This window comes from Type-D symbiont of Plautia stali, assembly GCF_001485335.1.
GTDB classification, from domain to species: domain Bacteria; phylum Pseudomonadota; class Gammaproteobacteria; order Enterobacterales; family Enterobacteriaceae; genus Pantoea; species Pantoea vagans_C.
In genome coordinates this window covers 1-57,671 of record NZ_BBOC01000012.1, presented here as the reverse complement: position 1 = coordinate 57,671, position 57,671 = coordinate 1, and the positions used below count along the sequence as shown (strand labels likewise).

Annotated in this window: 52 protein-coding genes and 1 pseudogene (1 of these 53 running past the window's edge); 29 read left to right on the top strand and 24 right to left on the bottom strand. The window is 53.6% G+C overall.

Annotation, left to right across the window (positions count from 1 at the left end; translation table 11 throughout):
- Positions 1-298, top strand: partial view of a 23S rRNA pseudouridine(2605) synthase RluB gene (gene rluB, locus PSSD_RS05960; RefSeq protein ID WP_039334668.1) — the end only. It extends 605 nt beyond the left edge of the window; 298 of the gene's 903 nt are visible here — the last part of the coding sequence; its start codon lies beyond the left edge, outside the window; its stop codon occupies positions 296-298.
- 36 nt (positions 299-334) lie between these two features.
- On the opposite strand, the gene cobO is transcribed toward rluB, so the two are convergent.
- Together cobO and PSSD_RS05950 are read right to left on the bottom strand one after the other, a co-directional pair.
- Positions 335-922 carry a cob(I)yrinic acid a,c-diamide adenosyltransferase gene (gene cobO / locus PSSD_RS05955; protein WP_058969938.1) on the bottom strand — a complete coding sequence of 196 codons (588 nt, stop codon included), beginning with the start codon at positions 920-922 and terminating at the stop codon, positions 335-337.
- Complete coding sequence (locus PSSD_RS05950) at positions 919-1,683, bottom strand: YciK family oxidoreductase (protein WP_058969937.1); 765 nt, start codon at positions 1,681-1,683, stop codon at positions 919-921. The genes cobO and PSSD_RS05950 overlap by 4 nt, the downstream gene beginning before the upstream one ends.
- A gap of 172 nt (positions 1,684-1,855) precedes the next feature.
- On the opposite strand from PSSD_RS05950, the gene sohB reads away from it, so the two are divergent.
- Positions 1,856-2,902, top strand: coding sequence for a protease SohB (gene sohB, locus PSSD_RS05945; RefSeq protein ID WP_058969936.1), 1,047 nt, complete (start codon positions 1,856-1,858; stop codon positions 2,900-2,902).
- A 26-nt stretch (positions 2,903-2,928) separates the two neighbouring features.
- Here sohB and PSSD_RS05940 read toward each other — a convergent pair whose 3' ends face one another.
- Positions 2,929-3,177, bottom strand: a complete 249-nt coding sequence (locus PSSD_RS05940) for a YciN family protein (RefSeq protein ID WP_058969935.1) — start codon at positions 3,175-3,177, stop codon at positions 2,929-2,931.
- Between the two features lie 370 nt (positions 3,178-3,547).
- Between PSSD_RS05940 and topA the strand changes: the two genes are divergently transcribed.
- From topA to acnA, 5 genes are all read left to right on the top strand, one after another.
- Complete coding sequence (gene topA / locus PSSD_RS05935) at positions 3,548-6,145, top strand: type I DNA topoisomerase (protein WP_058969934.1); 2,598 nt, start codon at positions 3,548-3,550, stop codon at positions 6,143-6,145.
- Positions 6,146-6,337: 192 nt separating this feature from the next.
- Positions 6,338-7,312, top strand: coding sequence for an HTH-type transcriptional regulator CysB (gene cysB / locus PSSD_RS05930; RefSeq protein WP_034821485.1), 975 nt, complete (start codon positions 6,338-6,340; stop codon positions 7,310-7,312).
- 493 nt (positions 7,313-7,805) lie between these two features.
- On the top strand, positions 7,806-7,964 hold the full coding sequence (locus PSSD_RS26455; protein WP_071885738.1) for a YmiA family putative membrane protein: 159 nt from the start codon (positions 7,806-7,808) through the stop codon (positions 7,962-7,964).
- A 3-nt stretch (positions 7,965-7,967) separates the two neighbouring features.
- Complete coding sequence (locus tag PSSD_RS26450; protein WP_072214951.1) at positions 7,968-8,147, top strand: YciX family protein; 180 nt, start codon at positions 7,968-7,970, stop codon at positions 8,145-8,147.
- Between the two features lie 439 nt (positions 8,148-8,586).
- Positions 8,587-11,268: an aconitate hydratase AcnA gene (gene acnA, locus PSSD_RS05925; RefSeq protein WP_058969933.1), complete on the top strand. Its 2,682-nt coding sequence runs from the start codon at positions 8,587-8,589 to the stop codon at positions 11,266-11,268.
- 38 nt (positions 11,269-11,306) lie between these two features.
- On the opposite strand, the gene ribA is transcribed toward acnA, so the two are convergent.
- The gene (ribA, locus tag PSSD_RS05920; RefSeq protein ID WP_039334688.1) at positions 11,307-11,900 is read right to left on the bottom strand and encodes a GTP cyclohydrolase II; all 594 of its coding nucleotides are present in this window, start codon (positions 11,898-11,900) and stop codon (positions 11,307-11,309) included.
- Positions 11,901-12,128: 228 nt separating this feature from the next.
- On the opposite strand from ribA, the gene pgpB reads away from it, so the two are divergent.
- The 5 genes from pgpB to yciH all read left to right on the top strand — a co-directional run bounded on the left by pgpB (position 12,129) and on the right by yciH (position 15,739).
- Positions 12,129-12,893 carry a phosphatidylglycerophosphatase B gene (pgpB, locus tag PSSD_RS05915; protein ID WP_058969932.1) on the top strand — a complete coding sequence of 255 codons (765 nt, stop codon included), beginning with the start codon at positions 12,129-12,131 and terminating at the stop codon, positions 12,891-12,893.
- A 127-nt stretch (positions 12,894-13,020) separates the two neighbouring features.
- Complete coding sequence (locus tag PSSD_RS05910; protein WP_058969931.1) at positions 13,021-13,326, top strand: LapA family protein; 306 nt, start codon at positions 13,021-13,023, stop codon at positions 13,324-13,326.
- Positions 13,327-13,332: 6 nt separating this feature from the next.
- Positions 13,333-14,502, top strand: coding sequence for a lipopolysaccharide assembly protein LapB (gene lapB, locus PSSD_RS05905; RefSeq protein WP_058969930.1), 1,170 nt, complete (start codon positions 13,333-13,335; stop codon positions 14,500-14,502).
- A gap of 206 nt (positions 14,503-14,708) precedes the next feature.
- Positions 14,709-15,416 carry an orotidine-5'-phosphate decarboxylase gene (gene pyrF / locus PSSD_RS05900; protein WP_039334704.1) on the top strand — a complete coding sequence of 236 codons (708 nt, stop codon included), beginning with the start codon at positions 14,709-14,711 and terminating at the stop codon, positions 15,414-15,416.
- The gene (gene yciH, locus PSSD_RS05895) at positions 15,416-15,739 is read left to right on the top strand and encodes a stress response translation initiation inhibitor YciH (protein WP_058969929.1); all 324 of its coding nucleotides are present in this window, start codon (positions 15,416-15,418) and stop codon (positions 15,737-15,739) included. The genes pyrF and yciH overlap by 1 nt, the downstream gene beginning before the upstream one ends.
- Positions 15,740-15,809: 70 nt before the next feature.
- Here the strand turns inward: yciH and osmB are convergent, their stop codons facing one another.
- Positions 15,810-16,028: an osmotically-inducible lipoprotein OsmB gene (osmB, locus tag PSSD_RS05890; protein WP_058969928.1), complete on the bottom strand. Its 219-nt coding sequence runs from the start codon at positions 16,026-16,028 to the stop codon at positions 15,810-15,812.
- Positions 16,029-16,249: 221 nt separating this feature from the next.
- Between osmB and araD the strand changes: the two genes are divergently transcribed.
- From araD to PSSD_RS05875, 3 genes are all read left to right on the top strand, one after another.
- Positions 16,250-16,948, top strand: coding sequence for an L-ribulose-5-phosphate 4-epimerase (gene araD / locus PSSD_RS05885; RefSeq protein ID WP_039334718.1), 699 nt, complete (start codon positions 16,250-16,252; stop codon positions 16,946-16,948).
- Between the two features lie 228 nt (positions 16,949-17,176).
- On the top strand, positions 17,177-18,160 hold the full coding sequence (gene kdgT / locus PSSD_RS05880; protein ID WP_039334721.1) for a 2-keto-3-deoxygluconate transporter: 984 nt from the start codon (positions 17,177-17,179) through the stop codon (positions 18,158-18,160).
- Positions 18,161-18,300: 140 nt separating this feature from the next.
- Positions 18,301-19,167 (top strand): crotonase/enoyl-CoA hydratase family protein, encoded by an 867-nt coding sequence (locus PSSD_RS05875; protein WP_034821448.1) that lies wholly within the window; start codon positions 18,301-18,303, stop codon positions 19,165-19,167.
- Between the two features lie 12 nt (positions 19,168-19,179).
- Here the strand turns inward: PSSD_RS05875 and pdeR are convergent, their stop codons facing one another.
- The 5 genes from pdeR to PSSD_RS05850 all read right to left on the bottom strand — a co-directional run bounded on the left by pdeR (position 19,180) and on the right by PSSD_RS05850 (position 28,251).
- On the bottom strand, positions 19,180-21,165 hold the full coding sequence (pdeR, locus tag PSSD_RS05870; RefSeq protein ID WP_058969927.1) for a cyclic di-GMP phosphodiesterase: 1,986 nt from the start codon (positions 21,163-21,165) through the stop codon (positions 19,180-19,182).
- 156 nt (positions 21,166-21,321) lie between these two features.
- Complete coding sequence (locus tag PSSD_RS26445; RefSeq protein WP_071885739.1) at positions 21,322-21,618, bottom strand: YbdD/YjiX family protein; 297 nt, start codon at positions 21,616-21,618, stop codon at positions 21,322-21,324.
- Positions 21,611-23,677: a carbon starvation CstA family protein gene (locus PSSD_RS05860; RefSeq protein ID WP_039334732.1), complete on the bottom strand. Its 2,067-nt coding sequence runs from the start codon at positions 23,675-23,677 to the stop codon at positions 21,611-21,613. The genes PSSD_RS26445 and PSSD_RS05860 overlap by 8 nt, the downstream gene beginning before the upstream one ends.
- A 203-nt stretch (positions 23,678-23,880) precedes the next feature.
- The gene (locus tag PSSD_RS05855; protein ID WP_058969926.1) at positions 23,881-25,815 is read right to left on the bottom strand and encodes an exoribonuclease II; all 1,935 of its coding nucleotides are present in this window, start codon (positions 25,813-25,815) and stop codon (positions 23,881-23,883) included.
- A gap of 126 nt (positions 25,816-25,941) precedes the next feature.
- Positions 25,942-28,251, bottom strand: a complete 2,310-nt coding sequence (locus PSSD_RS05850; protein ID WP_039336694.1) for an FdhF/YdeP family oxidoreductase — start codon at positions 28,249-28,251, stop codon at positions 25,942-25,944.
- Positions 28,252-28,499: 248 nt separating this feature from the next.
- On the opposite strand from PSSD_RS05850, the gene PSSD_RS05845 reads away from it, so the two are divergent.
- Both PSSD_RS05845 and PSSD_RS05840 read left to right on the top strand, forming a co-directional pair.
- Positions 28,500-30,089 (top strand): PTS transporter subunit EIIC, encoded by a 1,590-nt coding sequence (locus tag PSSD_RS05845; protein WP_058969925.1) that lies wholly within the window; start codon positions 28,500-28,502, stop codon positions 30,087-30,089.
- A gap of 230 nt (positions 30,090-30,319) precedes the next feature.
- Positions 30,320-31,217, top strand: a pseudogene (locus PSSD_RS05840) (LysR family transcriptional regulator).
- On the opposite strand, the gene PSSD_RS05835 reads toward PSSD_RS05840, so the two are convergent.
- The 7 genes from PSSD_RS05835 to sapA form a co-directional block, all read right to left on the bottom strand.
- On the bottom strand, positions 31,214-32,335 hold the full coding sequence (locus PSSD_RS05835; RefSeq protein WP_058969924.1) for a CMD domain-containing protein: 1,122 nt from the start codon (positions 32,333-32,335) through the stop codon (positions 31,214-31,216). The pseudogene PSSD_RS05840 and the gene PSSD_RS05835 overlap by 4 nt on opposite strands.
- A 206-nt stretch (positions 32,336-32,541) precedes the next feature.
- Positions 32,542-33,330 carry an enoyl-ACP reductase FabI gene (gene fabI / locus PSSD_RS05830; RefSeq protein ID WP_007892455.1) on the bottom strand — a complete coding sequence of 263 codons (789 nt, stop codon included), beginning with the start codon at positions 33,328-33,330 and terminating at the stop codon, positions 32,542-32,544.
- A 141-nt stretch (positions 33,331-33,471) separates the two neighbouring features.
- Entirely contained in the window at positions 33,472-34,275 is an 804-nt protein-coding gene (sapF, locus tag PSSD_RS05825) for a putrescine export ABC transporter ATP-binding protein SapF (RefSeq protein ID WP_039336688.1), read from the bottom strand.
- A gap of 2 nt (positions 34,276-34,277) precedes the next feature.
- Positions 34,278-35,273, bottom strand: coding sequence for a putrescine export ABC transporter ATP-binding protein SapD (sapD, locus tag PSSD_RS05820; protein WP_058969923.1), 996 nt, complete (start codon positions 35,271-35,273; stop codon positions 34,278-34,280).
- A complete protein-coding gene (gene sapC / locus PSSD_RS05815) occupies positions 35,273-36,163 on the bottom strand; it encodes a putrescine export ABC transporter permease SapC (RefSeq protein WP_058969922.1) in 891 nt (296 codons plus the stop codon). Before sapC ends, sapD begins: the two co-directional genes overlap by 1 nt.
- The gene (sapB, locus tag PSSD_RS05810; RefSeq protein WP_058969921.1) at positions 36,150-37,115 is read right to left on the bottom strand and encodes a putrescine export ABC transporter permease SapB; all 966 of its coding nucleotides are present in this window, start codon (positions 37,113-37,115) and stop codon (positions 36,150-36,152) included. The genes sapC and sapB overlap by 14 nt, the downstream gene beginning before the upstream one ends.
- Positions 37,116-37,117: 2 nt before the next feature.
- Positions 37,118-38,740, bottom strand: a complete 1,623-nt coding sequence (gene sapA / locus PSSD_RS05805) for an ABC transporter substrate-binding protein SapA (RefSeq protein WP_058969920.1) — start codon at positions 38,738-38,740, stop codon at positions 37,118-37,120.
- 170 nt (positions 38,741-38,910) lie between these two features.
- Here sapA and PSSD_RS05800 point away from each other — a divergent pair, with 170 nt between their 5' ends.
- Positions 38,911-39,144: a hypothetical protein gene (locus PSSD_RS05800; protein ID WP_167347658.1), complete on the top strand. Its 234-nt coding sequence runs from the start codon at positions 38,911-38,913 to the stop codon at positions 39,142-39,144.
- Positions 39,145-39,284: 140 nt separating this feature from the next.
- Here PSSD_RS05800 and pspF read toward each other — a convergent pair whose 3' ends face one another.
- Positions 39,285-40,283, bottom strand: coding sequence for a phage shock protein operon transcriptional activator (pspF, locus tag PSSD_RS05795; RefSeq protein WP_058969948.1), 999 nt, complete (start codon positions 40,281-40,283; stop codon positions 39,285-39,287).
- A gap of 147 nt (positions 40,284-40,430) precedes the next feature.
- Here pspF and pspA point away from each other — a divergent pair, with 147 nt between their 5' ends.
- The 7 genes from pspA to tyrR all read left to right on the top strand — a co-directional run bounded on the left by pspA (position 40,431) and on the right by tyrR (position 46,275).
- Positions 40,431-41,111 carry a phage shock protein PspA gene (gene pspA, locus PSSD_RS05790; RefSeq protein WP_058969919.1) on the top strand — a complete coding sequence of 227 codons (681 nt, stop codon included), beginning with the start codon at positions 40,431-40,433 and terminating at the stop codon, positions 41,109-41,111.
- A gap of 58 nt (positions 41,112-41,169) precedes the next feature.
- A complete protein-coding gene (pspB, locus tag PSSD_RS05785) occupies positions 41,170-41,397 on the top strand; it encodes an envelope stress response membrane protein PspB (protein WP_034821383.1) in 228 nt (75 codons plus the stop codon).
- Positions 41,394-41,741, top strand: coding sequence for an envelope stress response membrane protein PspC (gene pspC, locus PSSD_RS05780; protein ID WP_039333497.1), 348 nt, complete (start codon positions 41,394-41,396; stop codon positions 41,739-41,741). The genes pspB and pspC overlap by 4 nt, the downstream gene beginning before the upstream one ends.
- Before the next feature lie 58 nt (positions 41,742-41,799).
- Positions 41,800-42,048, top strand: coding sequence for a phage shock protein PspD (gene pspD / locus PSSD_RS05775; RefSeq protein WP_039333495.1), 249 nt, complete (start codon positions 41,800-41,802; stop codon positions 42,046-42,048).
- The gene (locus PSSD_RS05770) at positions 42,029-43,426 is read left to right on the top strand and encodes a YcjX family GTP-binding protein (protein WP_039333493.1); all 1,398 of its coding nucleotides are present in this window, start codon (positions 42,029-42,031) and stop codon (positions 43,424-43,426) included. Before pspD ends, PSSD_RS05770 begins: the two co-directional genes overlap by 20 nt.
- Entirely contained in the window at positions 43,423-44,496 is a 1,074-nt protein-coding gene (locus PSSD_RS05765) for a YcjF family protein (protein WP_058969918.1), read from the top strand. The genes PSSD_RS05770 and PSSD_RS05765 overlap by 4 nt, the downstream gene beginning before the upstream one ends.
- Before the next feature lie 213 nt (positions 44,497-44,709).
- Complete coding sequence (gene tyrR / locus PSSD_RS05760; RefSeq protein WP_058969917.1) at positions 44,710-46,275, top strand: transcriptional regulator TyrR; 1,566 nt, start codon at positions 44,710-44,712, stop codon at positions 46,273-46,275.
- Positions 46,276-46,339: 64 nt separating this feature from the next.
- Here the strand turns inward: tyrR and PSSD_RS05755 are convergent, their stop codons facing one another.
- From PSSD_RS05755 to tpx, 3 genes are all read right to left on the bottom strand, one after another.
- A complete protein-coding gene (locus tag PSSD_RS05755; protein WP_058969916.1) occupies positions 46,340-48,376 on the bottom strand; it encodes a glycoside hydrolase family 31 protein in 2,037 nt (678 codons plus the stop codon).
- Entirely contained in the window at positions 48,373-49,752 is a 1,380-nt protein-coding gene (locus tag PSSD_RS05750; protein ID WP_058969915.1) for a glycoside-pentoside-hexuronide (GPH):cation symporter, read from the bottom strand. Before PSSD_RS05750 ends, PSSD_RS05755 begins: the two co-directional genes overlap by 4 nt.
- A 296-nt stretch (positions 49,753-50,048) precedes the next feature.
- Complete coding sequence (gene tpx / locus PSSD_RS05745; RefSeq protein WP_039333485.1) at positions 50,049-50,552, bottom strand: thiol peroxidase; 504 nt, start codon at positions 50,550-50,552, stop codon at positions 50,049-50,051.
- 153 nt (positions 50,553-50,705) lie between these two features.
- Here tpx and ycjG point away from each other — a divergent pair, with 153 nt between their 5' ends.
- A complete protein-coding gene (gene ycjG, locus PSSD_RS05740) occupies positions 50,706-51,692 on the top strand; it encodes an L-Ala-D/L-Glu epimerase (RefSeq protein ID WP_058969914.1) in 987 nt (328 codons plus the stop codon).
- Here the strand turns inward: ycjG and mpaA are convergent.
- The gene (gene mpaA, locus PSSD_RS05735) at positions 51,661-52,374 is read right to left on the bottom strand and encodes a murein tripeptide amidase MpaA (protein ID WP_058969913.1); all 714 of its coding nucleotides are present in this window, start codon (positions 52,372-52,374) and stop codon (positions 51,661-51,663) included. The two genes, ycjG and mpaA, sit on opposite strands and share 32 nt — an antisense overlap.
- A gap of 208 nt (positions 52,375-52,582) precedes the next feature.
- On the opposite strand from mpaA, the gene PSSD_RS05730 reads away from it, so the two are divergent.
- From PSSD_RS05730 to PSSD_RS27715, 3 genes are all read left to right on the top strand, one after another.
- The gene (locus PSSD_RS05730) at positions 52,583-54,202 is read left to right on the top strand and encodes a peptide ABC transporter substrate-binding protein (RefSeq protein WP_058969912.1); all 1,620 of its coding nucleotides are present in this window, start codon (positions 52,583-52,585) and stop codon (positions 54,200-54,202) included.
- Positions 54,203-54,467: 265 nt separating this feature from the next.
- Positions 54,468-55,451 carry a zinc transporter ZntB gene (gene zntB / locus PSSD_RS05725; RefSeq protein ID WP_039333477.1) on the top strand — a complete coding sequence of 328 codons (984 nt, stop codon included), beginning with the start codon at positions 54,468-54,470 and terminating at the stop codon, positions 55,449-55,451.
- 305 nt (positions 55,452-55,756) lie between these two features.
- The gene (locus PSSD_RS27715) at positions 55,757-55,903 is read left to right on the top strand and encodes a hypothetical protein (protein WP_167347659.1); all 147 of its coding nucleotides are present in this window, start codon (positions 55,757-55,759) and stop codon (positions 55,901-55,903) included.
- A gap of 51 nt (positions 55,904-55,954) precedes the next feature.
- On the opposite strand, the gene ttcA is transcribed toward PSSD_RS27715, so the two are convergent.
- Positions 55,955-56,890, bottom strand: a complete 936-nt coding sequence (gene ttcA, locus PSSD_RS05720; protein ID WP_039333474.1) for a tRNA 2-thiocytidine(32) synthetase TtcA — start codon at positions 56,888-56,890, stop codon at positions 55,955-55,957.
- Positions 56,891-57,320: 430 nt separating this feature from the next.
- Positions 57,321-57,671 (bottom strand): Hcp family type VI secretion system effector (locus PSSD_RS05715; protein ID WP_058969911.1); only part of this gene is annotated, 351 nt, incomplete at its 5' end.

Below are 57,671 nucleotides of genomic sequence, written 5' to 3'. Positions count from 1 at the left end.
GGTAGGTGTCCAGGTGAGCCGTCTGATGCGTGTACGCTACGGTGACATTCAGTTGCCTAAAGGTTTACCACGTGGCGGCTGGATGGAGATGGAACTGTCGGCAGTTAACTATTTGCGCACGCTGGTGCAAATGCCGGAAGAAACTGTCACCAAAGTGGCGGTGGAAAAAGATCGCCGTCGCACCAAAGCCAACCAGATCCGTCGTGCGGTGAAACGCCACAGCAATGTGAGCGGTAACCCGCGTCGTGGTGGCAGCAGCAGCAGTCGTACCAGCGGCAACAAAAAACGCGGTGCCTGATGCAATAGTGACGCCGCGCTTTGCGGCGTCACTGCTTTACCAGTCAATTCCTTGCTGTGCCTGAATTCCCGCATCAAAAGCATGTTTCACCGGACGCATCTCCGTCACTGTATCGGCCATTTCCAGCAATGTGCGATGGCAGCCGCGACCCGTGATGATCACGCTTTGCTGCGCCGGACGCTGGCTTAATGCCACCACCAACTCCTCCAGATCCAGATAATCCATACTGACCATGTAGGTGATTTCATCGAGAATCACTAAGTCGAGTTGTGGATCCGCCAGTATGCGCCGCGCCTGCTGCCACACCTGCTGACAGGCCAGGGTGTCGGTTTCACGGTTTTGCGTATCCCAGGTAAAGCCGGTGGACATCACCTGAAACTCAACCCCATGTTGTTCCAGCAGATTACGCTCGCCGTTCGGCCACTCACCCTTGATAAACTGAACTGCAGCAACCGTCTTACCATGTCCACAGGCACGCAGGGCGGTACCAAAAGCGGCGGTGGTTTTGCCTTTCCCATTGCCGGTGAACACCATCAAAATGCCGCGTGTTTCCGTTGCGGCAGCAATACGGGCATCCACCTGCTCTTTTAAACGCTGTTGTCGTTGCTGGTGACGATCGCTCATGCGCTGGCCGGTCCCGGTTTGCGTCCTGGTTGCGCATCAAAACTGATACCGGTTTTGCGGCGACTGTCATCTCCCATCAAGTAGAGATAGAGAGGCATCAAATCGGCAGGGGTTTTCAGCAGGTTGGCGTTCTCATCCGGGAAAGCGCTGGCACGCATTTTGGTACGTGTTCCGCCTGGATTGATGCAGTTAACCCGCAGATGGCGATTTTTATACTCATCGGCCAATACTTGCATCATGCCTTCGGTGGCAAATTTTGATACGGCATAAGCGCCCCAGCCTGAACGCCCGGTACGACCGACGCTTGATGTGGTGAACACCAGCGAGCCCGCATCGGATTTCAGCAGAAGTGGCAACAACGCTTGGGTGAGATAGAAGGTGGCATCAAGATTAATTTGCATCACTTCGCGCCAGACGGCGGGATTAAGCTCAGCCAGCGGGATGATTTCGCCAAGGATGCCAGCATTGTGCAGCACACCATCCAGCCGCGGTACCAAATCAGCCACTTGTTGCGCCAGTTGGTGACAGCTTTCAGGTGTAGCCACTGACAGATCGAGCAGTAGTGAAGAGGCTTGTTGCTTGTTCAGCTGGTTAATCGCCTGTTCCGTTTGCTGCAGCGTCTCGGCATTGCGGCCCAGCAAAATAACGCGTGCGCCGTAGCGCGCATAGGTGAGGGCAGCTTCACGGCCAATGCCGTCTGAAGCGCCGGTCACCAGGATAATACGATTTTCCAGCAGATCGCTTTTCGGTTGATAATGCACAGCGATGTCCTTAGGCAGGTGAGGGTTTGGGGCTTTATGCCTCAATTTTCCGCAAGGTGCAATCGCTGAACCTCGCAATCTGTGCCGCCTGCGGGCATTTCAGGCGACGAATGCCTGCAAAGCGGGTACACTCAGCCACTGTTTGTAATTCACTGTTTAATAAGGCGGCAGAATGGATTTACTCTCCAGCTATGGATTATTTCTGGCCAAGGCCGTCACCGTGGTGGTGGCGATCGCAGCTATTGTTCTGATTGTGCTCAATGCCGCGCTGCGTAAACGTCACAGCGGCGGGCAGCTGCGTTTAACTCATCTCGATGACGAATACCGTGAGATGAAAGAAGATCTGCAGTTAGCGAAGATGAAGCCGCAGGCACAAAAAGTATGGCTCAAACAGCATAAAAAAGAAGAAAAACTCAAAGCCAAGTCTGAGAAACGTAACGCGAAAGCCGGTGTAAGTGAAACCGCGAAACCCACGCTCTACGTGCTGGAATTTAAAGGCAGTATGGATGCGGGTGAAGTCAGCTCATTACGCGAAGAGATCTCCGCTGTGTTAGCCGTTGCGCAACCCGGTGATGAAGTATTACTTCGTCTGGAAAGCCCGGGTGGTGTGGTGCACGGTTACGGCCTGGCGGCTTCTCAGTTACAGCGCCTGCGTGATGCCGGTCTGCATCTCACCGCCGTGGTGGATAAAGTGGCTGCCAGCGGCGGCTATATGATGGCCTGCGTCGCCGATCGCATTGTGGCTGCGCCTTTCTCTATTATTGGTTCCATTGGCGTGGTCGCGCAGATTCCTAACTTCAACCGTCTGCTGAAACGCAATGATATTGATGTGGAACTGCACACCGCAGGACAGTACAAACGCACGTTGACCCTGTTTGGCGAAAATACCGATGAGGGTCGTGAGAAGTTTCAGGAAGACCTCAATGAAACCCATCAGCTGTTCAAAGACTTTGTGCAGCAGATGCGTCCGTCACTGGAGCTGGAGAAAGTGGCAACGGGTGAACACTGGTACGGTCGTCAGGCGCTGGATTTAGGCTTGGTCGATGAGATCGGCACCAGCGATGCACTAATTATCAAACAGATGGATCGTTTTGCTGTGCTCGGGGTGCATTTTGCACGTAAGAAGAAAATGATGGACCGCTTCACTCATAGCGCCAGCATGGCGGCAGAGCGGTTAATTCTGAAAATTTGGCAGCGTGGCGATAAGCCGTTGTTATAAACCAGCCCGGCGGATGCCGGGCTTTTTTATGCCAGATGATATTGCGCGGAGAGCACCACCGCGAGGTGTTTAAAGACATTAAAAACTGCGGTGGTTTTGGCCGTGGGCAAGCCCTCGTCATCAAGAAAATAGGGGCCGCGAAACACTAAAACTTCACCTTGCTGAATCACGTCATTGGCTTCCATCCCCGCCAAATAATCGTCGTGCTGTTTGATCATTTGATTGGCAATTTCCAGTAACGCCTGGTGTGAAATAGATTCCGTTTCTGCTGACATTTTGCACTCCTTTTTTGACAGCGATTGTTCTCCTTCTATATTACTTGCGAGTTGGCATGTTCAGCAAATCAACAAAGGCAAGCAAAACTGGCGCAAAATTAAACAGAATGCTAATTAAGTTGCGTAACGGATTTTATCAGGTAGAGTGTGGGCGATTCAGCTTTCAGGGAGATCACACCCGGATGTGTGATACTGTCAGACGGAAAACTCGCTTCTAATCATAAAGTTGCATAAGTCGATGCAATCTGACCTGAGATTATCCCCGCTGCCTTGAAAAGTGAAAAGCTGGCAGCAATATTCAACCCGTTGGGTTTTGGGGCTTCGAATCCTCTCCCGTTATCAGGACGTTTCAATTTAGGTAAAGGTACATATGGGTAAGTCACTCGTCATCGTTGAGTCCCCGGCAAAGGCCAAAACAATCAATAAATACCTCGGCAATGACTACGTGGTGAAATCCAGCGTGGGTCATATCCGTGATTTGCCGACCAGTGGTTCAACTGCCCGTAAAAGTGCCGACGGGGAAAAAGCCAAAAGCGGTAAAAAGGTTAAGAAAGATGAGAAAGTCGCGCTGGTTAGCCGTATGGGTGTTGATCCCTGGAATGGCTGGGAAGCGGATTATCAAATCCTGCCAGGCAAAGAGAAAGTCGTTGCCGAGCTGAAAAATCTTGCTGCTGATGCCGACCACATCTATCTCGCAACGGACCTTGACCGCGAAGGGGAGGCCATTGCATGGCACCTGCGGGAAGTGATCGGTGGCGATGACACGCGTTTTAGCCGTGTGGTGTTTAACGAAATTACCAAGAATGCGATTCGTCAGGCGTTTGAGAAGCCGGGTGAACTGAATATTGAGCGCGTCAATGCGCAGCAAGCGCGCCGCTTTATGGACCGCGTCGTGGGTTATATGGTTTCTCCGCTGCTGTGGAAGAAGATCGCCCGTGGCCTCTCTGCCGGTCGTGTGCAGTCCGTTGCCGTGCGTTTGGTGGTGGAACGCGAGCATGAAATCAAAGCCTTTGTGCCGGAAGAGTACTGGGATATTGATGCTGATTTCACCACGCCGAAGGGTGATGATTTGGCCATGCAGGTCACGCATCAGGGTGACAAAGCCTTCCGTCCGGTTAACCGCGAGCAAACACAAGCCGCTGTCGCCATTTTGCAGAAAGCACGTTTTGAAGTGCTGGATCGTGAAGATAAACCGACCAGCAGTAAACCTTCTGCTCCCTTTATTACCTCAACGCTGCAACAGGCAGCGAGTACGCGCCTGGGCTTTGGCGTGAAAAAAACCATGATGATGGCACAGCGTCTCTACGAGGCCGGTCATATCACCTATATGCGTACCGACTCCACCAACCTGAGTCAGGATGCGGTGGCAATGGCCCGCGGTTACGTTGAGAAGAGCTTCGGTAAGAAATACCTGCCGGACTCACCGATTACCTACACCAATAAAGAGAACTCGCAGGAAGCGCACGAAGCGATTCGTCCTTCTGATGTCAACATCGCTGCGGAACAGTTAAAAGATATGGAAGCTGATGCGCAGAAGCTCTATCAGCTTATCTGGCGTCAGTTTGTCGCCTGCCAGATGGTGCCTGCCCAGTATGATTCCACCACGCTGACCGTAGGCGCGGCAGACTTCAAACTGAAGGCCAAAGGCCGTACGCTGCGCTTTGATGGCTGGACGAAAGTGATGCCTGCTCTGCGTAAGAACGATGACGATCTGACGCTGCCGCCAGTCAACGTCGGCGATATGCTTGATCTCAAAGAGCTGATGCCAAGCCAGCACTTCACCAAGCCGCCAGCCCGTTTCAGTGAAGCGTCCCTTGTGCGCGAGCTGGAAAAACGCGGTATCGGACGTCCGTCGACCTACGCATCAATTATCTCGACTATTCAGGACCGTGGTTACGTGCGTGTAGAGAACCGCCGCTTCTACGCTGAAAAAATGGGCGAGATTGTGACTGACCGTCTGGAAGAGAACTTCCGTGAGTTGATGAATTATGACTTCACCGCACGCATGGAAAACAGCCTTGACCAGGTCGCCAACAACGAAGCGCAGTGGAAGGCGGTGCTGGATTCGTTCTTTAGCGATTTTAGCCAGCAGTTAGGACAGGCCGAGAAAGAACCGGAAGAGGGCGGCATGCAGCCGAACCAGATGGTACTGACCTCGATTGACTGTCCGACTTGTAGCCGTCAAATGGGCATTCGCACCGCCAGCACCGGCGTATTCCTGGGCTGTTCCGGGTATGCTTTGCCGCCGAAAGAGCGCTGCAAACAAACCATCAACCTGATTCCGGAAAACGAAGTGCTTAACGTGCTGGAAGGCGATGATGCCGAAACCAATGCGTTGCGTGCGCGTCGTCGTTGCCAGAAATGTGGCACGGCGATGGACAGTTACCTGATCGATAATCAACGTAAATTGCATGTCTGTGGTAACAACCCAGAGTGTGATGGCTACGAAATCGAGCAGGGCGAATTCCGCATCAAAGGTTATGATGGCCCGATCGTTGAATGCGAAAAATGTGGTTCTGAAATGCACCTGAAAATGGGGCGTTTTGGTAAGTACATGGCGTGTACCAACGACGAATGTAAAAACACCCGTAAGATTCTGCGTAATGGCGACGTTGCGCCGCCAAAAGAAGATCCGGTTCCGTTACCAGAATTGGCATGTGAGAAATCAGATGCCTATTTCGTTCTGCGTGACGGTGCGGCAGGGGTATTCCTGGCGGCTAACACATTCCCTAAATCACGTGAGACTCGTGCGCCACTGGTGGAAGAGCTGCAGCGTTTTGCTGACCGTTTACCTGAAAAGCTGAAGTACCTTGCAGAGGCGCCGGCCGCCGACCCGGAAGGCAATAAAACCCTGGTGCGGTTCAGCCGTAAAACCAAACAGCAGTATGTCTCCTCGGAAAAAGAAGGTAAGGCAACGGGCTGGTCGATGTTCTATATCGATGGTAAGTGGCAGGAAGCGAAGAAGTAAATCCCCTCAAGGCCAGCATCTGCTGGCCTTTTCACCATCCTTATAGCTAATCGTTCTACATTCCTTCTTTAACTGATATAGTAGTTATAGCTTTTTTCGTTTCGCTGACTCGCTTTCCCTCGCCATACCTTCATTAGGGCGGAAACACGCCTGCTGGGATTGCCCCTCTGTCGCTACCGGGAAGATATAACTATGAAATTGCAGCAGTTGCGCTACATCGTCGAAGTGGTCAATCACAATCTAAATGTCTCATCGACCGCCGAAGGGCTTTACACCTCACAACCCGGCATCAGTAAGCAGGTTCGTATGCTTGAAGATGAACTCGGTGTACAGATATTTGCGCGCAGTGGCAAACACCTGACCCAAGTGACGCCAGCCGGTGAAGAGATCATCCGTATCGCGCGGGAAGTGTTGTCCAAAGTGGATGCGATTAAGTCGGTAGCGGGGGAGCATACCTGGCCTGACAAAGGTTCTCTGTATGTGGCCACCACGCATACACAAGCACGCTATGCGCTGCCTGGCGTGATTAAAGGCTTTATCGAGCGCTATCCTCGTGTTTCGCTGCATATGCATCAGGGATCGCCTACACAAATTGCAGAAGCCGTTTCGAAAGGCAATGCAGACTTTGCTATAGCCACGGAAGCACTGCATCTCTATGACGATCTCATTATGCTGCCATGCTATCACTGGAACCGGGCAATTGTGGTCACGCCGGACCATCCACTGGCGGGCAAATCTAACGTCACTATTGAAGAGTTGGCTGACTTCCCGCTCGTCACTTACACCTTTGGCTTTACCGGCCGCTCTGAGCTGGACACGGCGTTTAATCGCGCAGGATTAACACCGCGAATTGTGTTTACGGCAACCGATGCAGACGTGATTAAGACCTACGTGCGCTTAGGGCTTGGCGTGGGCGTGATTGCCAGCATGGCGGTGGACCCGGTTTCAGATCCTGATTTAGTGCGGATAGAAGCTTCAGAGATATTTACCAATAGCACAACCAAAATTGGCTTTAGACGCAGCACCTTCCTGCGTAGCTATATGTATGATTTTATTCAACGTTTTGCACCTCATCTGACACGAGATGTGGTGGATGCAGCGGTAGCATTACGCTCCAATGAGGACATCGAAGCGATGTTCCGCGATATCAAGTTACCTTTCAAATAGTTCCTTAAGTCATTATTTTGCCAAGGTGTCTTGCTGGCACCTTGCAAATCCCGCCTCCGTTAGCGCCACAAGAATCTCAAAAAATTTCATTATTTTTTTGTAAATGAAACATAGGTCACATGTTTTTTCATTGTTAGTTCTTAAATGCGAATCAGTACACAATTTTTACGTTGCTACTTTGCGGACCGCCAGGAATATTCCCATACTCCAGTTAAGAGCTGATGAGGAAGGGCTTTTTCAGCGGCTCTTTAAATAAGACTCTAATTTAGATTGGATCTAAATTAGTTTTAACTCAAATTTACAATGTGATGTTTTAATTAATATTTAGCTTCGTGATTAAGTTTATCTCATCTATTTTTTGAGTTTTGATAAATAGCATTAATCGTTGTGCTCAATAAAAATAACTGGATTTTCGGTCTTAACAAGTTTAGGATTCGTCCTAAATCTTAATCGTTGTCAACAATCGTTTTATTGAGAGTGATTATCAAAAACTATGAATACTAGATTAACTGTACAGCCGGACTTCCGGACCAAAAGCACCAAAGTTGAGCGCACTGGCAACACCCGTCGCAAAGCTTGGTTGACTGTCTTCGCTGCTTCAGCACTGTTCTGGGTAGTGGTGGCTTTAATGATTTGGCGTATGTGGGGTTAAGCCATGTGGGCAAATACACTCAGCCGTAAGTCTCCGGTTTCTGCGCGTCAGCCGAACACGTCAGCGTGCAAAGCGAAAGAAGTCAAGAGCGCTGAACAACCATCGGCGATTCCTGCGTCGTGGGAACTGAGTGAGAAACAGCGTAGCTTTATCGAATCTTTCATGGATCCGAAGTCGAAATAACGCAGTCTGCGTTCTGTTCTTTATATAGATGTTCGTCCCTCATTTTACCGGATTATCCGGTGGGCATTTTAAAAGCCCGTCTCTTTAACACTCAGCATTAAAAAAAACGGTGTCATCAGTACAACGCTGAAGACGGTGGACTTTTTTTGCCCGGAATCCGGGAGGGAGTGACTCAATGAATACAACAACTTTTTCATGGTTTAGCGTTTATGCCTTTTCATTTGCATTTTGGGCAGCTGCCGTGTGGGCAATGATGTAATTCAATAACTCAAATTATTCGTCCTGTTATTCATGCCCTGACAATCGTCGGGGCATTTTTCTTTGTGCATTTATGTGTCATTTCGTGTTGTTATCAAATCGTTAACGACAATGTGGTCTATCTTTAACCTAAACCTTGCGGTTATTGAGGTTTAAAGAAAGGTCCATTAAAGGAGGAGTTATGTCGTTAACCTTACGCGAGCACAGCCAGGATACGCTGGACGTTCGGGCAGAAAAATATGATTACTACAGCCTGCCAAAAGCCGCCCAGCAACTGGGCAATATTGATCGCTTACCCAAATCGATGAAAGTCCTGCTGGAAAACCTGCTGCGCTGGCAGGATGGCGATTCTGTTACTGCGGAAGATATTCAGGCGCTGGTGGACTGGCAGAAAGATGCTCATGCCGACCGTGAGATTGCCTATCGCCCTGCACGCGTGCTGATGCAGGACTTTACCGGTGTACCTGCGGTGGTTGATTTAGCCGCCATGCGAGAAGCCGTTAAGCGTCTTGGCGGCGATGTTGCCAAAGTGAACCCGCTTTCCCCAGTCGATCTTGTCATTGACCATTCTGTTACGGTTGACCACTTCGGCGACGATGAAGCCTTCGATGAGAATGTGCGCCTCGAAATGGAGCGTAACCACGAGCGCTACGTGTTTCTACGTTGGGGACAAAAAGCGTTCAACCGTTTCCGCGTGGTGCCGCCCGGCACTGGGATTTGCCATCAGGTCAATCTGGAGTATCTGGGCAAATCGGTCTGGCATGAAACCCAGGACGGCAAAGAAGTGGCCTACCCCGATACGCTGGTAGGTACCGATTCCCATACCACGATGATCAACGCGCTTGGTGTGCTTGGTTGGGGCGTGGGCGGTATCGAAGCAGAAGCCGCTATGTTAGGCCAACCGGTATCCATGCTTATCCCCGATGTTGTCGGCTTCAAACTGACCGGAAAACTTCGCCCGGGCATAACCGCCACTGACCTGGTATTGACCGTCACGCAGATGCTGCGCAAACACGGCGTGGTGGGGAAATTTGTTGAGTTTTACGGTGATGGATTAGCTGATTTGCCGCTCGCCGACCGCGCGACCATTGCCAATATGGCGCCAGAATATGGTGCAACCTGTGGTTTCTTCCCGATTGATGAAGTCACCCTGAGTTATATGGCGCTCACCGGTCGTGAGCCTGAACAGGTGGCATTGGTCGAGGCGTATGCGAAACAGCAGGGCATGTGGCGTCACCCTGGTGATGAACCGGTATTCACCAGCACGCTGGCGCTGGATATGGCCGAAGTGGAATCGAGCCTCGCCGGACCTAAACGCCCACAAGATCGTGTATCGCTGGGTGATGTTCCCGCCGCATTCGACGCCAGCAATGAACTGGAAGTGAATCATGCGCAGAAAGCGCACAAGACGGTCAGCTATCGCGACAGTGAAACCGGCGAAAGTTATCAACTTGATGACGGCGCGGTGGTGATTTCTGCGATTACGTCCTGTACCAATACCTCCAATCCCAGCGTATTAATGGCTGCAGGCCTTTTAGCGAAAAACGCCGTTGAGCGTGGCTTAATGCGCAAACCCTGGGTTAAGGCCTCACTGGCTCCAGGCTCAAAAGTGGTGTCAGATTATCTCGCCGTGGCGCAGCTCACGCCGTATCTGGACGAACTGGGCTTCAACCTGGTGGGATATGGCTGTACTACCTGCATCGGTAACTCTGGTCCGTTACCGGATGAAATTGAAAGTGCCATCAAAGAAGGGGATCTGACGGTCGGTGCAGTGTTGTCGGGTAACCGCAATTTTGAGGGACGTATTCATCCACTGGTGAAAACCAACTGGCTGGCCTCTCCACCGCTGGTGGTTGCCTATGCGCTGGCCGGTAACATGAAACTGAATCTGCAGCGTGATCCCATTGGTCAGGATCATCAGGGCAAAGACGTATTCCTCAAGGATATCTGGCCCTCTCCGGAGGAAATTGCCGCTGCGGTGCAGAAAGTGACCAGTGACATGTTCCACAAGGAGTACGCGGAAGTGTTTGATGGCACGCCAGAGTGGCAACAGATTAAAGTCAGTGAAGCCGCGACTTATGACTGGGATGAAGGGTCCACCTATATTCGTCTGTCACCGTTCTTTGATGATATGGAGGAAACGCCGAAACCGGTTCAGGATATCAAGGGGGCGCGTATTCTGGCGATGCTGGGTGATTCAGTCACCACTGACCACATTTCCCCGGCGGGGAGTATCAAAGCGGAAAGTCCCGCAGGGCGCTATTTGTTGTCGCATGGGGTAGAGCGTACCGACTTTAATTCCTACGGTTCACGTCGTGGTAACCATGAAGTGATGATGCGCGGTACGTTCGCCAATATCCGTATTCGCAATGAAATGGTGCCTGGCGTTGAAGGGGGCTATACCAAACACTTCCCGAGCAATGAGCAACTGGCTATCTATGATGCGGCGATGAAGTATCAGGAAGAGGGCGTGCCCTTGGCGGTCATCGCCGGGAAAGAATACGGATCCGGCTCAAGTCGTGACTGGGCCGCGAAAGGGCCTCGTTTACAAGGTGTTCGCGTGGTTATCTCCGAATCGTTTGAACGTATACATCGCTCTAACCTGATTGGTATGGGCATTCTGCCGCTGGAGTTTCCGGCAGGGGTGACGCGCAAAACCTTGGGGTTGACCGGTGAGGAGTTTATTGATGTGGCCGACCTTGCCCAGCTTAAACCTGGTTGTACGGTGAAAGTGACGCTGACGCGTGCCGATGGCACCAAGGAAACCCTCGAAACACGCTGCCGAATCGATACCGGTAATGAACTGACTTATTACCAAAACGATGGCATTTTGCACTACGTGATTCGTAACATGCTTAACTAAAAGAAAGCCGGGATATTTCCCGGCTTTTCCTTTTTGCTTTAAGACTTAGGCAGCAAATGCCCCATTTTTTCCGCTTTGGTATCCAGATAGTGCGCGTTCTTAGGGTTACGCCCTACCACCAGAGGCACGCGCTCAACAATGTTGATGCCCGCTTCGCTGAGGATTTCGACTTTACGCGGGTTATTGGTCAGCAGACGGACCTCATTCACGCCAAGAAGTTTGAACATATCCGCACACAGCGTGAAATCACGCTCATCCGCTGCAAAGCCCAGTTGATGGTTAGCTTCCACTGTATCGTAGCCTTTATCCTGCAGGGCATAGGCGCGAATTTTGTTCAGCAAACCAATGTTACGACCTTCCTGGCGGTGATATAACAGCACACCACGACCTTCTTCAGCGATGGCGTTCAGCGCGGCTTCAAGCTGAAAACCGCAGTCGCAGCGCAGGCTGAACAGCGCATCGCCAGTCAGACACTCAGAGTGGACGCGCGCCAGCACCGGATTGTGATCGCTAACATCACCGTAAACCAGCGCGACATGATCCTGGCCGGTTGCCAGTTCTTCAAAACCAACCATCAGGAAATCTCCCCATGGCGTGGGCAGTTTGGCTTCTGCTACCCGTTTAAGCTGCATGTGACTCTCCAGAACCTTCAGAGGATGCGCTATCATCATGATAACGCACGGGCCCGATTGGCCCGACAAAACTGACAATATTGTGCCACAACATGAACTTTAGCCGTTAATCAGTCAGAGTGATTGTAGTGATAAAGCACAATTATCCAAGCTGCAACGGGTATGTTATTCTTTTTCAGCTAAAGTTATGCACGGCCTGCTAAATCAGGCGGATCGAAAAGGAACAGGATGTTAAAAATCGCTCAACGAACCACCCTTGGAATGTTGCTGTTATTGATCATGCCGCTTGGCGTCTGGCTATCCGGCTGGCAGTGGCAGCCCGGTGAAAGTGGGCTGTTTTTGCGCGTATTATTTTGGGTAACAGAAACGGTTACGAGCCCGTGGGGCACGCTGACCAGTCTCATCCTCAGTGCCTGGGCATTATGGTGCCTGCGCTTTCGGCTTAAACCCGCCATCCTGTTAATACTGATCATGAATGGTGCCATTCTTGCCGGTCAGTACACGAAATCCTTTATCAAGGAACAGGTGCAGGAGCCGCGCCCCTATGTGGTGTGGCTGGAAAAAAGCCACGGCATTTATGAAGCAGAATTTTACCAGCTCAATCGACAGGGCCGCAGCCAGATGGTTTCGAACTTGTTGGCAAATGACACCCAATTGCCGCAATGGCTAAAGCAGCACTGGGCGTTTGAAACCGGGTTTGCGTTTCCCTCTGGACACACCATGTTTGCCGCCAGCTGGTCGTTGCTGGTGATTGGCTTGCTGTGGCCACGTCGTCACAGAGTCACAGTGGTGGTGGTGTTTGCCTGGGCAACCCTGGTGATGGGCAGCCGTTTGCTGTTGGGGATGCACTGGCCGCGCGATCTTGTGGTGGCCACTATCATCTCTTGGTTGTTGGTGACACTGGCCACCTGGCTGGCACAGCGCTTCTGTGGACCACTCACGTTACCGCGCGAAGAGCAGCAAGAGATCGCGCAACGTGATGATGTATTGTAATTTCTGATCGCGCCCCCATATGATCGATCAACCTTACAGAAAATGCGCTAACTGATGCGCGGATAAGCAGCATCGGCGGCGCTTTTTTGGCATACTTCTAACGGATAACCTCTCGACAGGACGCAATGTGAAATATTTGCTGATTTTTCTCGTGGTATTGGTCATTTTTATCATCTCCGTCACCCTCGGAGCGCACAATGATCAAATCGTCACCTTTAATTATCTGCTGGCGCAGGGCGAATTCCGCATCTCCACTTTACTGGCTTGCCTGTTTGGCGCTGGATTCTTGCTCGGATGGGCTATTTGCGGTCTTTTCTGGTTACGGATTCGTGTGTCTCTGGCCAATGCGCAGCGCAAGCTGAAACGTATGCAGGCACAGAACGAACAATCAACGGCTGTGACAACCTCTTCTACTGCTGGTCGTCGGGATTAAGTTTCGATGCTTGAATTGCTGTTTTTGCTTCTTCCTGTTGCTGCGGCGTATGGCTGGTACATGGGCCGCCGCAGTGCCCATCAGGATAAGCAACAGGAAGCTAACCGCCTGTCGCGTGAATACGTTGCTGGCGTCAACTTCCTGCTATCTAACCAACAGGACAAAGCCGTAGACCTCTTTCTGGATATGTTAAAAGAGGATAGCGGTACCGTCGAAGCACACCTGACGCTCGGTAACCTGTTCCGCTCACGCGGAGAAGTTGACCGCGCAATTCGCATTCACCAGTCGTTAATGGAAAGCGCATCACTCAGCTATGAACAACGTTTATTAGCGATTCAGCAACTGGGCCGTGATTACATGGCGGCAGGGCTGTACGACCGCGCTGAAGACATGTTCGGTCAGCTGATTGATGAAACGGATTTCCGTATCGGTGCGTTGCAACAGTTGTTGCTGATTCATCAGGCCACCAGTGACTGGCAGAAAGCGATTGAAGTCGCCGAAAGACTGGTGAAGCTCGGCAAAGATAAGCAGAAGGGCGAAATCGCCCACTTTTACTGTGAGCTTGCACTCCAGGCGATGAGCAGCGATGACCTTGATCGCGCCATGAACTTGCTGAAGAAGGGTGAATCCGCCGATCATCAAAGTGCCCGCGTTTCCATCATGATGGGGCGCATCTTTATGGAAAAGGGCGAATATGCAAAAGCCGTAGTGCATCTGGAACGCGTGCTGGAGCAGGATAAGGAATTGGTGAGCGAAACCTTACCGATGCTGGAGACCTGCTACCAACGTCTGAATCAGCCAGAAGGCTGGGCACATTTTCTGCAACGCTGTGTTGAAGAGAATACCGGCGCCGCTGCGGAGCTATATGCAGCGGATATCCTGGAACAGCAGCAGGGCCCGGAAGCGGCACAGCTATATATCAATCGCCAGTTGCAACGCCATCCCACCATGCGTGTGTTCCATCGTTTGATGGACTTCCACCTGCATGAAGCAGAGGACGGGCGTGCTAAAGAGAGCCTGATGGTGCTGCGCGACATGGTAGGTGAGCAAATTCGTACTAAGCCGCGCTATCGCTGCCAGAAGTGCGGCTTCACCGCGCATGCGCTTTACTGGCACTGCCCATCATGCCGTGCGTGGTCTTCGGTGAAACCGATCCGCGGGCTCGACGGCCAGTAATGGCCGCGCTTTATTGACTTGTTTAAGCGCAATGTAGTTACAACATACTGTAAGCTCAAGACTGCCAATTACAACTTAGACATTGTGCCCATTTCCGTTAATCAACGTCTAATCTTCGCCGTGCGATTGTCCTGTCCGGTGTGCGCGGGTAGAATGCTTGCCGTTTGTCCATCGCGCCTGCGGGTGCCCGCTTCTGAGGAAACGTTATGCCTGTTACCCCTTCACCGATTCTGGTGGCACTCGACTATCATGATCTCAACAGTGCACTGCAATTTGTTGACCGCATCGACCCGAGCCAGTGCCGTTTGAAAGTGGGCAAAGAGATGTTCACGCTGTTTGGTCCTTCGCTGGTCAAAACATTGCAGGAACGTGGATTCGACGTTTTTCTCGACTTAAAGTTTCATGACATCCCGAATACTACGGCGCATGCCGTGGCAGCCGCAGCCGATCTCGGGGTATGGATGGTGAACGTCCACGCCAGCGGTGGGGCGCGCATGATGAATGCCGCACGCGAGGCCTTGGTGCCATTTGGTAAAGATGCGCCGTTACTGATTGCCGTCACCGTACTAACGAGCATGGATGCAGAGGATCTTAAAGGGCTCGGCATTACGCTTTCACCGGCAGAACAGGCAGAGCGACTGGCGCGTTTGACCCGCGATTGCGGCCTGCATGGTGTGGTCTGCTCCGCGCAGGAAGCTGCACACTTCAAGCAAGTGATTGGCCAGGATTTCGCGCTGGTAACGCCGGGTATTCGTCCTGAAGGCAGCGATGCGGGCGATCAACGACGTATCATGACGCCGCAACAGGCGAAGCAGGCGGGTGTGGATTATATGGTGATTGGACGTCCGATCACCCAATCCAACGATCCCGCCGCCACACTGCACGCGATCCTGCAAAGTTTACAGGAGGCCTAATGGCTGACGATAACCGCCTGGTTTACTCCACGGAAACCGGGAGAATCACGACAGAAGAAGCAAAGGCACCGCGTCCCAAAGGGGATGGTATCGTGCGTATTCAGCGCCAGACCAGCGGCCGCAAGGGTAAAGGCGTGTGCCTGATCACCGGTATCGATCTCGCCGATGACGCCTTGAACAAACTGGCCGCAGAGTTGAAGAAAAAATGCGGCTGTGGCGGTGCGTTAAAAGATGGCGTGATCGAGATTCAAGGGGATAAACGTGATTTGCTCAAAACCCTGCTCGAAGCCAAAGGCATGAAAGTCAAATTAGCCGGCGGCTAAGATAAGAGCGGGCCACATTGGATGTGGCCCGTGATTAAGTAGATGCGCTGCGTAGCCTGAAGCATTCTTTTTATTTAGAAACCTGATGGCCGATGATGCCGCCCACGGCTGCGCCACCTACGGTTCCTAATGCACTGCCGTTGGTCAGTACCGAACCACCAATGGCGCCAGCACCAGCACCAATCGCGGTGTTACGGTCGCGTTTAGACCAATTTGAACAACCGCTCAATCCGATGACCAACGTGGTCGCCAGTATAGCTGCGGTGAAACGTTTCATTGTTATTGTCATGACTTTCTCCTTTGTTGTTTGCACAGAGGCAACCTCATAAGTATAGATGTTGCGCAACAAAGCACTTCATCCTGCAGTGTCAAATGGTCTTAATCCTGGAGCCCTGAGCCACACTTTTGTCTGCTCAGCGACTTTCCGCTGCTTTTACAGCGATCCGCTCCATAACATTTTCTCTGGTCGATCAGCACAATTTAGCGATTACCGTTCGCAGGAGAAAAATCATGCTGGAATCCCTCAAGCAGCAGGTGCTGGAAGCCAATCTCGATTTACCACGTTATAACCTCGTCACCTTTACCTGGGGCAACGTCAGCGCGGTAGACCGCGAGCGAGGGCTACTGGTGATCAAGCCATCGGGCGTGAAGTACGAAAACATGAAGCAAGAGGATATGGTTGTTATCGACTTAGAGAGCGGAAAAGTGGTGGAAGGGGCACTGCGTCCCTCATCCGATACTGCCACCCATCGTGCACTCTATCTTGCCTGGCCACAGATTGGGGGGATTGTTCATACCCATTCGCGGCATGCCACCATCTGGGCTCAGGCTGGGCGCGATATCATTGCGCTGGGCACTACCCATGCAGATGACTTTTACGGCACCATTCCCTGTACGCGTGCGATGAAGCGTGAGGAGATTCAGCAAGAGTATGAGTGGAACACCGGGCAAGTGATCATTGAGACATTTGCGCAGCGTCGTATCCAGCCTCAGGATGTCCCTGCCGCGTTGATCAATTCACACGGTCCTTTTGCGTGGGGTAAAGACGCGCATGCGGCGGTGCACAGTGCGGTCGTGCTAGAAGAAGTCGCCTATATGGCGATGCACACAGAGCGATTACGTGAGGAAATCTCGCCCATATCGCAAAACTTGCTAGACCTGCACTATTTGCGTAAGCACGGTAAAAACGCATGGTACGGGCAGGAGTAACCTTCATTACCTCTTTAAGGCGCCTGTGGGCGCCTTAATTTTTTCCCTGCTTAAACTGGTATGGCGATGCGCGTCATAAAATAAAATGATCATTCATTAAAAATAAACAACGTTTCATAAATAGAATTGCGATCACTTTTTTCTCCCTGGCCAAAGGTTATGTTGCCTGCCATGCCATCCGGCAAATCATAACGCACCTCCTTCTGGCTCAGTTAAGGTGACACAATTATGCATATCAAACGTGCAATCGATAAAATACCAGGCGGCATGATGCTGATTCCGCTGTTTCTGGGCGCACTTTGCCACACGTTTTCCCCTGGCGCAGGTAAGTATTTGGGATCTTTTTCCAACGGATTAATGACCGGCACGGTACCGATTTTGGCGGTGTGGTTCTTCTGTATGGGTGCGTCAATCAAACTCAGTGCCACCGGCACAGTACTGCGCAAATCAGGCACTCTTGTGTTGACTAAAATCGCGGTGGCGTGGGTCGTGGCTGCGATTGCTTCGCGTGTTATGCCTGAAAACGGGGTCGAAGTCGGTATGTTTGCCGGATTGTCGACGCTGGCGCTGGTCGCAGCGATGGATATGACCAACGGTGGGTTGTATGCCTCTATCATGCAGCAATACGGTTCAAAGGAGGAGGCGGGGGCCTTTGTGCTGATGTCACTGGAATCGGGCCCGTTGATGACCATGGTGATTCTGGGCACAGCGGGAATCGCATCCTTTGAGCCTCATGTCTTCGTCGGCGCGGTATTGCCCTTCCTGGTGGGCTTTGCACTGGGTAATCTCGACCCAGAATTACGCGAGTTCTTTGGCAAAGCCGTACACACACTGATTCCCTTCTTTGCCTTTGCGCTAGGCAACACTATTGATTTGGCGGTCATCGCGCAAACCGGCCTGCTCGGCGTGTTACTGGGCGTTGCGGTTATCATTGTGACGGGCATCCCGCTGATTCTGGCTGACCGACTCATTGGCGGGGGCGATGGTACGGCGGGCATTGCGGCGTCTAGTACCGCAGGCGCAGCGGTGGCAACTCCGGTACTCATCGCCGAGATGCTACCGCAGTTTAAACCGGTCGCGCCAGCTGCCACTGCACTGGTGGCCACATCGGTTATCGTGACTTCTGTATTAGTGCCGATCATCACCGCCGTCTATTCACGACGCGTTAAGCAATCTCATGTTGCCGTCGGGCAGCGTGCCGCCATCAAGTAAGCATACTAATCTTTCCCCGGCCCCTCGGTCGGGGATATCTCTGGATTTTACTTTATAAATCAATCTCTCATTTGGTCTGGCCTCACTCTGGATTACGCTGATGTGGCGTTTAACGCATCACATAACTAGAGGATGAGACTATGACAGTAATTAACCAACCAACTTGCAGATTGTTTACCGAAGTCGGACAAACCACCCAGCTGGCGGCCTACTATGAAGAGGGGCGACACACCATGTGGATGATGCTGCGTGCGCAACCGCGCCCCAGTTTCAACCACGAATTAATTGAGGAGATCATGAACCTGAGCTATGCCGCCCAGCGTTCTGGCCTGCCAATTGATTTCTGGGTAACGGGCTCATTAGTGCCACAGATGTTCAATGCCGGGGGAGATTTGCGTTTCTTTGTGGAGTGCATTCGTAATAACCGTCGTGAAGCGCTCAGGGCTTATGCACGTGCCTGTGTGGATTGCATCCATTCAGCCGCGCGTGGGTTTGATACGGGCGCGGTGACGCTGGCGATGATCGAAGGCAGCGCGTTAGGTGGTGGTTTTGAAGCCGCACTGGCGCATCACTTCATTCTGGCGCAAAACAGCGCAAGAATGGGCTTCCCAGAGATTGCTTTCAACCTGTTCCCGGGCATGGGCGGATATTCATTAGTGGCGCGTCGTTCTGGCATGAAGCTGGCCGAAGAGCTGATATGTGAAGGGGAATCGCACAGTGCAGAGTGGTACGAAACGCGAGGTCTGGTGGATAAAGTGTTCCAGCCAGGCGACGCATACCGCACTACGCGCACCTTTATCGATACCTTACGTCCGAAACTCAATGGTGTACGTGCGATGCTGAAAGCGCGTCAGCGCGTGCTGCAACTCTCGCGAGCGGAGTTAATGGATATCACGGAAGATTGGGTGGATTATGCTTTTACACTGGAGCCAAAAGACATTGCTTACATGGAACGACTGGTACAGCTACAGAACCGTCATAGCGCATCCCTGCGCAAAGCCGGATAACCAAGACCAGCGTTAAACGCGGGCAGGATGCTTAGCCAGCCAATGCCCGAGCTGTTCTGCGGGCATTGGTTTTGCATAATAATAGCCCTGACGTCCATCGACACCGTTGGTTAACACGAACTTTTCTTCGGCTTTAGTTTCAATACCTTCAGCGATCACCTGCAGCTCAAGGGCTTTAGCCACAGCAACAATGGCGCGTACCAGTGACTGTGCAACCGGCTGTTTATTGATGTTCCGCACAAAGCTTTGATCAAGCTTAATCGCATCAATGGGTACGCGAGCCAGCTGAGATAGCGAGGAGTAACCAGTACCAAAATCATCGAGATGAACCTGAGCACCAAGCTCCTGAAACTGTTTCATCAACGACAGCGCGCCCGCTTCGTTTTCGATCAGGCAGCTTTCGGTCAACTCGATATCAATCGGACAATCGCTGAGGCCCGCCTCACTCAAAGCCTGCTTCAAATCGCTGTAAATACTTTGATCAATCAGCTGTTTAGCTGAAACATTGACTGCTACTCTTAAGTAGATGCCTTCACTGCGCCATTGAATGATTTGTTGCAACACGTTAAGCATCACCCAGCGGCCAAGTGGGACAATCAGGCCGGACTCTTCGGCATAGGAGATGAAATCTCCAGGCGGCACCAAACCGCGTTCAGGCGAGTTCCAGCGCACCAGCGCTTCAGCGCTGCGCACTTCGCCATCGCGGTCCAGTTTAGGCTGGTAGTAAACCACCAAATGCTCCAGCTCCAGCGCTTTACGCAGGTTGGTATCAAGCCATAAATACTCGAAAACACGCTGGTTCATCTCGTTGGCAAACACGCAGAACTTGCCGCGACCATTCTCTTTCGCGTGATACATCGCGGTATCGGCGTTGCGAATCAGGCTTTCGCGATCTTCGCCATGCAAAGGGGCGAGGGCGATACCAATAGAGCAGCCGCTGTAGACCTCAATCAGGCCGACGCGGAACGGCTGGCGCAGGCGCTCAAGAATGCGCGATGCCATCGCTTCCAGTGCCGCCTGGCTGGTGTGTTCGGCCAGCACCACAAACTCATCACCGCCCAGGCGCGCGAGAGTCTGATCTTTGCCAAGGCAGCTCAGAATGGCTAACGACACGGCCTGCAGGAGCTGGTCGCCAAACATATGGCCGTAAGCGTCGTTAACCTTCTTAAAATTGTCTAAATCGAGGTAAACCACGCCGGTTTGACTGCCGTTAGCCAGTTCCAGTGCCAGACTAATCTGTTGATGGATGGCATTACGGTTCGGCAAACCGGTCACGGTATCAGTATTAGCGAGCACGCGCAGGCGTTCCTGGGCACGTCGCTCTTCTGTGATGTCTGTTCCAGAACAGATGAGGAAAATTTCATTTTTCCCGCTACCACTGTGAACGAACTTATTACGAAACAGAAACAGTCGTTGACCCTTTTTGGTTTTAATCCAGCGTTCTACTTCGTAAGAATTACCATCGCGGAAGAAGCCGGCGATGTTACGACGCGAAGCCTGTGCTTCCTGCTTAGTCATAAATAGCTGAAACACGTTGCGGCCGATCACTTCCTGCTCTTTCAGACCGGTATACTCTTCGCTTAAGCGGTTGAAACGCTGAATATTGCCGCGTTGATCAAGGATTACAATCACCGAGTTAGCTTCAGAAACGACCTGCTCAGCGAAAGATAAGCCCAGCGTTAAATCGCGGGCCACGGAAGAGGTGTCGCCCCAGGCGGAAGAGGTGCCAGCCCAGGTGGATTGATTCACTTTGCGACCCACAAAGTGCATCGGCACGGGCGATCCATGCAAAGAGAGTGTGAGGTTGATGCTGGAGGTGATAACCGTCATCGCACGTAACAGGCTGGCCTGTGCAGGCGTCAGGGCAATCGCCAGATTGGTGCGCGCGTTCTCGTCTTCGGCAAAATGCAGAGCATCGCTATCTGAAGTTAAACGCCAATGAGGGCTGGTTGTGCCAAACAAGGTGTATAGCAGCGTTTGCCCTTGTTCATCGGTCATGGAAACTTCCTCCGGGGAAATGCTCAGCGGTCGGTATCTCATTATTTTAGCAACAGTATTCAACCTCCAGCATCAGCACAAGATGCAAACCAAATATATTTTTGTTTTCACTAAAGAATGGCACGAAAAAGCCCCGAAAATCGGGGCTCAGATTTGTCAGCAAGGACACTTACCTAGCTTGCCAGCCTGGCTGGGAAAACGCGCCTCAAGGCAATAGCGATGGAAGGCGCGTTCATCCATTGGCGTCTGCCCAGGATGATGCTGGCGCATATGCTTCAGATAAGTTTGATAGTCATGAACGCCAACCATTAAGCGAAAACTTTGCTGTAATCCCTGCCAGATACGTTGCCAGCGATTAAGAGTTTGCCCAGCCGTCTCGGTTGCGATCGGTAAGCAGTGCTTGATATGCCAGACACCGACCGGTTTTCTCCAGCGAAAAATGGACTCAGACATTTCGCACCTCTTTACGCAGTGAGATTTCAGATTCGTGGGTGGTAGGCAGGTGGCTGCGCAACGCCCGGCGGATGACAAAGAAGGCGGCAATTAGCATGGTGACGGCCACCAGCATAAAGAAGCCGCACAGGGCCGCGTTAATCTGATTACTAAACACGATGGTTTGCATGTCGGCCACGGTTTTTGCCGGCGCGATGATCACACCTTCATCAATACCCTTACGGAACTTGTTGGCTTGGGCAAGGAAACCAATGGACGGCTTCTCATGGAAGATCTTCTGCCAGCCTGCCGTCATTGAGGTCACAAACAGCCACGCGGTTGGCAGAATTGTCACCCACGCGTAACGCTGTTTCTTCATTTTGAACAGCACCACTGTACCCAGAATCAATGCCATCGAGGCCAGCATCTGGTTGCCAATGCCAAACAGTGGCCACAGCGTGTTGATGCCGCCCAGCGGATCGACCACACCCTGATAAACAAAGAAGCCCCAGCCCGCCACGGCAACGGTGGTGCCCGCCATATTGCCCAGCCAGGAGCGGTTGTTAGCCATAGAAGGCACCACGGTACCCACCAGATCCTGCACCATAAAGCGGCAGGCACGCGTGCCGGCATCCACCGCCGTCAGGATAAACAGCGCCTCAAACAGGATGGCGAAGTGATACCAGAAGGCCATCATCACGCGGCTGTTAAACACTTCGGTGATGATGTGCGCCATGCCTACGGCAAAGGTGGGTGCGCCACCTGCACGGGACAACACGGTGGATTCCCCAACATCACGGGCAATGCCACTCAGCATTTCAGGCGTCACCACAAAGCCCCAGCCGTTAATCACCTGAGAAGCACTCTCCACGGTGGTGCCAATCAGCGCGGCAGGGGCGTTCATGGCGAAGTAAACGCCCGGATCAAGCACGGAGGCGCAAATCAACGCCATAATGGCCACGAACGACTCCATCAGCATTGCACCATAACCGATAAAACGGATATGGCTTTCGCGTTCCACCAGTTTCGGTGTCGTGCCGCTGGAGACCAGCGCATGGAAGCCGGAGATGGCTCCACAGGCGATGGTGATAAACAGGAACGGGAATAGCGCGCCAGAGAACACGGGGCCGCTGCCATCAATAAATTTGGTTACCGCCGGCATTTTCAGTTCTGGCATGGCAAACAAAATGCCCACCGCCAGACCGATGATCACGCCGATTTTCAGGAAGGTCGAGAGATAGTCACGCGGTGCCAGAAGCAGCCACACCGGCAGGGAAGAGGCGACGAAGCCGTAGATCACCAGCACCCACGTCAGTTCGGTCCCTTTCAGGGTGAACAGCGGTCCCCAGTAGGGATCGGCCGCCACATCACCACCGTAAATGATCGCCGCCATCATCAGCACAAAGCCAATGATCGAGACTTCAGCGATTTTGCCAGGGCGCAGATAGCGCATATAGACGCCCATAAACAGGGCAATCGGAATGGTCGCTGCGATGGTGAACAGTCCCCATGGGCTATTGGCCAAGGCTTTCACCACCACCAGCGCCAGCGCAGACAGGATGATAATCATCACGCCGAGCGCCCCCAGCATGGTGACTACACCAGCAAAAGATCCCAGTTCCTGACGCGCCATTTCACCTAATGAACGGCCATCACGGCGGGTAGAGATAAACAGAATCAGGAAGTCTTGCACCGCACCGGCCAGCATCACACCGACCAGAATCCAGATCGTGCCAGGTAAGAACCCCATTTGCGCCGCGAGGATCGGGCCAACCAGCGGGCCAGCACCGGCGATCGCTGCAAAGTGGTGACCAAACAGCACCCATTTGTTAGTAGGAACATAATCGAGGCCATCATTCAGGCGCTCCGCCGGCGTGCGGCGGCGGTCATCCAGTTCAAAAATACGTTCAGCAATAAACAGGCTGTAAAAGCGATAGGCAATGCTGTAGCAGGCTACGGAGGCAATAACCAGCCAGACGGCATTGACGTGCTCGCCGCGACTGAGTGCCAGCATGGCAAACGCACCAGCACCAATTAACGCCACCGCTAACCAGATCAATCCGGTTTTGACGTTGTTCATGTGTTAACTCCTTGTAGGGACCGGGAAAATAAGCGATCGGATACAACAAGTTAAAAGTAATGTAATGAATTGTTAACGAAAGGTAGTCGAATCAGAAGTGTGAAGCGGGAGGCAAATTTAACTTCAGATAAAACGGAGGAAGGGAAATGCGGGATAGCAGATGTTATCCCGCCAGCATTACTGCAATTCGAATTATTTTGGGTTTAGGCAGCAGGACGCGCCACGACACTGCGGGTTTCCATACGCACTTCGGCGATGGTCACATCGATAATGTCGGTCACGCGGTAGGCCACTTCGCCTTTGATCTGCACGGTGCCACTCTCTTGCGAGCACACCAGCTCATCACGCACCGCGTGAATGAACGGGGCAGGGATAAAGGCAACGGCACCATTTTCCAGCAGACGCACACGCATGCCACCACGAGAAACGTCGATAATCTCCGCGCTGAACTTGCGGTCAGTGCCAGCAGACGGCGCAAGGAAACGCGCATACAGCCAGTCACCGACATCACGCTCAGCCATGCGGTTCAGACGACGACGCTCACTCATAATGGTGGTGACGTCATCGTTAGGGCGCGCAATGCTCTCGCCTCGTACGATAGCTTTCAGCAGGCGATGGTTGATCATGTCGCCATACTTACGAATTGGCGAAGTCCAGGTCGCGTAGGCTTCGAGGCCAAGGCCAAAGTGTGGGCCCGGCTCGGTGCCGACTTCGGCAAAGCTCTGGAAGCGACGGATACGGCTGTCGAGGTATTGCGTTGGCTGTGCATCCAGTTCACGGCGCAGCTGGCGGAAACCGTCCAGCGTGGTGATCGCCTGAGGGTCAACGGTAATACCGTGACCTGCCAGCACGCCAGCGGCTTGCTCGGCATTCGCCAGGTCAAAACCGGTGTGCAGGTTGTAGATACCGAAGCCCAACTTCTCTTGCAGCATTTTTGCTGCACAGACGTTAGCCAGAATCATCGCCTCTTCTACGATGCGGTTGGCGATGCGGCGTGGTTCAGAGATGATATCCAGCACTTCGCCTTTCTCACCCAGAACGAAGCGGTAGTCAGGACGATCCTTGAACACCAGCGCATGGGTTTGACGCCACTCGCTGCGGGCCAGGCACACACGATGCAGCAGGCGGATCTGCTCAGCAATGGCGTCATTTTCCGGCTGCCAACTGCCGGTATTTTCCAGCCAGTCGGAGACTTCGTCATAAACCAGCTTGGCTTTAGATTCGATCCAGGCCGCGAAGAAGTGCACATCGTCAGCCAGGCTGCCGTCGGGAAGCACGGTAACTCGGCAAGCCAAGGCTGGGCGACGGACGTCAGGACGCAGTGAACAGACATTGTCAGACAGCTCACGCGGCAGCATGGGGATGTTGAAGCCCGGCAAATAGTTGGTAAAGGCACGCTTAGACGCGAGTTTATCCAGCTCACTGCCTTCTGCCACATAGGCAGTAGGATCGGCGATGGCGATAGTCAGTGACACGTTGCCGTCGGCGGTGGTTTCGACATACAGCGCATCATCCATATCTTCGGTGCTGGCGCTGTCGATGGTCACGAAGTTCAGTGCGGTCAGATCTTCACGCTGTAAATGTTCGTCGAGCATCTCACCGAAGGCCACTTTCGGCGCTTCGCGCTCCAGATTATGGCGCGACAGGGTGACCCACCACGGCGCAAGGTGATCGTCCGCAGTGACAATGAATTCAGTCAGTTCAGCATAAAAACCGCGATCGCCTTTCAGCGGGTGGCGACGCATTTCTGCCACAGCCCAGTCACCGTTCTGGAATTCATGCGTGACATCGCGCGCCGCGCGGCATTGAATCGCATCTTTCAACAGAGGATGGTCAGGGACAATCGACAGGCGGTCATCCTTCTTCTGGACGCGACCGACAAAGCGGGACAGGAACGGCTCGATCAGGGTTTCCGGCTCGGCACTCTCGCGATCTTTATCAGTGTGGATCACCGCTGAAATACGGTCACCGTGCATCACTTTTTTCATCTGCGGAGGAGGAATGAAGTAGCTTTTTTGGGCATCGACTTCAAGGAAGCCAAACCCTTTTTCCGTGCCTTTCACAACACCTTCGGCGCGCGGGGTTTGCGCGTGAAGCTTCTCTTTCAGCTGCGCGAGCAGCGGGTTATCCTGGAACATAATGTATTTAGTTTCGTGGCCTAAGAGCGGTGGACAGTTTTACGCGAATCAGGGGCGCGCGGCAAGGCCAAAACAGGCTAAAAAGCCGCTTTGCGCGGCTTTTTACCTTCTGATAACGCTGATGACTCAGGCGATACGCTGCGTAGGTACAGCGGCCGTTAACGCCAGTTTCACCGGCACCGATTTGGAGGTCGGTGTACCGCTGCCGTCACCATAGCTGGAAAGGGGCACCAGCGGATTGGTTTCCGGATAATAGGCCGCCAGGTTGCCACGCGGAATGTTATACGGCACCAGCTTGAAGCCGCTCACCCGGCGTGTCAGGCCATCGTTCCACAGGGTTTCAATGTCCACCAACTGACCTTCGCTGAAGCCCAGGGACGCCATATCATCCGGATGGATAAACACCACTTCACGTTGACCGTACACCCCACGATAACGGTCATCGAGGCCGTAAATGGTGGTGTTGTACTGGTCATGCGAGCGCAGTGTTTGCAGCGTGAACGGGACTTCCACATCGTTGCCCAATTGCGGGAACAACGAGGTCGGTAGGGCTGCCGCGCTAAACTCTGCCAGCTTAGTTGGCGTGTTGAATCGCATCTCAGCCGCGGCGCTTCCCAGATAGAAACCACCCGGAATATCACACTTGTTATTGAAATCCGCGAAGCCCGGAATGGTGGCACCGATATGGTCGCGGATCACATCATAGTTATCCGCCATGCCTAACCAGTCAATCTTGTCGCTGCCCAGCGTGGCATGTGCAATGCCGGCCACAATCGCGGTTTCAGAACGCTGTGTATCGGCCAGTGGAATCCCGACACCCTCAGATGCATGCACCATGCTGAAGGAGTCTTCAACGGTAATAAACTGGTTGCCGCTGGCCTGACGATCGCGTTCAGTACGGCCCAGCGTCGGCAGAATCAAACCTTCGTGGCCCGGTACTAAATGGCTTCGGTTCAGTTTGGTGCTGATGTGCACGGTCAGGCCGCAATGCTGTAGCGCTTCTTCTGTCACCGGAGAGTCCGGCGCCGCCGCAGCAAGATTACCGCCCAGTGCAATCAGCACTTTGACTTCATCACGCAGCATCGCGTTCAGGGCTTCAACGGTGTTGTGGCCGTGTTCACGTGGGGGTTCGAAATCGAAATGTGCGCCCAATGCATCAAGGAAAGGTTTGTTGGGCTTCTCATCGATGCCCATGGTGCGGTTACCCTGCACATTACTGTGACCACGAACCGGGCACAGACCGGCGCCTTTTTTGCCCAACTGACCAAACAGCAGTTGCAGGTTGGTAATTTCGCGTACTGTATCCACCGAGTGTTTATGCTGGGTGATGCCCATCGCCCAGGTGATGATCACGCGTTCAGCACTCTGATAAATCGCCGCTGCTTCGCGGATCTGCGCTTCACTCAGGCCAGATTGACGCACAATGTCATCCCAGCGCGTGTTATCCACCGCCGCAAGATAATGCTCAATGCCGTGGGTATTGGCATCAATAAAGGCCTGATCAAAGATACCCGGCTCACCTGCCGCCAGGCGCTCACGTTGTACTTCCAGCAGCGTTTTCACCATGCCGCGAATCGCCGCCATATCACCACCCAGATTGGGCTGGTAATAGGCAGAACTAATCGTGCCTGCCATTGAGGTGACCACTTCCAGTGGCTTTTGCGGATCGGCAAAACGCTCCAGTCCACGCTCACGCAGAGTGTTAAAGGTGACGATTTTGGCACCGTGATCGGCCGCATGACGCAGGCTGTGCAACATACGCGGATGGTTAGTGCCCGGGTTCTGCCCGAAGACAAAAATCGCATTAGCGTGATCAAAATCGTCCAAGCGGATGGTGCCTTTACCCACGCCAATACTGCGCTTCAGGCCGGTGCCGCTCGCTTCGTGGCACATGTTTGAGCAGTCCGGGAAGTTGTTGGTGCCCATCACGCGGCCGAACAGTTGATAGAGCCATGAGGCTTCATTGCTGGCGCGACCAGAGGTGTACAGCTCCATCTGATCGGGGTGATCCATCGCGTTGAGGTGTTTGGCAATCAACGCGAACGCATCATCCCAACCGATCGGTTCATAGTGATCGGTTTCGCTGTTATAGCGCATTGGGTGAGTGAGGCGGCCCTGATACTCAAGGAAGTAGTCGCTTTGCTGGTACAGGGTGCTGACACTGTGCTGAGCAAAAAATTCGGGCTCCACCACGCGACGCGTGGCTTCCCATGTGACCGCTTTGGCCCCGTTTTCACAAAAGCTAAAGGTGCTTTTGTTGTCGTCGCCCCATGCACAACCTGGGCAGTCAAAGCCACGCGCTTTGTTCATGCGCATCAGGTTACGCATGTTTTTCAGGGCAGCTTTACTATCAAGGACAAAACGAGTGGTTGCTTCCAAAGAGCCCCAACCGCCAGCAGCGGCACGATAAGGCTGAATTTTACGTTTAAATTTCATGGTCGTCGCAGGCTTATTGTTTATGAATTGTTATCAGAATATGACTTCTGTTGGAAAGAAGTGTGCGACTGACAGCAAAAGTTGTCTAATTGATTGGTTTAATGGTGCGATAGAGGCGGTTTATCGCGTTACCAGGCATTAAAGCGTGATGCAGTTCAAATTCTTCAGGCTGACAGCCGGCCGCTGTGACGTGAAATATTGATAACTGACTAATAATTGCTCTTTCAATCGAAGAAAGGGCGCGCACCATGAAGAATCTGGCCAGCCAAATCCATGCCTTCGGTAAAGCCTTAATGATGCCGATTTCCGTTATTGCCGCCGCAGGGATCTTTCTCGGGCTGGCAGCCGCCATGCAAAACCCGGCTGTCACCGGCGATGCGTTTGCAAACTTGCATGTACCTCAGTTGATCATCGGCTTTATTCGTAAAGTGGCTGCTGCGTTGTTTGCCAATCTGCCGGTTTTCTTTGCCGTCGCCAGCGCGATTGGCTTAGCCAAAGCAGAAAAACCCACGGCGGCCTTTGCCAGCGTGATTGGCTATATCGCGATGAATGTGGGTATCAATGCCACACTGGCCGCTAAAGGGTTGACTGCCGCCACCACCACACCGGAAGCGCTGCAGCAAGCGGGTATGGACCAGACCACGGCCATGATGACTTCCGCCGAGTACATCGACATGCTGGGGATATTCACCTATAACATGAGCGTGCTGGGCGGCGTGATTGCCGGGCTGATCACCGTGCTGTTGCATAACCGTTTCTATACTCAGCAACTGCCTACCGCGATCAGCTTTTTTGGCGGGAGGCGGTTTGTGCCCATCGTCACCATTATCGTGTTACCGCTGATTGGCGTGTTACTGGCGCTGATCTGGCCCACCCTTGGCGCTGGGATTGCGTGGGTAGGGCAGATGATTGGCAAGAGTGGCCAGTACGGTGCATTTCTGTTGGGCACCGGTGAGCGACTGCTGATCCCCACGGGGTTGCACCATATCCTCAATGAAACCGTGCGCTTCACGCCGATTGGCGGCATGGCAACGGTGGACGGGCAAACCATTGTGGGTGCGCTCAATATCTTCAATAGTTCCTTAACCCATCCTGGCGCCATCCCCGATGACACTGTCCGCAATGCCACTCAGTTTCTTGCACAGGGTAAAATTCCGGTGATGATGTTTGGCTTGCCCGCCGCAGCCCTGGCGATTTACCACACGGCGCGGCCAGAACATAAACAGCGCGTCAAAGCGCTGGTGTTGGCAGGCGCGCTGACATCATTTACCACCGGGATCACCGAGCCGCTGGAGTTCTGCTTTATCTTCGTTTCCCCTGTGCTTTACATCCTGCACGCACTGCTCACCGGCTTATCATTTATGTTGATGTCGATGCTGCATCTGATGATTGGTAACGTGCAGGGCGGCGCCATCGATTTGGTGGTATTCGGCATGCTGGGCGGTAGCAAAACGCACTGGTGGTGGACAGTGGTATTGGGCGTAATTTATGCACCGATCTATTACTACGGTTTCCGTTTTGTAATCACAAGGATGCGAGTGGAAACGCCGGGGCGTGAGTCGGATGAAGAACCACAAACCGCTCAGGTCACGGCAGATGAGCGCACTAAAGTGATCATCAGTGGGTTAGGCGGGCAGGGCAATATAGAGGACGTCGATTGCTGCTTTACCCGATTGCGTGTGCGGGTAAAGCAGATGAATGAAGTGGTTGATCAGACGCTGCTGACTACCGGGGCTAACGGCGTTAATCGCGTGAGCGAACATGATGTGCAGGTGATCTATGGCCCGCAGGTGGAAAAGATTGCCAGCGAGGTAAAAAGTGCCTTAGGCGTGGCATAAATATTTAGTTACCACGCTAATAATAAAATTCGCAATCATTGTTAAATCTCTATGGCGGAAATTTGCGAAGATGGCTTCGCCCCTTCAAGAGCTAAGCCATTGCGAGTGCCGGAGATAAGCGCCGGGTGGGGCAATAATTTATTCCAAGGCTGCCTCCCGGCGGCCTTTGTGCTTTTTAGCGCCTGAGTTTGCTACCATAGCGCGATCGTGTCTTCAGGGTGGATGAAAAAATCGACATCAAGCAATTGATTTACCTCTGTAATTTAGAGCGTGAACGCCATTTTGGCCGCGCGGCAGAAGCCAGTTTTGTCAGCCAACCGACGTTATCGATGCGGCTAAAAAATCTTGAGCGCGAGCTGGGCCTGTCGCTGATCAATCGCAGCAATAATTTCGACGGTTTCACGCCGGAAGGCGAACGGGTGCTGACTTGGGCGCGCGAGATTGTGTCGGTGTATCAGGGCCTGAAACTGGAAGTGGAATCACTGAAGCACGGTGTTAACGGTACGCTGCGTCTGGGTGTGATGCCGCAGTGCAGTGTGGCACTGCCCGCACTGTTAAAAGCCGTCGAGGCGCGTTATCCGCAGCTGGATTATCGCGTGGCGGCGATGAGTGCCGACCAACTACTGGAGGCATTAAACAGTCACACCGTCGATGGCGGTATCGGATTCTTTGAACTGACGTCACTGCGTGAACTGCATTTCCAGACCGCACTGTTGAAGGATCGCGGCGTCGAAGCGATTTTTTAACCCTGAGCATTTCCCGACACTGCTGGAACAGCAGACCCTTTCACTGAAGACACTGGCGGCGCAACCTCTGTGCCTTGCCGAACCCACGCGCTATTTTCGCCGCTACCTGGATGGACAGCTGCGAGAAACCGGGATCTTACCGCGTGTGATTGTCGAGAGTGCCTCGATTATGCAGTTGCTGCAGAGTGCGCAGGTGGGGCTGGGCGTGATGGTGTCGCCGTGCGATCACTTATTGCCGGAGATGTTGCAGAATCTGGCGCGCCGCCCGATTGAAATGGCTCCCATGGGACGCCAGGCCGCATTGGTGATTGCCGAGCCGGGCAGGGCATCGCCGCTGGCCCAGCATTTCTTTGATGAAGCGCGTCGACATCTGCCAGATTAACGTACTTCACCCAGCGCCATAAATACACGATCTTGCCAACTGGCGAAGGCCACCGCCAGCAGCAGGGTAAAAATGCGTTCGCTGCCCCATCCAGCATTCAACAAGGGCTGCAGATGCGCGGCACTGAAGCGCTCTGGCAAACGGACCAACTGCGCACTGACGTGAATCAGTGGGGTCGTTTCTCCCGCTTTATCGACGTCCTGTAACAGCAGATCGCGGTGATGGTGGACTCGTTGTGCAAACAAACGACGGCACCCGAGGACACGTGCACTCACCGCCTGCGCCAGAGACGCCTCTTCGCCAAAATGGTCGCCCAGGCGCTGTTGCAGGGTGGCCCAGCCGTACAGAACCTGCGCATCCTGTACCAACAACCAGACGGCATCCTCTAAATCCGCTATGCCCTGACAGAAGGTGACAGCAGCTAACTGTTCCGCACTGGCGTAACGCAGTTCGACCGGTTTCAACGCGTGTTGCCACGTCGAAGAAGAAGAAAACAGCACAGGGTCGGCATCAGGCGGCGGTGAAACGCCAGGGATCCAGCGCACTGGCAATCCCATCATTGCCTGCAAGGCGGCCACCACGCGCGCCTGATAGCTGACAAATCCGACCAACTGATTGAGCGTGACAATGTCCGGCTCGGTCAACCCGACCGCATCCAGAGCGCTGATGCTATTGGCATTAATCAAGGCCGGTTGCATCGCCAGTTGGCGCGCGTACTGAGTTATCTGCGTCAGGCGATTATTGCTCTCCCGTGAGGAGTCGGGGCCGGGTAAGGGATTCAAGCGTGCCGAGTAGTGGTTGCACAGCCGCTGCACACCAGCCACCTGCGCCACGGTCAGCGCGGTGCTGAGACGATCGTAAAGCGTTAAGGTGTGCGTCAGCGAGGTGTTCAGGGTGTCAGGAAACAGAATTTGGCTGAGATCGCGCGCGGCCAGTAAGGCAGGCTGGAAGCGACTCAGCAGCGGCTGTAACGCGCTGGCTTCTTGCTGCAGGCCCAATAAAAAGCGATCTTCAATGTAAGCGGCCTCGGGCACCAGGGGCGCGGTGGCATGGGATTGCGGGCGAGTCTGGCTTTCATAAAACCAGTGGTCATGGCCGGGAGAACGGCGTTGTTCCATGGTCATTCCTTGCGCAAAAAACGGACTTGGTTAACGACGAGCAAATCTGAAAAGCGCATCGCCACCAAAGGGCTAGCTTATCGTCGCTGAAGCACTGTCTGTGGCAAAAGAATGAAGGGGAATAACAAATAGCGGGTTGGTATAAGGCGAGGGTTGCAGGGGCGGCCATCAGGCCGCCCAAAAGCCCACAGTCGTGGGCTTCTACATTATTTCAGTTCCAGCTCGTTCATTGCGGCAATGCTGAAGCCGCCATCAACGTGTACCACTTCACCGGTGATACCACCCGCCAGGTCTGAACACAGGAAGGCCGCAGAGTTACCCACGTCTTCGATGGTGACAGTACGGCGAATTGGCGTAACCGCTTCACAGTGAGCCAGCATCTTACGGAAATCTTTGATGCCAGAGGCTGCCAGGGTACGGATTGGACCCGCAGACACGGCGTTGACACGCGTACCTTCAGGACCCATTGCGTTCGCCATGTAGCGTACGTTTGCTTCCAGAGACGCTTTCGCCAGACCCATTACGTTGTAGTTCGGGATAGCGCGCTCTGCACCCAGGTAAGACAGGGTCAGCAGGGCTGAATTCGGGTTCAGCATCGCACGGCACTCTTTCGCCATCGCAACAAAGCTGTAGGCAGAGATGTCGTGAGCGATTTTGAAGCCTTCACGGGTCACGGCGTTCACGTAGTCACCATCTAACTGGTCGCCAGGGGCGAAACCAATTGAGTGAACGAAACCGTCAAATTTTGGCCAGGTTTTTGCCAGTTCGGTGAACAGCGCAGTGATGCTCTCGTCTTCTGCCACATCGCATGGCAAAACAATGTCAGAACCCAAATCTTTAGCGAACTCTTCCACACGACTTTTCAATTTGTCGTTCTGGTAGGTGAAAGCCAGTTCTGCGCCCTGTTTGTGCATCGCCTGTGCAATACCGTAGGCGATGGAGAGTTTACTGGCAACGCCAGTAATCAGAATGCGCTTACCGGAAAGAAAACCCATAGCTGTAATCCTTATGGTCATTGTTGTTGGCGGTCGCAATGGTTAAAAAGTGGGCGACCGACGTTAATCGACGTGCGGATTCTAGCACGTCTCTGTCAATTGCGGTAAACCGCACCGCGTTTTCCGCGATGCGCTGAACAATCAGCGTACTTTGCGCCAGGCTTCAGCGGTCAGTGCTTCACCAAAATGGCTGGTAATAAGACGTTTGGTGAGGTCGTGCAACGGGGAAGCCAACACATCGGCCGTGCCGCCGCGTTCCACCACTTCTCCCTGATGCATCACCAGCACCTGGTCGCTAATGTGCTTCATCATGCCGAGATGCTGCGTCACATAAATATAGGCGATACCATGCTTCTCCTGCAGTTCCAGCATCAGATTCACCAGTTGTGATCGCATGGTCATATCCAGCGAGGCGAGGGCCTCATCCGCCACGATGACTTTCGGCTGTAAAATCAACGCACGCGCCAGTGCCAGACGCTGTTTCTGACCGGGGGCCAGCATGTGCGGATAGTAACCGGCATGATCGCGCAACAAACCCACCTGACGTAACGTGGCGATAATGCGTTTTTCGCGCTCCTCATCATCTAACTCGGTGTTGAGGCGCAGCGGGAAATCGAGGATCTGGCTGACGCGCTGACGCGGATTCAGTGACGTAGACGGGTCCTGAAAAATCATGCGGATGCGTTGGCTGCGATAGCCGTAATCACCGTACTCCAGCGGATGGTCGTCGATCAGCATCTCGCCATCCGTGGGTTCGATCATGCCGCTCAGCATCTTAGCCAGCGTAGATTTGCCCGAGCCATTCTCGCCAATCACCGCCAGCGTCTGCTTCTCACGCAGGGTAAAACTCACCCCTTTTACCGCTTCAACATGTTGGCGACGAAACAGCCCGGTACGGTAGCGATAGGTTTTGCTCAGGTTACGCACTTCCAGCAGGGTTTCCATACTTACTGACCCTCGATATTTAACGGGAAGTGGCAAGCGAACAGATGCGCTTTATTGCCGCTCAGGCGCGGTGTCTCGATACATTTGCGCTGCGCATAGGGGCAGCGCGGACCAAGACGGCAGCCAATCGGCAAGTGTTCCAGTGACGGAATGGCGCCGGACAGCGTATTAAGTCGACTTTTATGCGGTAAGGCGCTGCCAAAATCGGGCATCGCGCGGATCAGCGCCTGGGTGTAAGGATGGTGTGGTGTATCCATTAAGTCTTCGCTTTGCGCGGTTTCCACGGTCTGACCGCAATACATCACATTAATGCGATCTGCCCATTGGCTCATGGTGCGCAGATCGTGGCTGATCAGCAAAATGGTGGTGTTGTTGTTCTGATTCAGTCGGCTCAGCAAGCGGAAAATTTGTGCTTGCGTGGTCGGCTCCATGGCATTGGTCGGTTCATCGGCGATCAACAAGCGAGGCTGATTGGCCAGCGCGATAGCGATCATTACCTTCTGGCATTCGCCTTCGGTCAGTTCGTACGGGAAACTGCGCATGATGTCTTTGTGATCTTTGATCCCCACGCGGTGCAGCAGTTCGATAGCACGCGCTTTGCGCCAGAACCACAAACGCTGATACCAATGGCCTTTGAAGGTCCAGCGTGGTATTGCCTGCATCAACTGACGACCAATGCTCTCTGAAGGATCCAGACAAGACTGCGGCTCCTGAAAAATCATCGACACGTTGTGCCCGACAATGCGGCGACGCTCGCGAGGCGATAAGCGCAGCAAGTCGATATCGTCAAACACCATGCGGTCCGCAGTGACGCGCCAGTTATCTTTGGTCACGCCGCAAATGGCTTTCGCAATCAGACTCTTGCCTGAACCCGACTCACCCACCAGCCCGCGGACTTCCCCCTCGCTGAGCGTGAGATTGATGCGATCCACCGCTTTCACCGGGCCTTCGGAGGTCATGAATTCGATGGTGAGGTTACGAATATCAAGTAACGGCATTATTCAGCTCCCGCTTCTACGGCACGACGGACGCCATCGCCCAGCAGGTTAACGATTAATACACTGACCATCAGCGCTACACCGGGCAGCATCACTGTCCAGGGGGCGACATAAATCAGCTCCAGGGCGTCACCCAACATCGCGCCCCATTCGGGCGAGGGCAGTTGTGCACCCAGATCGAGAAAACCGAGCGCTGCGATATCCAGAATCGCCATCGACAGCGAACGGGTAAATTCGCTGACCAGCAGCGGTAACACATTCGGCAGCACTGCGTTCCACAGAATATTCAGATTACGCGCGCCATCAAGACGCAGTGCCACCACATACTCTTTCTCCATTTCATTATGGACGGCAGTGTAAATCTCGCGCACCAGGCGCGGGATAATCGCCAGAAACACCGCCAGCATCGCGTGTTCCAGGCGGGGCCCAAGAAAGGCCACCACGATAATCGCCAGCAGCAGAGAAGGAATCGAGAGCAGGGTATCCAGCACGTGGTTCATTACCGCCGAGCGCAGGCCGTGCGTAATACCGGCCAGCACACCCAACACCAGCGCACATACCGCAGCCAGCACCGTCACTAAAATGGCGGAGCCCACGGTTGGCGCGACGCCGCTCAACAAGCGGCTCAGCACATCACGACCCAGGTCATCGGTGCCGAGGAAGAAAGACACATCGCCGTAGCGTGACCAGGAGGGCGGTAGCAGCTGATAGCCAAGGAACTGCTGGTCGATGCCATAAGGTGCCAGTAAGCCACCAAACAGGCACAGGAACAGCAGGATACCGAAACCGTATAGCCCGATCATGCCGCTGGTGTCGCGGTATAATCGCTGCCAGAACAGACGGAATGGGCTGGGCAGGCGCTCTTCAGCGTAGATATCATCGTAAGGCATACCATTCCTTGTGTTTCAACGGATTGAGTGCCGCACCGAGAATATCGGACAGGACGCTAACCAGAATCACTAAACCGCCGACCACCATCACCCCGGCCGAAATAGCGGCATAATCTTGCTGGCGAATCGCGTTAATCAACCAGCGGCCGATGCCCGGCCAGTTAAACACCACTTCAGTAATCATCGCTAGCGTCAACATGGTAGAGAACTGCAAACCGAGGCGCGGGATCACCGGCGGCAGCGCATTGTGCAGCACATGTCGGCGGATCACCGTGAAGCGCGAAAGTCCGCGCGTCGCTGCTGCTTTCACATAGTTTTTATCCATCACGTCACTGGTACTGCTGCGCAGCAGTCGAATCACTTCGGTGGTGGGGGCAACTGCCAGCACGATGACGGGCAAAATCATGTGTGTCAGTGCACTCATCAACATCTCATGGCGCCATGGCGACGGGCTTAACCAGGCATCGATCAGCGCAAAGCCGGTGATGTTCTGCACCGGATAGAGCAGGTCAAAGCGCCCGGAAACCGGCAGCCAGCCGAGCGTCAGGGAAAAGAACAGGGTAAACAGCAGCGCCAGCCAGAAAATCGGCATGGAAAAACCGAGCAGGGCTAATGCGCTGATGGCTTTGTCCTGCCATTTTTTACGCATCACGCCGGCGCAAATGCCAAGGGGAATGCCCACCAGCAAGGCCAACATAAAGGCCAGCACGCACAGCTCAAGCGTTGCAGGGAACACTTCGCGCAATTGCACATCAATCGGCTGACCGTTAGTGCTGGAAACGCCAAAATCGAACTGCAGCAATCCTTTAAACCAGAACCACCAGGCATCAAATAGCGATGCGCCCTCCAGTGGGGCATTGGGGGTGAAATAGCTCAGGCTAAAGCTCACCAGCGACAGCAGAAATAGCGTTATCAGGAGCAACAGTAAACGACGCAATACGTAGATAATCATGCTTACTCCTCGCTGCTCTCATCACGGTAAACCCCAGCAAAGGAGGCGTTACCAAATGGACTCAGCACTAACCCCTTAATGTCGTGGCGATAGGCTTGTAAGCGCAGCGACGACGCCAGCGGCAAGACCGGTAACTCCTGCGCGAGAATCTGTTGCGCCTGGTCGTAACTGTCAATACGCGCAGAGAGCTGTTGCGATAACAACGCATGTTGCAGCGCCTCGTCGAAAGCGGGCGAGCACCAGTGCGCGTAGTTAGTCTGTGACCGGATCGCCGCGCAGCTCAATAGCGGGCGGAAGAAGCTGTCTGGATCGTTACTGTCGGTGGCCCAGCCCGTCAGGGTTAAGTCATGGTTCATCGCCATCAACTGCGCCTCCTGGAAGCGACCCTCGACGGGCGCAATGGTGACACGCACGCCAACCTGCGCCAAATCCGCCTGAAGCAGTTCAGCCGTTTTCAACGGGCTGGGGTTCCAGGATTGCGAGGTGGTGGGCACCACCAAACGTAAATGCAGATCTTCCAGCCCGAGGGCTTTTAGCTCTTCACGGGCTTTGGCGGGGTTGTACTCGGTGACGCGAGCATCGTTGTCATAAGCCCAGGAAGCACGCGGTAAAATCGACGCGGCGGTTTCTGCCGTACCGTAATAGATCGACTCCATCAAACGTTCATTGTTGATGGCCAACGCCAGCGCGTGACGCACTTCGGGGCGATCCAGTGGCGGTTTGCGAGTGTTAAACGCCAGATACGCAATGTTCATCCCGGGGCGTAAGGTCATGCGCAAACGCGGGTCGTCGCGCAAAATCGACAGCTGGCTGGCGGCGGGGTAAGCCAGCACGTCGCATTCACCGGTTAACAGTTTCGACAGACGTCCGGTGCCACCAACGCCCAGATCGATTACCACTTGCTGCAAGCGCGGGACGCCTTTCCAGTACTGTGGATTACGCGCCAGCCGCAAGTATTGCCCGGTACGATATTCGCTTAACTGGAACGGGCCGGTGCCGACCGGTTCACGATCCAACTGCTCCTGCTGGCCTTTGGCCGTGAGTGTGTCAGCATACTCTTGTGACAATATCGGGGCGTAATGCGTCGCGATGTGCCACAGGAAAGAGGCATCAGGGCTGTTTAATCGGATTTCAACGGTATCGTTATCCAGCTTTTTCACACTCTGCACCGAGTCGGAAAACTGCAAACTGTCGAAATAGGGATAGCTGCCGCCGTTAACGTTGTGCCACGGGTGCTGGCGATCGAACATGCGTGCAAAACTGAACACCACATCGTCGGCATTCATTTTACGCGTGGGTTTAAACCAGTTGGTGTGCTGGAATGACACGTCTTTACGCAGGTGGAAACGGTAGGTCGCGCCGTTATCGCGCACTTCCCAGCTCTGCGCCAGGTCGGGAATTAAGCGATAGGTGTAGGGATCAACATCCAGCAGCCGATCATAGAGTTGGGCAGCCAGCGTATCGACCACCAGGCCACTGCTGACCATCTGCGGATTAAAGGTATTCACGGTGCCGTTAACGCAATAAACAAAGCCGCTGTTGCGGATGTTATCGGTTGGCGCAGCCAGCGCAGACGCACTCATTACGCTGAGACTGAGCAGCAGCGAAGACAATAATTTTGGCATAGAACTCAACGATTCTGAGGCAATAGCGTGAGTGTATCGCAAACGTCACGCACTCCCCAAATTCACGATGCAACTGCGCTCTTTTTCGCCAAGATGAGCACGAGATAATCACACCGTTAGTGTGGAAATGAGAAAAATTCTCAATTAGGGCTTTACAGATGATAATAAGAATGATTATTATTCTTCTGCGCTTCGACGGTGGCTCTACCGAAGAAGAGCACGACATTGCTCACATTGCTTCCAGTATTAAGTTGCCCGTACTTTATAGTGCGGGCTTTTTTTTGTGTGACGTTTTTCCCGTCATCTTTTATTCGGCTGCTGCGTTGGCTGCGCACGCCAACCCCAGTCACATACTGGTGTATGCTCCTGGGGATTGGCGCACTTGCCGCCTTGCATCCGCATAAAAGCTATAGGGAAAAACGCCACACACCTGTGCGGTTGGTTAAACCTTAATTTGTGGCTTGTGGCTTGTGGCTTGTGGGTTTGGTGTTCAGGCCGCCCGTCGCCGGGCGTGCTCCTGCCACATAATCGCGCGCTTTTGCTTTTAGACCTCATCTCTGGCCTGAATCCCATGCTTCTTCATCATGGCGCGCAACTGATGATAGGTCACCCGTAATAGCTCGGCGGCGCGGCGCTGGTTGAATTTCGCCTGCTGCAAACTGGCTTCCACTAACTCACGCTCCTGCTGGTTTTGCCATTGACGTAAATCGAGTGGCAGGGCGGGTAATGTGCTGGCAACCGGGACTGCAATGCTTTCCGGCGGCGCGCTGCGTGGGGCAAAGGGGTTAATGATGATGTTATCCAACTGCTCATCAACGCTGTGATGGCGATACACCGAACGCTCGACCACATTCTTTAACTCACGCACATTACCTGGCCAACTGTGATTAAGCAGCGTCTGCTGCGCGGCTTCGCTGAATCCGGGGAACAGCGGCAGGCCAAGTTCCCGGCACATCTGAATGGCAAAATGCTCGGCCATCACCAATATATCGCTACGGCGTTCGCGTAAGGGCGGAAGCTGAACCACGTCAAAAGCCAAACGGTCCAGCAGGTCTGCACGGAATTTTCCGGCGGCGGCAAGCGCGGGCAAATCTTCGTTGGTGGCGCACACCAGACGCACATTCACCTGCAACGATTGATTCCCGCCGACGCGTTCCAGCTGCCCGTATTCGATCACGCGCAATAGCTTCTCTTGCACCAGCATCGGGGCGGTGGCGAGCTCATCGAGAAACAGGGTACCCGCATCGGCACGTTCAAAGCGGCCCAAATGCCGTTTTTGTGCCCCGGTAAACGCGCCCGCCTCATGCCCAAACAGTTCGGAATCCAACAGATTTTCATTCAAGGCGGCGCAGTTAAGAGAGATGAACGGGCCTTGCCAGCGATCGGAAAGGTAGTGCAGACGGCTGGCAATCAGCTCTTTACCGGTACCGCGTTCGCCAATCACCAGCACCGGTTTTTCCAGCGGTGCCAAACGAGAGACCTGCTCAAGCACTTCCAGAAAATTGTTTGATTCGCCCAACAGGTTATCGTTGCCATTTGCCATGATGAATTTCGCCACACGTTAATCAATTTCACTACCTTAATCGATGACCAGACAGATGTAAAATATGCAAACTACGTTAAATCAATAAGTTAAAAGTTGGCACGCACTTTGTATTAGGAAACCCTGTACGAAACAATCACACGACACATTGAGGAACATCATTATGGGTATTTTTCTCGTTTCGCCGACATCGTGAACGCCAACATCAATTCCCTGCTGGAGCGCGCCGAAGATCCGCAGAAACTGGTACGCCTGATGATTCAGGAAATGGAAGACACGCTGGTGGAAGTTCGCTCCACCTCTGCCCGCGCGCTGGCAGAAAAGAAACAGCTTTCACGTCGCATTGAGCAGGCTGAAATTCAGCAGGCTGAATGGCAGGAAAAAGCCGAACTGGCCATCAATAAAGGCAAAGAAGATCTCGCGCGTGCTGCCTTGATCGAAAAACAGAAACTGACCGACCTGATTGCCTCATTGCAGCAGGAAGCCGTTCAGGTTGAAGAAACGCTCGAACGCATGAAGGGTGAAATCGGTGAGCTGGAGAAAAAACTCACTGAAACCCGTGCCCGTCAGCAGGCATTGACGCTGCGTCATCAGGCGGCTTCTTCATCGCGTGACGTACGTCGTCAGCTCGACAGCGGCAAGCTGGATGATGCCATGGCTCGCTTCGAATCGTTTGAACGCCGTATCGATCACATGGAAGCAGAGGCGGAAAGCCAGCGTTTCGGCAAGCCTAAAGGCTTAGATCAGGAATTCGCCGAGCTGAAAGCGGATGATGAGATCAGCCAGCAGTTGGCTGCGCTGAAAGCCAAAATGAACCGCAGCGAGTGATCAAGACGGGCCTGTTAGCGGGCCCGTGGATAAAGGTGTACCTGAAAAAGGAAAATCAATGAGCGCACTATTCCTGGCCATCCCCTTAACGATCTTCGTGCTGTTTGTGGCACCGATCTGGTTATGGCTGCATTACAGCAACAAACGCAACGGTGGCGCGGAACTGTCATCTGGCGATATGCAGCGTCTGCAACAGCTGACGCAAGATGCGCGCCGTATGCGCGAACGTGTTGAAGCCCTGGAAGCGATTCTCGATGCAGAGCATCCGAACTGGAGGCAACCATGATGAATGGCCGCAAGCTGTGGCGCATCCCGCAGCAGGGAAAAATCCGTGGTGTGTGCGCGGGACTGGCGGAGTATCTCGATATTCCCGTACGCCTGCTGCGCGTGATTGTGGTGTTGTCGCTGTTTTTCGGGCTGTTCATGTTCACGGTGGTGGCCTATTTCATTCTTGGCTTCGTCCTGGATGAGAAGCCGGAGGATGCGCCCGATCAACGTACGCCCACGGCGCGTGACATGCTGGATGAATTAGAGACCAGCTTACACCGTGACGAGCGCAACGTGCGGGATATTGAACGCTACGTCACCTCTGAAACCTTCAGTGTGCGCAGTCGTTTCCGTCAAATCTGATTTTCTTCCCCGGGCCCGGCAGCGGGTCCGCTTTCCGGTTTATCCTAAAGAGGTGGACATGCACAATCAGCGTTTTACTGCTCTGCGCCGTCGCGCAACGCCTGCGTTGAAGTCGGCGGGGAAATTCATCATCATCAGTGCAGTAACCTATGCGCCCGGCGGCCTGGCTGGCTGGGCAGTAAAATCGGTGGCGCGTCGCCCGTTGCGCCTGTTACTGGCGGCCGCCCTGGAACCGTTGCTGAGTAAGGTGTTCAATCGCCTGTCAGCGCGTTTCGTCAGGGAGAACGATGAAAAGACTGCAAAATGAATTCGCGGCGTTAATGAACCGCGGTGTTGACCGCCATCTGCGCCTTGCGGTAACTGGCCTGAGCCGTAGCGGCAAAACGGCATTTATCACTTCGCTGGTTAACCAACTGCTTAATGTACACAGTGGTGCACGTTTGCCGCTGTTCTCGGTGGTGCGCGAAGAGCGCCTGTTAGGCGTTAAGCGCGTACCCCAGCGCGAACTCGGCACGCCGCGTTTTACCTATGACGAAGGCTTAGCGCAACTGTATGGCACACCGCCCGTCTGGCCCACGCCAACCCGCGGCGTGAGCGAAATGCGACTCGCGCTGCGTTATCGCCCCGAGCAGTCGCTGCTGCGCCACTTCAAAGATACCGCAACTCTCTATCTCGAAATCGTTGATTACCCCGGTGAATGGCTGTTGGACTTACCCATGCTGGCACAGGATTACCTGAGCTGGTCGCGGCAGATGATGGGGCTGTTACAGGGGGATAGGCAGCAGTGGGCCGCACGCTGGAAAAGCCTGTGCGAAGATCTTGATCCTTTTGCTCCCGCCGATGAAAACCGTCTGGCTGCAATTGCAGCAGCCTGGACCGACTATCTGCACCAGTGCAAAAGCGAAGGGCTGCACTTTATCCAACCCGGACGGTTCGTGTTGCCGGGGGATATGGCCGGTGCTCCTGCGTTGCAGTTCTTCCCGTGGCCGCAGGTGGATGAGATGCACGCCAGCAAGCTGTTACAGGCACCTGCAGGCAGTCATTTTGCCATGCTGCAGCAACGCTTTAACTACTACTGCCAGCATGTGGTGAAAGGCTTCTACAAAAACCATTTCCTGCGCTTTGATCGTCAGATCGTGCTGGTGGATTGCCTGCAACCCCTCAATAGCGGTCCGCAGGCGTTCAATGACATGCGTCTGGCGCTGACCCAACTGATGCAGAGTTTTCATTACGGTCAACGCACCTTGTTCCGTCGGCTGTTTTCACCGGTGATCGATAAACTGTTGTTTGCCGCCACCAAGGCTGACCATGTCACCGCCGATCAGCATGCCAATATGGTGTCGCTGTTACAGCAGTTGGTGCAGGATGCCTGGCAAAACGCGGCGTTTGAAGGCATCAGTATGGATTGCCTTGGGCTGGCATCGGTTCAGGCCACCGAGAGTGGACTGGTGGAACATCGTGGCGAAAAGTTACCCGCCTTGCGAGGTCATCGTCTTAATGATGGGGAAGCCTTGACCTTCTACCCTGGCGAAGTGCCGCCGCGCTTGCCGGGGCATCAGTTTTGGCAACAACAGGGCTTTCAGTTTGAACAGTTCCGGCCGCAGCAGCTCGATGTCGATCGGCCGCTGCCGCACATTCGCATGGATGCCGCGCTGGAATTTCTTTTAGGAGATAAATTGCGATGAGCGACGAAACCCCTTTAAAACCGCGCATTGATTTTGCCCGACCGCTGGAAGCGGAAGCGGAGAAACCCTTGCGCGCGGCACAAACGTTTAGCGCAGACGCTGAAACTGCCTTTCTTGCCACCACCGAAACAGAGGTGCTGGAAGAGGGCGCAGGCGAAAAGGTGGTCGAAGCAGCGCTGCGGCCAAAACGCAGTTTGTGGCGCAAAATGGTTGGCGCGGGGCTGACGATATTTGGCGTGAGCGTGGTCGCTCAGGGCGTACAGTGGTTGCATGATGCCTGGATCACGCGTGACTGGTTCTCTCTTGGCACCGGTGTTGCGGGTGGTCTGATTGTGGTGGCGGGCGCAGGCGCAGTGATCGGCGAATGGCGACGTCTCTATCGCTTACGCCAGCGTGCAGAAGAGCGCGATGTTGGGCGTGAACTGCTGAATAGCCACGGCATTGGCAAGGGACGTGCGTTTTGCGAGAAGCTGGCGCAGCAGGCGCAACTCGATCAGGCGCATCCCGCGTTACAGCGTTGGCATGCGGCACTGCATGAAACCCACAATGACCGCGAAATCGTGATGCTGTACGCGCAACTGGTGCAACCGGTGTTAGACCGTCAGGCACATCGTGAAATCAGCCGCCATGCCGCGGAATCCACCTTGATGATCGCAGTAAGCCCGTTGGCATTAGTGGATATGGCGTTTATCGCCTGGCGCAACCTGCGTTTGGTGAACCGCATTGCCGCGATATATGGCATTGAACTGGGTTATTTCAGCCGTATCCGGCTGTTTCGTTTGGTGCTGCTGAATATGGCGTTCGCGGGGGCATCTGAGTTGGTACGTGAAGTGGGCATGGACTGGATGTCGCAGGATATTGCGGCTCGGCTCTCAGCGCGCGCAGCACAGGGCATTGGAGCTGGCTTGCTGACTGCGCGCCTCGGCATTAAAGCGATGGAATTATGCCGTCCGTTACCCTGGTTAGAGGACGATAAACCGCGACTGGGTGACTTCCGCCGCGAACTGCTGGGGCAGTTAAAAGAATCCCTGGTAAAAGGTGGGGATAAAGCAGATAAGCCTGCTAAATAATCACTCTTCGCTCACCTTTCACGCTGCGAAAGGTGTGAAAGGTGAAATTATCTGTGTTAAATGTGATATTCGGCGGGATTAATGCTGGGCGTTCCGCTACACTTCTTCGCGTCACCTGCCTCGAACTGTCAACTTTTCATGACAGCCCCCTTCTGAGGCGCTGCAAGTTAGCGTATTATCTCTAAAATCAAAACCTGACTAAGGCTCATCGCAATGCGTTTGGAAGTTTTCTGCCAGGACCGCATCGGTCTGGCGCGCGAGCTACTCGACCTGCTGGTTGCGCGCAACATCGACTTGCGCGGTATCGAAATTGCGCCATTTGGTCGCATCTACCTCAATTTTTCCGCACTGGAATTTGAGCCGTTCAGCAATCTGATGGCGGAAATCCGCCGTACACCTGGCGTGACAGATGTGCGCACCGTCAGCTACATGCCTTCGGAACGCGAGCATCGTGCCTTGAGCGCATTGTTGATTGCGATGCCGGAACCGGTGTTCTCTATCGACCTCAAATGCAAGGTAGAGCTGGCCAACCCGGCGGCGCAGAGCCTGTTTAACCTCGACGAGCAAAAGTTGCGCAATCAAAATGCGGCCACGCTGATTACTGGCTTTAACTTCCAGCGTTGGATTGAAAACGAGCGCGTTGAAGCCCAGGCACAGCATGTGGTGATTCAGGGGCGTGATTTCCTGATGGAAGCCCGACCGATTTACATGGCCGAGGAAGAGGGGCAGAGCGACCAGCCGGTGGGCGCGATGATTACCCTGAAATCCACCGCGCGCATGGGCCGCCAGTTGCAGAATCTCACCGTAACCGATGAGTCCGAGTTTGACCATATTGTTGCCGTGACGCCGAAGATGCGCCAGGTCATCGATCAGGCGCGTAAACTGGCGATGCACGATGCCCCGTTACTGATTGTGGGGGATACCGGCACCGGTAAAGATATGCTGGCGCGCGCGTGTCATCTTCGCAGTGCGCGCGGTAAAAAACCGTTCCTGGCGCTGAACTGCGCATCGCTGCCGGATGATGTGGCAGAGAGCGAGCTGTTTGGCCATGCTGCCGGAGCATACCCGAACGCGCTGGAAGGCAAAAAAGGGTTCTTTGAGCAGGCCAACGGTGGCTCGGTGTTGCTGGACGAAATCGGCGAGATGTCACCGCGTATGCAGACCAAACTGCTGCGTTTCCTCAACGACGGTACTTTCCGCCGTGTCGGCGAAGAGCATGAAGTGCATGTTGATGTGCGCGTGATTTGCGCGACACAGAAGAACCTGATCGAGCTGGTACAACGGGGTGAGTTCCGTGAAGACCTGTTCTATCGGCTTAATGTCCTGACGCTCAACCTGCCGCCGCTACGCGAACGTCCACTGGATATCCTGCCGCTGACGGAGATGTTTGTCGCCCGTTTCGCCGATGAGCAGGGTTTACCTCGCCCACGTTTGTCACCGCAGCTGGCACCGTTCCTGACCCGCTACAACTGGCCGGGCAATGTGCGTCAGTTAAAAAACGCGCTGTATCGTGCGTTGACCCAGTTGGAAGGCTATGAACTTCGTCCACAAGATATTGTGTTGCCTGAACAGGCACTGGATGTCTCACTGGGAGAAGAAGCGATGGAAGGGTCGCTGGATGAGATCACCAGCCGCTTTGAGCGTTCAGTGTTGACGCGTCTTTATCTGTCCTATCCCAGCACACGTAAACTGGCGAAACGCCTTGGGGTTTCCCATACCGCGATTGCCAATAAACTGCGTGAATATGGGTTAGGGCAGAAGCGTAACGAAAGCGACTAATCGGGCGCGTAGATTTCGCTATGCCAGGTCGCCATTCATGGCGACCTGGTTCGACAATGTTAATCTACTCAGGTGTTCGGATGTCTACCTGACTTCCTTTCCTCATAAACACCGGAATCTCACTCAACGGCGCGGAGACGCAAATGCGTTGACCGCCATAATAGCACTCACCGTTACGGGCAACCCATTGCTCGCCTGCAGGCAGCCATACTTCACGTTCTCGCTGCCCGGCGTACAGCACTGGCGCGACCAGAAGGTCGCTGCCCAGCAGATACTGATCTTCCACTTGCCAGCTCTCAGGCTGCTGCGGGTAGTGATAGAACAGCGGGCGCATCACCGGATCACCGAGTTCATGAGCTTCGCGCATTAGGCCATCTATGTAGGAGCGAATCTGCTCACGTTGCAGCAGGCAGCTCTTCATCAGCGCGTAATTCTCCTCGCCGTAACTCCAAACCTCATTGGGTGAGCCGCTGTTGCATTGTGCAATTCCGTCGCGCCAGGCATCATCAGGGGCAATTTGTGGCTCGCGATAACCGTGCAAACGCATCACCGGACAGAATACCGCCCACTGGAACCATCGGATTAATAGCTCATGAAACGCCGGGTCATCAATGTTCCCGCCCTGGAAGCCACCGATGTCGGTGGTCCACCACGGAATACCCGCCATCGCCATGTTTAATCCGGCTGTAAACTGGTTGCGTAGCGCATGGAACGAGGAGTGAACGTCGCCAGACCACGCAAGCACGCCATAGCGCTGACTGCCCGCCCACGCGCAGCGCACCAGGTTGACGATCTCGCTCTCTCCCTGTTGTTGCAGTCCTTCGTAAAATCCGCGGGCAAACAGCTGCGGATAAATGTTGCCCACTTCCTGTACCGGACCAAGATGATAGCGGTAGTTATCAAAATCGTAGGCTCGGTACTCCGGCTCCGCTTCATCGAGCCAGAAGGTGCGGATGCCATGATCATAGTAGTTACGCTTAACCTCCTGCCAGACGAAATCCCGTGCGGCAGGATGCGTGGCGTCAAAAAAGGTGGTGTTGCCCATAAAATCGAGGTTAACGGATACGCCGCGTTCACTGTTTACCAGCCAGCCTTTGGATTTCATCAGACGATAGTTATCACTGCGGCTGTCAACTGTGGGCCATACCGACACCATCGTTTCAATGCCCATCGTTTTCAGTTCTTGAACCATGGCACGCGGGTCAGGCCAATCGCGCGCATCGAAACACCAGGTTCCCTGATTTGGCCAGTGGAAAAAGTCGATGACTATGACTGAGAGCGGTAGCTGCAGGCGACGATATTCACGCGCGACCTCCAGCACTTCCTGCTGGGTGCGATAACGCAATTTGCATTGCCAGAAACCGGTAGCGAAGCTGGGCATCATCGGTGCTGTTCCGGTGGCGCGGCCATATTGGCGCACGATCTCAGCCGGTGTGTCACCTGCGGTGATCCAGTAATCCATTTGATCCGTCACTTCGGCCTGCCAGCGCGTGCCGTTTTTACCAAAGGTCACTTCACCGATGGCCGGGTTATGCCACAGTAAGCCATAGCCCAAACTCGACACCATAAACGGCACGCTGGCCTGTGAGTTGCGCTGTGCCAGCTCCAGCGTGCAGCCTTTCAGGTCGAGGCAATCTTGCTGATACTGGCCCATGCCATAGATTTTCTCTTCCGCACGGGCTTCAAAGCGCACGCTCAGTTGATATTTCCCTCCTGGAATCGGTCTAAAGGTGCGCGCATCCAGTTTCAGGGCGCTAATGTATTTGTCCTGGCTCTTCTCGCTGGCTCCAATGCCTACGGTGCTGCGCTGACGCCAGAACTCTTCCAGAAGCAGTTCTCCGTGCTTATTGTAAAATGCCAGCTGGCCGCGAATATTCAGCGTGACGGTGATATTGCCGTTACGCAGGCTCAGAGATTCGTGCTCGCGCTGGATTTCCACCTCACAAGCAGCAGGTGATAACAACGCCCAGTCATGGTCGATCAGTTCTGGCTGACAGGTGGCTCGAACTCGCAGGCTATGCGCACCCCAGGGTTCGATAACTAGTGTCTGACGGTCAAATGTCCAGATAATACGCTGGGATTCGGCGCGTAACTCGCTCATGACAACTCCTGTGATTGTAAAAGGGGGGAAGCAGTTGCAGCCGGTTGGGCTGACACTTTGTTCTGATTGATGGTGCGCATGGTGGCATCGTTAAGTTTGTAGCCGCGCATTGCGAATGCGCTTAACAGTGAGAGCAGGCCTGGAACTACTGAAAACAGCGCCACGATGGCCATCATGGCGGCGGGCTGCTGATGCGGTGCCTGTGCAACATAACCGCTCAGGCCTAGCGTCCAGCCAACAATCGCGCCGCTAATGGCCATGCCCATTTTCAATACAGCGAGCAGAGTGGAGAAGACGGTGCCATCAAGACGCTTACCCTGACGATATTCACCGTAATCCACCACGTCAGCCATCATCACCCACATCAGCGTGGTGGTGACCTGATAGAAGCTGGAGACGATGAACGTCATGCCGACCAGTAGCGCCAGCGATCCGGGCAGGAACACGATACTGATACTTAACACGCCGGCAGTGATGGCGCTGAGCGTAAAGGCGGTGATTTTGTTCAGGCGACGCGTCAGCAGTTTAGCCAGCACGCTACCCACGCTTTTCCCGACAATATGCGCGGCCAGTAGCCACATGAAGAGACTGGCATTTCCCAGAAAATAGGTGACGTAGTACATCATCGCGCCAAGCCGCACCACACCGAACGAGATATTGCAGAACACCAACAACGCGACTACACGCCACTGATCGTTACGCAGCAAATCGCGAAGATCGGCAAGAAAGTTGCCGTGGTTAGCGGGAGCATTGATACGTTCGCGGGTGTTAAGAAAGCAGATAAAAAACAGCAGGGTTGCCACCGTTGCCATAATCGACATGGCTGCGAAGTAACCCTCCAGTTTGTTACCGCCGCCGAGCCAGGTTGCGAGCGGGATCATCAGGAAAGTGGACATCGCGCCACCCAGCGTAGCCAGGAAAAAGCGCCATGATTGCAGGGAGATACGCTGATTATCATCGGCGGTGATAATCGCGCCCATTGAGCAGTAAGGAATATTGATGGCGGTGTACATCAGCATCATCAGGCTGTAGGTCACAGCGGCGTATATCATTTTTCCGGTGAGCGACAGGCTTTCTGGCACCGCATATATCAGCATACAACTGGCGCCAAATGGCACCGCCAGCATCAATAGCCAAGGGCGGAATTTTCCCCAGCGGGAACGAGTTCGGTCAGCGACCATCCCCATCGCCGGATCGATAACCGCATCGGCGACGCGCGCCAGCAGAAAAAGCGTGCCGACAAAAATCGCGGGTAGGCCCACCACATCGGTGTAATAAAAGGTGAGAAAGATGATGACGTTATCAATGGCGATATGGCTAGCCATGTCGCCAAGACCGTAACTGATTTTTTCTTTAAAGGATAAGCTTGCTTGCATGAAGACTCCCGCCTGTCTTTGAATCGCTGAAGGGCAATTGACGGTTAGTTATAGGTAGCGAAGGGGATGCAAACAATTGCGGGATTTGTTACGGGATTTATGTTTTTTTATTAATGTGATACGGGTAACAAGAATAACAGGAAAAGCACAACGTGGCGGGGGGATTGCTGCGTATCAAGATTAATCAATAGCTTAAAAAAGGTCTGTGCAGCCATCGCCATAAAAAAAAGCACCGAAAAATTAATCATTCGGTGCTTTCTGTTTCGCCTCAACGGCGGTATTTCAGTCCGGTATAATTACTTCAGTGATGCCAGCGCAGCATCGTAGTTTGGCTCTTCGGTGATTTCGTTCACCAGTTCGCTGTAAACCACTTTATCGTTCTCATCCAGTACGACAACGGCACGTGCAGTCAAACCTTTCAGTGGGCCATCAGCAATCGCCACACCGTAATCTTCTTTGAACTCGGCACCACGCAGTGCTGACAGCGTCACGACATTGCTGATGTTTTCCGCGCCGCAGAAGCGAGACTGAGCAAACGGCAGGTCTGCTGAAATGCACAGCACCACGGTATTGTCCGCTTCAGCAGAACGTTCATTAAACTTGCGCACTGAAGTGGCGCACACGCCGGTATCAATACTTGGGAAAATGTTCAGAACTTTGCGTTTACCTGCATACTTAGAAAGGGATACGTCACTAAGATCTTTAGCCACCAGGCTGAAAGGTTTAGCTTGTTCGCCTGCCTGCGGGAAGTGACCTGCAACGGGGACTGGGTTACCCTGGAAGTGAACATTCTGAGACATACGATTTCCTTTTAAACGAAGAATTAATCTGGCATTAACCTACCAGAGCAGATATAGCGTTTGTTTATGACATAATTTTGAAGGGTTTACGAGTGCATTTCGTGGTGAAGACCGAGCCGGTTCGCAATTAAGTGGCAGATTTAAGGAGAATGAATGAGAACAGTGAAGAGTTATCCGGAAGCCTGGCCGTTGCATTCGCCGTTTGTGATTTCACGCGGAAGCCGGACAGAAGCGCATGTGGTGGTGGTGGAAATCGAACAGGACGGCATAAAAGGTATCGGTGAAGCTACGCCTTATGCGCGTTATGGCGAGAGTGAAGAGTCGGTGCTGCAACAAATTGCCTCGCAGCTGCCTGCGATACAAAACGGCATGACGCGTGCAGCGCTGCAACAGGCATTGCCTGCAGGGGCTGCCCGTAACGCCCTTGACTGTGCCTTATGGGATCTTGAGCGTCAGCAGCAGGGTAAAACGCTACAAGCACTGTGTGAAGTCCAACTGGCCGATAGCGTAGATACCGCGCATACCGTCAGCATAGACACGCCCGAGGCGATGGCCAGCAGCGCGCTGGCGCTGTGGCAGCATGGTGCGCGACTGTTGAAGATCAAACTCGATAATCACCTGATCAGTGAACGGCTGGTGGCGATTCGCACGGCGGTGCCGGAAGCCACGTTAATCGTTGATGCTAACGAATCCTGGCATGCTGAAGGGCTGGCGGCGCGTTGCCAGTTGCTGGCGGATTTGAACGTTGCCATGCTGGAACAACCGCTGCCTGCCGCTGAAGACGCCGCGCTGGCCAACTTTATTCACCCTTTACCGATTTGTGCCGACGAAAGCTGCCATACGCGTGAACAACTGGCACAACTGCAGGGTCGCTACCAAATGATCAACATCAAGCTGGATAAAACCGGGGGGTTAACAGAGGCACTGGCGCTGGCGAAAGAAGCCCGGCAACAGGGATTTGCGGTAATGCTGGGCTGTATGCTCTGCACCTCACGCGCTATTCGGGCGGCACTGCCCTTGACGCCAATTGCAAAATTCGCCGATCTTGACGGCCCAACCTGGCTGGCTGCCGATGTTGAGCCGTCACTGCACTTCTCACAGGGTGTGCTTAATCTCGCGGTTGCCAACGCAGCAGATTAATCATCGCTTCCAGGTACACTTCGGTGGCTTCATCGACCGAAATCGGCGGCATCTCGGCGGTAATGCACAATAAGCCGAGATCGTCGCACCAACTGCCAAATGAGCCAGGCGTGGCGTAACCCACGCTGCTCACCACCGGCAACTGCGTTTGTTGCGCCAGCCACTGCGCTAATGTGCTGTGATGCGGATCGTCGATACAGGCCAGCGGTTCATGCCAGGTGACCACCCAGCTCGGTTTGATCTGGTGAATTAACTGGCACAGCGCCTGGGTTTCGGGCTCCGAAGCAGGGCGGCTTCCGGTGGAGAGTACCACATCGCGCTCATCGGCTGCGCTGTTCCAGCGATAGACGGTGTCGCCAGTTTGCCAGTTTGCCGCCGGGAAGTTGCGATTCAGATCCACGCCATTAGCATTAGCTCGCAGCCCAAGCTGGCATCCATCCGGATTGACCGCCAGCACCACATGATGGCGACGCAACGCTTCCGGCAAGGTGCGCATCGCGCCTGAAAGGGTTACTACGGCGGCATTCTCATCGCCGTGCGTGCCAGCAATAATTAATCCACTCTCAGCATCAGCCGCGGGAGCAGGAAACCACAATAGCGGTGCACCCAGCACCGACTGACCATATTGTTGCCAGACGGCATCGAGCTTGCCGCGCAGCGGACGGGGATGGTGTGACGACATGACATTCCTCTCTGAAAACGTGCAATGCAGCCTGGATGCGGCTGGCGTTCAAGATGAAAAGTGTGACCGGGAAACCAGCCTCAACATAACGGTAATCAGCGCGAGGGGAAATAGCTATATATCAATCAGCGATTTGCGATAAAGTGCCAAAAGTCGCTGGCGACACAAACTTCTTCGCGGTCGCCATTTTTTGGGTTAAGGAGTGGTGATGAAACTGACTTTCCGCAAGACGCTGGCTGCTGTTTTGATTGCTGGCGCATTCACACCCGTTTTTGCTGCTGACGTGCCGCCGGGCGCACAGTTGGCCGGCACGCAGGAAATTGTCCGCCATATTAAAGATGAACCCGCCTCGCTCGATCCGATGAAGGCCGTCGGCCTGCCGGAAATCCAGGTGATGCGCGATCTGTTTGAAGGGCTCACCAACCAGGATGCTCACGGTAAAATTGTGCCGGGTGTGGCGTTGAGCTGGAGCAGCAACGACAACAAAACCTGGGTTTTCACCTTGCGCAAAGATGCACGCTGGTCGAATGGCGATCCGGTTACCGCGCAGGATTTTGTCTATAGCTGGCAACGTTTAGTCGACCCCAAAAACAGTTCGCCGTTTGCCTGGTTTGCCGCGTTAAGCGGCATGGAAAATGCGGAGGCCATTACCAAAGGGCAGATGAGTGCCGATAAACTCGGCGTAACAGCAACGGATGCCACACATCTGAAAGTGACATTGTCACGACCAGTGCCGTGGTTCCCCAGTATGGTGGCCAATGCCGCGATGTATCCGGTGCCACAAAAAGTGATTGAGCAAAACGGCGATGGCTGGACGTCGCCAGGTAAACTGGTCGGGAATGGCGCCTATCAGCTGCAGGATAGAGTCGTGAACGAGAAGATTGTGCTGGTGCGCAATCCGCATTACTGGGATGACAGCCACTCCGTGCTGACCAAAGTGACCTTTATCCCGATCAATGAAGAGTCGAGCGCCACCAAGCGCTATCGTGCCGGTGACATTGATATCACCGAATCCTTCCCGAAAAATATGTACGCGCTGCTGAAAAAAGAGTTGCCTGGCCAGGTTTACACGCCGGATCAGTTGGGTACTTACTACTACGCGTTCAATACCGAGAAAGGGCCAACCGCCGACGTGCGGGTTCGCAAAGCGCTTTCGTGGAGCATTGATCGCCGCATCATCGCTGAGAAAGTGCTGGGCACGGGTGAAAAACCGGCCTGGCATTTCACGCCAGACGTCACCGCAGGCTTTACCCCGCAGCAAAGTTATCTGCAACAGCACAGCCAGCAAGAGTTAAACGCCCAGGCGAAGGCATTGTTGACCGCTGCAGGCTACGGTCCTGGCAAACCATTGCACCTGACGCTGTTATACAACACCTCTGAGAGTCATCAGAAGATTGCCATCGCGGTGGCCTCAATGTGGAAAAAGAACCTCGGCGTGGATGTGACGTTGCAGAATCAGGAGTGGAAAACCTACATCGACAGCCGTAATAGCGGAAGTTTTGATGTGATCCGCGCCTCTTGGGTGGGTGATTACAACGAACCTTCAACCTTCCTGAGCTTGTTGACCTCGACCCACAGCGGCAACATCGCCCGTTTCCACAGTGCAGACTATGATGCCGTGCTGACCAAAGCCAGCATGGAAACCAGCGTGGCAGCGCGTAACACCGATTACAACAAAGCCGAGCAGATCATCGCCGATCAGGCGCCGATCGCCCCGATCTATCAGTATACGAATGGCCGATTGATTAAACCCTGGGTGAAGGGTTACCCCATCACCAACCCAGAAGATGTGGCCTACAGTCGCGAACTGTGGATTGAGAAGCACTGATTTAAAGGTCACGAACCCTGTAGCGGCGCGATTTATCGCGCTGAGCCGCTTATAAGGGTGTGCCCAGGCGCGCCTAATGGCGAAAATGGGCGGCCTGAAGGCCGCACCCTACAAGCATGGATTTGGTTTTCGTAGGGTGCGCATTTAGGTGCACCTGGATTCATTGTTATTTCCCGCCTGTCATCTTTGCTCACAGCCTGATGATTGCAACTCGTCTGCGCCACGCTAGACTGTATCGTATTGATTTTGATAGTGAGGCGCGTACGTGAACGTCATTGAAGGAAAAGCGTTAAAAGTTTCGGATGCCATCATCTCTTGCCAGCTAGATGGCAAAGGTGGCGTGATTGCCATCGAAGACAAAGATGTCATCAACTGTGAGCGTCATTGCTGGCTGCACCTGAACTACACTCAGCGCCAAAGCGCCGAATGGCTGCAAAATACTCCATTAATCCCCGATTCAGTGCGCGATGCGCTGGCTGGCGACAGTATGCGTCCGCGCGTCACACGACTGGGCGATGGCTTTATGATCGTGCTGCGCAGCGTCAACCATAACGCCGATTCTCGCCCTGATCAGCTCGTCGCGATGCGAGTATTTATCAATGACAAACTGATTGTCTCTACACGCCGTCGCAAGGTTTACGCCATCGATACGGTTCTCAGCGATCTGCAACATGGCAATGGTCCGGTGGACGGTGGCAGTTGGTTGGTAGATGTGTGTGATGCGCTGACCGATCACGCCAGTGAATTTATCGAGGAGATGCACGATAAAATCATTGAGCTGGAAGATGCCTTGATGGATCAGCAGGTGCCGGCTCGCGGTGAGCTAGCGCTGCTGCGCAAGCAATTGATCGTGATGCGGCGTTATATGGCACCGCAGCGAGATGTGTATGCGCGTCTGGCCAGTGAGAAGTTGCCGTGGATGAACGATGACGATCGCCGTCGCATGCAGGATGTGGCCGATCGTCTGGGGCGCGGTCTAGACGATCTCAATGCGGGCGTAGCGCGCACCGGCATTCTGGCCGATGAAGTGGCATCGTTACTGGCCGAATCGATGAACCGCCGTACCTACACCATGTCACTGATGGCAATGATTTTTCTGCCAGCAACATTCCTGACCGGCCTGTTTGGTGTCAACCTCGGCGGTATTCCGGGCGGCAGCTGGCCGTTGGGCTTCACCGCATTTTGCGTATTACTTCTGGTGATGGTGGTGGGCGTAGCGGTTTGGCTCAAACGTCGCAAATGGCTGTGATGTTAATATTGAGTTGCCTCAGGGTAACTCATTGTTAAATAAGCCAGCCCAATTCAGAAAGCGAAAAAAACCTGATCGAAATCAATAACGGGATCACCTAACAGGGGCAAACTCTCTCTCGCAGGTGAATGCAACGTCAAGCGATGGGCGTTGCGCTCCATATTGTCTTACTTCCTTTTTTGAATTATTGCATAGCACATATAATTCGTACGACGCCGGCTATCCGCCGGCTTTTTTTTTGCCGCTTGGCTTCTCCGCGTTTCCTTTCCTAAGCTTTAAATTCATTCCGCGACAAGGAGCAGGGCATGCGAGAACTGATTGCCAGCGAACCTATCCCAACCGATCCACCACCGATTCCCGAACCGATCCCTCATCCCCAGCCGATTCCGCAACCGGATCCGCCGTACGACCCTGAGTTTCCACCGATTATCGATCCGCCTCCCCATCGTTAATAAAAAAGGCGCAGAGCCAGAGCGCTGCGCCTTTTCATAACCGGAATACGGTTACTTAATCTCTAATACATCCAGTCGCACGCTGAGTTCAGCAGCGTCTTCGTCTTCTGGCTGCCAGCCAGCAGGTTGTGTTGGCAGGGTTTCGCGGTCAAAACCAATATCGCCGCCGTTCACCACTTCATCACCGTGTTTAATGCCTTTGAAGTCGAACAGATTGATGTCGGCCATATGCGAAGGCACGATGTTCTGCATCGCGCTAAACATGGTCTCAATACGGCCAGGATAACGCTTATCCCAGTCACGCAGCATATCGGCCACTACCTGACGTTGCAGGTTAGGCTGTGAACCACACAGGTTGCACGGGATAATCGGATACTGGCGCGCTTCGGCAAAGCGGATGATGTCTTTCTCGCGGCAGTACGCCAGCGGGCGGATCACAATATGCTTGCCATCATCGCTCATCAGCTTCGGCGGCATGCCTTTCATTTTTCCGCCGTAGAACATGTTCAGGAACAGCGTCTGCAAAATATCGTCGCGATGATGACCGAGCGCAATCTTGGTACAACCCAACTCGGTGGCGGTGCGGTAAAGAATACCGCGACGCAGACGTGAGCAGAGTGAACAGGTTGTTTTGCCTTCTGGGATTTTCTCTTTAACGATGGAGTAGGTGTCTTCGTTAACGATCTGGTACTCAACGCCTAACTCATCCAGATACGCGGGCAAAATGTGTGCCGGGAAGCCGGGCTGTTTCTGATCGAGATTCACCGCAACCAGCGAAAAGTTCACTGGTGCGCTCTGCTGCAAATTACGCAGAATTTCCAGCATGGTGTAGCTGTCTTTACCACCAGACAGGCAAACCATGATGCGATCGCCTTCTTCAATCATGTTGAAATCGGCGATGGCTTCACCCACGTTACGACGCAGGCGCTTCTGAAGCTTGTTCAGGTTGTATTGTTCTTTCTTCGTTACTTCTTGATTTTCTGACATTATTTTGTTGCCTGATGCAAAAGAAGGGCATATTAGGGATAAAGTCTTATGAGTTTAGTTAAACTCTATGAAAGCATCTAATACGTATCTGAAGGGTATGGTACGGATCTGCAACCGGATTTCCAGTGGCATTTAAGCTTAAAATCACTTGTGTGTTAGGGGTAAGCTCGGCTCTTTCAGTCATAGCTTGAGTAGCCCGAGATTTGAACAGATTATGGAAAAAGGCTGTAAAGAATGGATGGAAAATTCATCTTTAACGATTTCAGGCAATTGAGCATTGATTTGACCAGAATATTAGAAGGTGAAATGAATAAAGGGTAAGGTCACAAACTAATCCATTATCAATCAGTAAAGATTTCTTGTGTCATACGTTTAGCATTGGTTTTGAAGCAAATGTAGGGAAGTTGCACCCCACATTTTCTTAACATTATCAGGCGCGAGCGAGATCGTTCCAAGTATCGCGATAGATAATATTCCCGTCCGTATATTTCCAGGTTATCGCCTCATATCGCAATTCGAGCGTTTCAAGGTGAGTGCTACTCATGCCGTTAGGGGACAGGTAAGGTGCTAAGGTAGTGAATTTAACGTTTTCAAGGATAATATTGAAATACTCTGCCTCAATACCAGACTCTTGAATCCGATACATCTTGATTGTCGCCTTCTTCATGGTGCGACCTTCACAAACCGCACGATACAATTGAGGTGTGGTGCGGTCAAATTCCTTCATTATCGTGATTGGCCTGTGAACACGTGTGCCAGTGAGTTTTCCCCAGCTTGGGTC

Bases quoted from the DNA above. Each gene is read 5' to 3' on its own strand.
- cobO (WP_058969938.1), bottom strand. From the start codon at position 922: ATGAGCGATCGTCACCAGCAACGACAACAGCGTTTAAAAGAGCAGGTG.
- sohB (WP_058969936.1), top strand. From the start codon at position 1,856: ATGGATTTACTCTCCAGCTATGGATTATTTCTGGCCAAGGCCGTCACC.
- PSSD_RS05940 (WP_058969935.1), bottom strand. From the start codon at position 3,177: ATGTCAGCAGAAACGGAATCTATTTCACACCAGGCGTTACTGGAAATT.
- topA (WP_058969934.1), top strand. From the start codon at position 3,548: ATGGGTAAGTCACTCGTCATCGTTGAGTCCCCGGCAAAGGCCAAAACA.
- cysB (WP_034821485.1), top strand. From the start codon at position 6,338: ATGAAATTGCAGCAGTTGCGCTACATCGTCGAAGTGGTCAATCACAAT.
- PSSD_RS26455 (WP_071885738.1), top strand. From the start codon at position 7,806: ATGAATACTAGATTAACTGTACAGCCGGACTTCCGGACCAAAAGCACC.
- PSSD_RS26450 (WP_072214951.1), top strand. From the start codon at position 7,968: ATGTGGGCAAATACACTCAGCCGTAAGTCTCCGGTTTCTGCGCGTCAG.
- acnA (WP_058969933.1), top strand. From the start codon at position 8,587: ATGTCGTTAACCTTACGCGAGCACAGCCAGGATACGCTGGACGTTCGG.
- ribA (WP_039334688.1), bottom strand. From the start codon at position 11,900: ATGCAGCTTAAACGGGTAGCAGAAGCCAAACTGCCCACGCCATGGGGA.
- pgpB (WP_058969932.1), top strand. From the start codon at position 12,129: ATGTTAAAAATCGCTCAACGAACCACCCTTGGAATGTTGCTGTTATTG.
- lapB (WP_058969930.1), top strand. From the start codon at position 13,333: ATGCTTGAATTGCTGTTTTTGCTTCTTCCTGTTGCTGCGGCGTATGGC.
- pyrF (WP_039334704.1), top strand. From the start codon at position 14,709: ATGCCTGTTACCCCTTCACCGATTCTGGTGGCACTCGACTATCATGAT.
- yciH (WP_058969929.1), top strand. From the start codon at position 15,416: ATGGCTGACGATAACCGCCTGGTTTACTCCACGGAAACCGGGAGAATC.
- osmB (WP_058969928.1), bottom strand. From the start codon at position 16,028: ATGACAATAACAATGAAACGTTTCACCGCAGCTATACTGGCGACCACG.
- araD (WP_039334718.1), top strand. From the start codon at position 16,250: ATGCTGGAATCCCTCAAGCAGCAGGTGCTGGAAGCCAATCTCGATTTA.
- kdgT (WP_039334721.1), top strand. From the start codon at position 17,177: ATGCATATCAAACGTGCAATCGATAAAATACCAGGCGGCATGATGCTG.
- PSSD_RS05875 (WP_034821448.1), top strand. From the start codon at position 18,301: ATGACAGTAATTAACCAACCAACTTGCAGATTGTTTACCGAAGTCGGA.
- pdeR (WP_058969927.1), bottom strand. From the start codon at position 21,165: ATGACCGATGAACAAGGGCAAACGCTGCTATACACCTTGTTTGGCACA.
- PSSD_RS26445 (WP_071885739.1), bottom strand. From the start codon at position 21,618: ATGTCTGAGTCCATTTTTCGCTGGAGAAAACCGGTCGGTGTCTGGCAT.
- PSSD_RS05860 (WP_039334732.1), bottom strand. From the start codon at position 23,677: ATGAACAACGTCAAAACCGGATTGATCTGGTTAGCGGTGGCGTTAATT.
- PSSD_RS05855 (WP_058969926.1), bottom strand. From the start codon at position 25,815: ATGTTCCAGGATAACCCGCTGCTCGCGCAGCTGAAAGAGAAGCTTCAC.
- PSSD_RS05850 (WP_039336694.1), bottom strand. From the start codon at position 28,251: ATGAAATTTAAACGTAAAATTCAGCCTTATCGTGCCGCTGCTGGCGGT.
- PSSD_RS05845 (WP_058969925.1), top strand. From the start codon at position 28,500: ATGAAGAATCTGGCCAGCCAAATCCATGCCTTCGGTAAAGCCTTAATG.
- PSSD_RS05835 (WP_058969924.1), bottom strand. From the start codon at position 32,335: ATGGAACAACGCCGTTCTCCCGGCCATGACCACTGGTTTTATGAAAGC.
- fabI (WP_007892455.1), bottom strand. From the start codon at position 33,330: ATGGGTTTTCTTTCCGGTAAGCGCATTCTGATTACTGGCGTTGCCAGT.
- sapF (WP_039336688.1), bottom strand. From the start codon at position 34,275: ATGGAAACCCTGCTGGAAGTGCGTAACCTGAGCAAAACCTATCGCTAC.
- sapD (WP_058969923.1), bottom strand. From the start codon at position 35,273: ATGCCGTTACTTGATATTCGTAACCTCACCATCGAATTCATGACCTCC.
- sapC (WP_058969922.1), bottom strand. From the start codon at position 36,163: ATGCCTTACGATGATATCTACGCTGAAGAGCGCCTGCCCAGCCCATTC.
- sapB (WP_058969921.1), bottom strand. From the start codon at position 37,115: ATGATTATCTACGTATTGCGTCGTTTACTGTTGCTCCTGATAACGCTA.
- sapA (WP_058969920.1), bottom strand. From the start codon at position 38,740: ATGCCAAAATTATTGTCTTCGCTGCTGCTCAGTCTCAGCGTAATGAGT.
- PSSD_RS05800 (WP_167347658.1), top strand. From the start codon at position 38,911: ATGATTATTATTCTTCTGCGCTTCGACGGTGGCTCTACCGAAGAAGAG.
- pspF (WP_058969948.1), bottom strand. From the start codon at position 40,283: ATGGCAAATGGCAACGATAACCTGTTGGGCGAATCAAACAATTTTCTG.
- pspB (WP_034821383.1), top strand. From the start codon at position 41,170: ATGAGCGCACTATTCCTGGCCATCCCCTTAACGATCTTCGTGCTGTTT.
- pspC (WP_039333497.1), top strand. From the start codon at position 41,394: ATGATGAATGGCCGCAAGCTGTGGCGCATCCCGCAGCAGGGAAAAATC.
- pspD (WP_039333495.1), top strand. From the start codon at position 41,800: ATGCACAATCAGCGTTTTACTGCTCTGCGCCGTCGCGCAACGCCTGCG.
- PSSD_RS05770 (WP_039333493.1), top strand. From the start codon at position 42,029: ATGAAAAGACTGCAAAATGAATTCGCGGCGTTAATGAACCGCGGTGTT.
- PSSD_RS05765 (WP_058969918.1), top strand. From the start codon at position 43,423: ATGAGCGACGAAACCCCTTTAAAACCGCGCATTGATTTTGCCCGACCG.
- tyrR (WP_058969917.1), top strand. From the start codon at position 44,710: ATGCGTTTGGAAGTTTTCTGCCAGGACCGCATCGGTCTGGCGCGCGAG.
- PSSD_RS05755 (WP_058969916.1), bottom strand. From the start codon at position 48,376: ATGAGCGAGTTACGCGCCGAATCCCAGCGTATTATCTGGACATTTGAC.
- PSSD_RS05750 (WP_058969915.1), bottom strand. From the start codon at position 49,752: ATGCAAGCAAGCTTATCCTTTAAAGAAAAAATCAGTTACGGTCTTGGC.
- tpx (WP_039333485.1), bottom strand. From the start codon at position 50,552: ATGTCTCAGAATGTTCACTTCCAGGGTAACCCAGTCCCCGTTGCAGGT.
- ycjG (WP_058969914.1), top strand. From the start codon at position 50,706: ATGAGAACAGTGAAGAGTTATCCGGAAGCCTGGCCGTTGCATTCGCCG.
- mpaA (WP_058969913.1), bottom strand. From the start codon at position 52,374: ATGTCGTCACACCATCCCCGTCCGCTGCGCGGCAAGCTCGATGCCGTC.
- PSSD_RS05730 (WP_058969912.1), top strand. From the start codon at position 52,583: ATGAAACTGACTTTCCGCAAGACGCTGGCTGCTGTTTTGATTGCTGGC.
- PSSD_RS27715 (WP_167347659.1), top strand. From the start codon at position 55,757: ATGCGAGAACTGATTGCCAGCGAACCTATCCCAACCGATCCACCACCG.
- ttcA (WP_039333474.1), bottom strand. From the start codon at position 56,890: ATGTCAGAAAATCAAGAAGTAACGAAGAAAGAACAATACAACCTGAAC.